The organism is Bifidobacterium aerophilum (genome assembly GCF_010667685.1).
Classification (GTDB): domain Bacteria; phylum Actinomycetota; class Actinomycetes; order Actinomycetales; family Bifidobacteriaceae; genus Bifidobacterium; species Bifidobacterium aerophilum.
In genome coordinates, this window is the sequence record NZ_WHZW01000002.1 from 127,900 (window position 1) to 185,570 (window position 57,671).

Here is a 57,671-nt window from a genome sequence, read left to right on the forward strand (position 1 = left end):
TGATCACAGTCGGTTTCCGCACGTATATTGTGTGGGGACCGACTGTGTCGTATCTACATTTTTGTCATGGGGGGGGGGTATGCCCTCATGGCTATATTTTTCCGTGAACCGGGGGAGGCCATGTCTAACAAGGGCGGAAAATTCACCGAGCAGGAAGTGATGTACCTCATGTCCAGGCCAGCCGTGGAAAATGCCACGGTGAACCGCATCACCTATTCCGACGCGTTCAAACGCGATTGTCTCAGGCGGTATCTTGACGGCGAATCGCCGGTGCGTCTGTTCCGCGAGGCGGGCCTGCCGCCCGAACTGGTCGGATATAAGCGCATCGAACGCGCGTTCAGCCGTTGGAAGGAGAACCGCGACGAAATCCTCGACGGCAACGACACCGACCAGCATGCCGACATGGCACGCTTCGCCGCGGCCGCGCCGTCCGGCACCTTCGACGTGCGTGACACGCTGATCGTCCAGCAGATACACCGTATCGCCGAACTGGAGCATCAGGTCGCCGCGCTCAAGGTCGTCGTCGCATCCAAGGAGAAGACGGCATCGACAGACGCGTCCTCGGAAGCTTCAGTACCGCCAGATACATTGTCCGGCGAATGATAGACGCTGCAGAACATCGGTAGTATACGTGTGTGGGGCGGATTCATCCTCAAATGAATCCGCCCCACACGTATGTATTAACGGTCGAAGTGGCAGTTGCCAAAGAAGCTTCTCCAAGCCTGTACAAAGCCATTCCAGTTTCGACGCATATACAATTGTATTTTCCGTGTCGTCTTGGCATCCAGAGTGGTTGTGTCAACGACCACATCCCCATCTGCGGTGAGAATGAATTTGGCAAGACGATATGAGTTGTTTCTCTTGATATGGAAATGGACTCCGTGCCCACCGTCATTGCTGGTCACGTAGAACTCATATCCGGCGACGTCTTCAAACCATATTTCAGGCATATTCGCGATCCACTTCACGAGCATCTTCCACAAAGGGATACGAGCGTTTGAAATAGCCCTGTACCAGAGGAAGCGATTCGGAAGGAAACGTGTTGCTTTTTATGGTGCCGTCATTAAGAAAAACGATCTTAAACCCTGTTGCAGGCTCGGTAACAGTCACCGTACGAGCCGTGTATCCGAGACGTAACCCGTTGGCCTCCAGCAGATTCGACATGCCGATCTTCGCCATCTTGTTTCCTTTACCTTGTTGCCTTCTCACATGGTAGCAAACGAAGCAGAACGCGAAAAGCCCCTTGACATCGCTGCCAAGGGGCTTTCTACGCTATCCGATCAACGATCAGATGTGGAAGTACAGCTCGTACTCCAGCGGGGTCGGGGCCAGGCGGGCCTGGTCGATCTCGCCGCGCTTGATGTCGATCCACGTCTCGATCAGGTCGTCGGTGAACACGTCGCCGGCGGTCAGGAAGTCGTGGTCGGCCTCAAGGGCGTCCATGGCCTCGGCCAGGGAGCTCGGGACCTGCTTGATGCCCGCGTGCTCTTCCGGCGGCAGCTCGTAAAGGTCCTTGTCGACCGGCTCCGGCGGCTCGATGTGGTTGAGGATGCCGTCCAGGCCAGCCATGAGCTGGGCGGAGAAGGCCAGGAACGGGTTGCAGGACGGATCCGGCGCGCGGAACTCGATGCGCTTGGCGGCCGGGGAGGTGCCGGCCAGCGGGATGCGGATGGCGGCGGAACGGTTGCGGGCCGAGTACACCAGGTTGACCGGGGCCTCGAAGCCCGGGACCAGACGGTGGTAGGAGTTCAGCGACGGGTTGGTGAAGGCCAGCACGGAGGAGGAGTGCTTGATCAGGCCGCCGATGTACCAGCGGGCGATGTCGGAGAGGCCACCGTAGTTCTTCTCATCATAGAACAGCGGCTTGCCGTCCTTCCACAGGGACTGGTGGCAGTGCATGCCGGTGCCGTTGTCGCCCGCGAGCGGCTTCGGCATGAAGGTCGCGGCCTTGCCGGCCAGGGCGGCGGTCTCGTGCACGACGTACTTGTACTTCATCAGGTCGTCGCCCGCGTGCTGCAGGGAGTTGAAGCGGTAGTTGATCTCCTGCTGACCGGCGCCGGCGACCTCGTGGTGGGAACGCTCGAGGATCAGGCCGACCTTCTGCAGGTTGGCGACCATGTCGTCGCGCAGGTCCTGGGTGTGGTCGATCGGCGGAACCGGGAAGTAGCCGCGCTTGACGCGGTTCTTGAACGCGATGTTCGGGGTGCCGTCCTCTTCGGTGTCAAGGCCGGTGTTCCACGGGGCCTCAATGGAGTCGACCTCGTAGAAGGAGCGCTGCATGGAGTTCTCGTAGCGGACCTTGTCGAAGATGAAGAACTCGGCCTCAGGCGCGAAGGACGCGGTGTCGGCGATGCCGGTGGACTTCAGGTAGGCCTCGGCCTTGCCGGCGACCTGACGCGGGTCGCGGGAGTACGGCTCGTCGGTCAGCGGGTCGACGATGGAGAAGGCCACGTCGAGGGTCTTGTGCTTGCGGAACGGGTCGACGAAGGCGGTCGTGACGTCCGGCACCAGCTTCATGTCGGATTCGTTGATGGCCTGGAAGCCTTCGACGGAGGAACCATCGAACGGCATGCCATCGGTGAACGCGTCCTTGAGGAACTCGCTCGCCGGCACGGTGAAGTGCTGCTGCACGCCGATCAGATCAGTGAAACGGACGGAGACATACTCGATGCCTTCCTTGTTGATAAGGGCCTCGGCGTCTTCCTTGGACTTGAGTTCGGTCACGGGACCGCTCCTTTCGTGAAGTTACTTACAGGCTTACAGTCTAGAAACGTGCGTTTCGCCCGCTCGTCGTTTCGGTTACGAGAATGTTTCGGGACGGCGACGCGGACGCGTCACACCCCGCAAGGCCGCGGAATGATGCGATTGCCGTGTTACGGCATGTTTCGTGAGCGGTCACGGGCATGTTCGATTAATGAGATCGGGGAGCCGGTGGCGTGGTGGTGGGTGGTTGCGGAATCGTGTGGTGATGGAATCGTGCTGTGCACGATGCCGTGTTGTTTGGCGGCGCCACTGCGCCGCGACGCTCCCTCAGTCACGCTTCGCGTGCCAGCTCCCTCAGCCGAGGGAGCCGAGCTGGCGGAGCCTCGACCCCCTCGGCTGAGGGGGCTCCCGGCGTAGCCGGGTGGGGGAGCGTCGCGGCCGCAGGCCGCCAACGGCGCAGCATCGCGTGCAGCGCGATCCCATCGCAAAACGGATGGTACGAAAAAGGGGTCTGCGATCGACTTGGATCGCAGACCCCTGAAAACCCAGCTGTGCCGAACCGTGAATCCGATCAGCGGCCGCGCATGGCGCGACGGCTCACGCGCTGCGGCTTCGTCGGATCAATGCCCTTGGGAATGCCGTAGCCGGCCTTGGTCTGCAGGGTGTCGAGACGCTTGTTGAGCGTCTCGAGCTCTTCCTTGGTCAGGATGAAACGCGTGGTCGGCTTGATCTTGTACCACATCGTGTCCCACCATCCGTTCGGCTGCGGCTTGGCGCGGTACGACTTCTGCTTGACGACGACCTTGCGCAGGTCCTTGAGGCGCGTCTGGTTGGCGCCGGTGCCCACGTAGATGCGGTAGACCGGGATCTGGGAGCCGGCGGTGACACCCTTGATGCTGGCCTCCTGACGGTTCATCGCGTGCTCGACGCGCTTGTAGTCGCCCTCGCCGAGCAGGTAGATGCCGTTGTAGCCGGTGCCGCGCCAGATCATCTCCTTGGTCTTCGGGTCGATCCACACGGGCTGTTCGGGGAAGTTGAAGCCGGCCTTGTTGATGTTGCGCAGCACGCTGACCGAAGCGCCCGGACGGCCTTCGAGCTTCGCGTAGCCGACCTTGTCGGCGCGGTTGGTGAGCGTCATCGTGGCGAGCAGCATGGCCAGCATGATCGCGGTGATCATCAGAAGGATCCACGACAGAACCGTCCAGTGGAACACGATGCCGAGGATGATGAACAGGACGATCGGACCGGCGACCGCTCCGCCGATCAGCCACGGCAGGGCCTTGTCCTCCGCGGCCGTGTACTTGTAGATCTGCTTGATCTGGTCGATCGTCGTCGCCATGCGCGAGAACAGACCGTTCTTCTTGGGCTTCTCTGCCTTCTCAGCCATGAACTTCCTCACTTGCTAGGGGTGGACACACTATTTCACCACTCTACCAGCACCGTTGACCGTCTCGCGGGTGGTGCGACGCCAGCGGCCATGCGCCGCGCCGCCCGCGTCTCAACGCGTGTGCAACGGGCGGCCGTCCGCCTTGAGCAGCGCCTCGCCCAACGTCTCCGAGAACGTGGGATGCGGATGGATGAGCCGGGCCGCCTCATGCAACGGCACATGGTTGCCGACGATCTGCTCCGCCTCGGCGATCAGATCGGACGCCATCGGCGAGACGATATGCACGCCGAGCACGACCTGCACGTCCGGGTCGGACGCGTACGCGCCGGAGACGACCGACAGGGATCCGGCCGAACCGGACATGAGCATGCGCGCGTTGCCGAGCATCGGATACACGGTTTCCGTCACGCTTTCGAGATCGTCGCGCGCCTGCGCCTGGTCGAGAGTGTACCCCACGCTGGCGGCCTCGGGGGATGAAAACACGACCTGCGGCACGGTCGCGTCGTCCACCGGCTTCGGGTCAAGACCCGCGATCGTCTCGGCCGCGACGATGCCCTGCTCGAACGCGCGATGCGCCAGCGCCGGACCTTCGGTGATGTCGCCGATCGCCCACACGCCAGGCAGGCTGGTGCGCCCGTACGCGTCGGTCGTGACCATGCTGTTGCCGTCGATCGCGATGCCGGAACCGGTCAGCCAGTCCGCGTCGGTGATCGGATCGCGGCCGATCGCGGCCAATGCGATCTCGCCCCACACCGTGTGCTGGCTCGCTTCGTCATCGGCGCCGTCATGACGCTCGTAATGCACGGTCGCGCCCAGGTTCGCGCCGGTATCGACCTGCGTGACGCCGGTATGGGTGACGATCTTCACGCCATGCCGTTTGAGCTCGCGCGTCAGCGTCACGGACGCGCGACGATCCCAACCGGACAGCACGCGGTCCTTGCGGATGAGCAGCGTCACGTCGCAGCCGGCCGTCGCCCACATGGACGCGAATTCGAGCGCCACCGCGCCCGAACCGATAATGACCGCGCTGGCCGGGAACTCGTCGAGTTCGAGCGCCTGCGTCGAATCGATGAGCGCGCCGCGGAACCCGATGCCCGGCAGCGGGCGCGGTCGCGAACCGGTGGCGACGACGACGTCATGCGCGCCGATCGTGACCTGCGCTTCCAGCGGCTGAGGCACGCCGGCCTTCACGAACCGTTCGACGGGGGAGCCGCCCTGGCCGGCCACGGTCAGCGTGCGCGTCCCGTCCTGCGTTTGACCGCCGAGGCCGACGACCTCGCCGTGGAAGACCGTCACGCCGCGATGCGCGAGCAGTCCGGCCAGACCCTTGGTCATCGTGTCGACGATATGCAGGCGGTAGTCGCGCAGCCGGCCGAAATCGATGCCGTTGACCGACGCGTTCACGCCGAGCTCGGCCGCGCGATGCACCGTGTCGATCGTATGCGTGGCGGTGATGATCGCCTTGGACGGGATGCAGCCGCGGTTCAGGCAGGTGCCGCCAAGCGTCGCGTCCCGTTCGACCAGGGCGACCGACTTGCCGAGCTGTGCGGCGCGCAACGCCGTCGAATAGCCGCCCGGGCCGGCGCCGATGATCGCGATGTCGAAGTGTTCTGTGGACTGTTCCACTGTTTGCCTCCTATTGCTTGGCCCCCTCGGCTGAGGGGGCTGTCAGCGAAGCTGACTGGGGGAGCGTCGAAGCCAAAGAGCGTTCCGAAGCTTTGATTACCCCTCAGTCATGCTTCGCATGACAGCTCCCTTGACAAGGGGGGCCGAGATCCTGCGGATATGAAAAAGGCTCCCCGCAAGGGGAGCCGGAACGATCACTCGGGGAAATGTCCGCGCTTGGGGTACCGCGGCTTCGGCAGACGCCAGCGGCGCACCTGAATCGCGCGGCTCCACGCGTAGGAGCCGGAACGCATGCCCTTGGCCACGGAACGCTCGCCGAACTTCTCGATCAGCTTGGCCTTGAGCTTGCGCCACATCAGCCACACGTCGATGACCACGGCGAACAGGTACACGTACATGAGAATCATCATCGGAATCGACAGCTCCGGCGCGATCGTCGTCACCAGCATCGAACCGATCAGGATCACGAACGCGACCGGAATGAAGAACTCGCCGAGATTGAAGCGGGCATCCACGTAATCGCGGATGTACACGCGCCACGGCAGACGCTCCGACTTCGGCATGTGGTTGATGTCGCCGGTCTGCATCGCCTGATATTCGGCGTCCTCCCTCGCGCGCAGACGCGCCTTGGCCTCCTTGGCGCTCGCCTTGCGGTCGGCGGGCACCAGCGGACGCAGGTTCTGGGCCTGCGCCTGCTTCATCTTCGGAGTGGGGCGCCCCTTCTTCTCCTGCGGGGATTTCGCGGGTTCGGCCTTGGCCGTCTCTTCGGCCGGCTTCTGGGCCTCTTCCTTCTTGAACGGATTCCATGTCATGACAGCCCACAGTACGGCCACGTCTCGACGCTCAAGCCCCCGAGCGGGCCGGTTACAATGGCTCATGGAAAACCTACCTACATAACAGTAAGGAGCATCATGGCAGCACTCACCGCCGATGAGATCCGCGCCCGCGTCGAAGGCGACTGGGATCGCATCATCGAGGTCCTGTCGAAGAAGATCGCGCTCAGGTCCGTCTCCGCGAACGGCATCACCGCCGAGCACATGAAGCGTTCCGCCGAATTCGTGGCCGACGAACTGCGCAAGGTCGGCGTCGACGCGAAGGTCGTCCAGTCGCACAACCCCGACGGCACGCCCGGCGCATGGGAGGTCATCGGCTCGCACATCGTCGACCCCGACGCCCCGACCGTGCTCCTGTACGCGCACCACGACGTGCAGCCCGTGCCGGACCCGTCCGCATGGGACACCGACCCGTTCGTCGCCACCGCCATCGGCGACCGCCTCTACGGCCGTGGCTCCGCGGACGACGGCGGCGGCATCGCCATCCACTCCGGCGCGCTCAAGGCCCTGGACGACGACCTCAAGGTGAACATCAAGGTGTTCATCGAAGGCGAGGAGGAAATGGGATCCGCCAGCTTCATCCCGTTCATCGAAGAACACCAAAGCGACTTCGAATCCGACGTGATCATCGTCGCCGACTCCGGCAACTGGTCCGCCGAAATCCCGTCCCTGACCACGTCGCTGCGCGGCAACACCAACCTCGACGTCACCGTGCGCGCCCTCACGCACCCCGTCCACTCCGGCCAGTACGGCGGCCCGATCCTCGACGCGAACACGCTCGCCGCGATGCTCATCGCCTCCATGCACGACGCCAACGGCGACCTCGCCGTGCCCGGCGTGCTCGCCGAAGAGCCGATCGGCGGCCTGCAGCAGGACGTCGACGAGACGTCCATGCGCGCCGACGCAGGCGTGGTGCCCGGCTACCGTCTCGCCGGCACCGGCTCGATCGCCTCGCGCATGTGGACCAAGCCGTCCGTGACCGTGATCGGCTTCGACGCGCACCCGGTCGACGGCTCGTTCAACGTGATCGCCCCCGAAACCCGCTTCCGCCTGTCCCTGCGCACCGCGCCGAACCAGCGCCCCGAAGAGGCGCAGGCCGCGCTCGCCGACTTCCTCAAGGCGCACGCCCCGTTCGGCGCCGAAGTCGAGGTCGAACCCGGCGACAACGGCATGGGCTGGGCCATGGACCCGAACGCCGTCGCCACGCGCGACGCGCTCGAAGCCATGGAGGAGGCGTTCGGCGTCGCCCCGATCAACCAGGGCCAGGGCGGCTCCATCCCGTTCATCCCCGAACTGCAGCGCATCTTCCCCGACGCGCAGGTGCTCGTCACCGGTCCCGAGGATCCGAAGGCGAACGCGCACAGCCCGAACGAGTCCGTCAGCCTGTTCGGTCTCAAGCACAACGTCATCACCGAAGCGCTGCTGCTCGCCAAGCTCGGCAAGTAACAGCTCTTTTGCGGGGCGGATCACGGGCCGCTTCGGCGTTCCGCCCCGCAACGACGGCCCTTTGCGGGGCAGAACGCCGAACCCGGTTGCATCCCGCCCCGCAACGGATGGCTTTAGCGGGGCAAACCGCCGAACCCAGTCGCGTTCTGCCCCGCAACGGATGTTCTTGGCGGGGCAGAACGCCGGAGGAATCCGTGTCCTGCCCCACAACAGGCCATGCCGGCGAAGAAGCCGGCTCGATGACCTGTTGGTGCCGGGATGCGTTATGCTCATGGGGATTGACACGGGAGCTGCGGACCGTTGCGGGCACTGGCCGCGACGGCGCGGCTGAGAAGGGGATCGACCCCGACCGATTGAACGTGACCGGATAATGCCGGCGCACGGATGTCGCTCTTCCCGTGCCTTGTTTCATTGACGCCGCGCTCCGATAATCGGCCGGCGTCCCGGAGGAAAGGCGCGCACCGATGGCCGAAGACCTGATGGCCGGCACTGGTTCTTCTTCACCGCAATCCGTTGACGACTCCTACGCACCCGTGGCGGTCAGCGCCCGCGACTGGGGTTGGCGGCACACCACCAGACGCGATTTCGCCTTGCGCCACGTCGACTTCGACATCCGCCCCGGCGAACGCGTGCTGCTGCTCGGCGCGTCCGGCGCCGGCAAATCCACGCTCATGGCCGCGCTCGCCGGCGTGCTCGGCGGCTCCGACGAAGGCGAAGAGGAAGGCTCGCTCACGGTCGGCGGGCTCGACGCCCGCGCCGCCCGTGGCCGCGCCGGACTGGTGTTGCAGGATCCGGACTCGCAGATCATCCTCGAACGGGTCGGCGACGACGCCGCGTTCGGCTGCGAAAGCCTCGGCGTGCCGCGCGACGAGACGTGGCGGCGCGTGCGCGAATCCTTGGATATCGTCGGTCTCGGCGATCTGGCTCTCGACCGTTCCACCCAGCACATGTCCGGCGGCCAGCGCCAGCGGCTCGCCCTGGCCGGCGTGCTCGCCATGCATCCGGGGCTCCTGCTGCTCGACGAACCGACCGCGAACCTCGACCCGGCCGGCGTGCACGAGGTGCACGACGCGGTCCGGCATGTGCTCGAACGCACGCGCGAGACGATGATCGTGGTCGAACACCACATCGACGTGTGGCTCGACCTGATCGACCGCGTGATCGTGCTCGGCAAGCCGGACGAGGACGAGTCGACCGGGGGAGTGATCGCCGACGGCGCGCCCGACGAGGTGTTCGCCGCGATGGGCGACGTGCTGGCCGAAGGCGGCGCCTGGGTGCCAGGCCGCCGCATTCCCAGCGTCTACCGTGATCCGGACGGGCATATGCGCCCGCTCAACGCCGCCGACCGCGACCCGTCCGACATCGCCGGCGTGCGTTCGCCCGAACCGGTGCTCATGGCCGATGATCTGTCGTTCGGACGCGGCAAGCCGCTCGGCGAGCATGTGAACCTCGCCTTCCACGGCGGCGAGGTGTACGCGCTCATGGGGCCGAACGGCGCCGGCAAATCCACCCTCGCGCTGACCCTCGCCGGACTCATGCCGCAGCTCGCCGGCCATGTGCGCATGCCCGCCGACCTCACGCCGGCCGGGCGCGGCGACGACCCGCATGAGTGGAAAAGCCGTGAACTGCTCGGCCGCGTCGGCATGGTCTTCCAGGAGCCCGAACACCAGTTCGCCACGGCAAGCGTGCGCGCCGAAGTCGCGCTCGGCCCCAAATCGATGGGCAAAACCGACGAGGAAGCGAACCGCATCGCCGACGACATGCTCGCCCGGCTCGGCCTGACCCGCTTCGCGCCCGCCAATCCGTACACGCTCTCGGGCGGCGAAAAACGACGTCTGTCCGTCGCATCCATGCTCGCCGCCGCGCCGCGCGTGCTCATCATGGACGAGCCCACGTTCGGACAGGATTTCGCCACATGGACCGAAATGATGCGGCTTATCGCCATCGCCCGCGACGAAGGCTCCGCCGTCATCATGGTCACGCACGACGAGCCGCTCGTCGAAGCGCTCGGCGCCCGCCGCATCATGTTCACGCAGGATGGTTCCGTCGCCGCAGCCGACGAGAACAACGGGGAACCGGAAACCGGTGCCACCGCGAACTCCGCCGCGCCGTCCGTCGAACGGCCTGAAGCCGTCGTCCACGTCACGCCGACGGCCGAGCGCGTGGAGCAATCCAAGCCGGCGTCGCCGTCGTGGTTCGTCGCCCGGCTCAACCCGGTCACGCGCTTCCTCATGGGCCTGATCATGTGCATCCCCATGTTCTTCAGCCTCGACGTGGTGAGCGCCTCCGTCGCGCTCGTCATCGAATTCGCGCTCCTGTGGATCGGCGGCGTGAACCCGCTCACCGTCGCCCGCCGGACATGGCCGGTCTGGATCGGCGCGGCCGGCGCATTCATCTCGATCGCCCTCTACGGACAGGCCTCCGGCGCGACGTTCCTGCACCTCGGCGCGATCAACGTCACCCAAGGCTCGCTGTACCTCGCCTGCGCGATGTTCCTGCGCGTGCTCGCCATCGCCCTGCCCTCGGTCATCCTCGCGCTCGGACTCGACCCGACCGACCTCGCCGACGGGCTCGTCCAGATCCTCCACCTGCCGTCCCGGTTCGTCTACGGCGGCCTCGCCGGCATGCGCATGTTCACCCTCCTGCAGGACGACTGGCGCGCCCTCGGCCTGTCCCGCCGCTCGCGCGGCCTCGGCGACGAAGGCGCGGTCAAACGCGCCATCGCCCAGGCCTTCGGCCTGCTCGTGCTGTCGATCCGTCGCGCCACCAAACTCGCCACAGCGATGGAGGCGCGCGGCTTCGGATCCGACCGCCCGCGCTCGCAGGCCCGCGTCTCGCGTATCCACGCGGTCGACTGGCTTGGCTATGCGATCGCCGTGATCGTGCCGACGTTCGCGCTGATCGTCGCGATCGAAACAGGGTTCTGGAACCAGCCGCTGCTGTCGTAGCGTCGGCGGGCATCGACGCCGGGTCCGTCAGACACTGTTTGACGATCGAGAGGCTGATATCGGGGATTGTCCGGGTCGGTTTGACGATCGAGAGGCTGCTGATCGTCCCTCCGATCCCGAATATCGGCCGAAGAACGGTAATAACCCAGTGGCCTTGCCTCTCGATCGTCAAACCGACCCGAACAAAGGCGCGAATCAGCCTCTCAAACGTCAAACTCCCCGCGAGAGCATGCTCTCGCGGGGAGTTTGACGTTCGGGACAAAGATCGGTCAGAGATGGCGGCGCAGCGGGGCGAGTTCGAACACCTCGTCGGACGCGGCTGCGACCTCCGGGCTGTGCGTGACGATGATCACGCAGCGGTCCTGCTCGTGGGCGAGCGTGCGGAAGATCGACATGATGTCGTCCTGAGTGGCCATGTCGAGGTTGCCGGTCGGCTCGTCCGCCACGATGACCTTCGGATCGTAGCCCAGCGCGCGGGCGATCGCCACGCGCTGCTGTTCGCCGCCGGACAGGTGCAGGATGCGCTCGTTGGCGTATTCGGCCGGCAGATGCACCTGTTCGAGCAGCCGCACGGCGATGTCCTTCTTCGGCTGGTCGAACTTCTTGCCGGAGGCGTCCATCGACAGGATGATGTTCTCCGCAACCGTCAGCTGCGGCAGCAGGTTGAAGCTCTGGAAGATCACGCCGATGTCATGGCTGCGATAGTCGTAGCGGTCCTGCTTGGCGAGGTCCTTGCCGTTGTAGACGACGCGGCCTTCGGTGGGGGAGGCGAGGCCGGAGATGAGCGAAAGCATTGTAGTCTTGCCCGCACCGGACGGGCCGGTGATCGAGTACACCTCGCCGGTGCGGAACGTGTGGCTGATGCCGTGCAGCACCTTCTTGCCGCCCTTGGTGTACGAGTAACTGACGTTGTCGAGTTCGAGAATGGGGGTTGATTCGGTCATGATGGGTTCCTTTGCGAAGTAAAAGAGGTCACGAACGGTCGGCAAGGATCTGCAGCGGTTCGTAGCGCATCACGAACACCACGGCCACGAGCGCGGCGACCAGGGTCAGGCCAAGGCCGATGAGCAGCAGCTGGCCGACGATCTTGAGGTTCACGGTCGCGTTCACGTTCGAGACGTAGCTGACGGCCTGGCCCATCATGCCGCGCGGGCCGTTGCCGCCCGGCTGGCTCGGGGCTCCGTTCGACGACGAGGAATCGGAGGACGACGAGCTGTCGGACGAGCTGTCGGACGAGCTGGACGAGTCGGACGACGAATCAGACGACGGGTCGGACGAGCTGTCGGAAGAGCCTCCCTGCGCGCCCGGTCCCTGCATGTCGCGGCCGAACTGCGCGTTCTGGCTGGACGCCTGCGACTCCTGCTGCGCGACCTGCGCCGCCAGCAGCTGGTTCGACACCGGCACCGAGGCGATCGCGCCGCCCGCCGCGCCGAGCGCCAGGCCGATCATCGTGACCACGAGCAGCTCGAACGTGAACTGCGCCGCCACCTTGATCTTCTTCACGCCGATGGCCGTGAGCACGCCGACCTCGTACTTGCGTTCGCGCACGTTGAACAGGGTGAGCACCACGAGCACCACCGCGCCCACGCCGAGCACGATGACCAGCAGGGTCAGCGCGAACTGGGCGAGGTTGTCGAGCGGCACGAGGCTGGACTCGTACTGTTCCACGTCGGCGGACGACACCGTGTAGTCGTCGCTCAAACCGGCTTTCTCGGCGTCGGAGACGAACTGCTCGTAGTCGTCCTTGCTGGAGAACACGTACGTGTAGTTGAGCTGCGCGGCAGCGGTCTCGGTCGTGTTGCCGTCCGAATCGGTGGTGGAGACGGTCGAATCGGAGTCGAGGCCGAGCGACTTCAGCGTGGAGACGGACGTGTAGATCGCGTTCGCCGGGTCGGATGCGGTCGAGCCCATCGGGCCGCCCATCTGATTGGACGATTCGGTGCTGTTCTCGTAGATGCCGACGATCGTGAACGTGTAGGTGGTGTCCTCGTCGCTTGTGTTCTCGAGCGTGAACGTGTCGCCGACCGACAGGTTGTTGAAATCGGCGAGTTCCTTGGAGATGATCACGTCGCCGTCCGAATCGGAGTCGTAGCCGAACACCTCGCCGTCGCTCATCGTGAACGTGCCGTTTTCGGCGTTCGCCACGGCCTCGTCGGAGGAGAAGCCGACGAGCGAGAAGTCGCCGGAGGTCATGGTCATGCCGCCCATGCCGCCGCCCATGTCACCGCCGCCCTGGCCGCCGGGCTGGCCCTGCTGGCCGTCGCCGGACTGCTTATCCGACGAGTCGGATGAGCTGCTGTCGGATGACGAAGACGACGAGCTGGAGGACGAAGACGACGTCGAATCCTCGACCGGCTGCACGTCGTCGGTTTCGGCCAATCCGGCGGTCTCGGTGTAATACGTGGATTTGACGGCGGACGACGCCTTCGCGTACTTCTCGTAATCCTCAAGCGAGAGCTGCTTGTCGCTCATCGCCTCGCGCATCGCGTCGAAATCCGGTTTGGAATCGGACGAACTGTCGGATGAGTCGGATGAATCGGAAGACGACGAATCGGACGAACTGGACGATTCGCGCATCTCGCTGATCGCCTTGCTGCGGTCGAAGCTGATCTGCGCGGTGATGGTGGTGTTCTCGAGACCGGTCTCGCGCGCGGTCACCGCCGCCTGCCGGATCGCCAGGCCGATGGTGGCCGCCGCCGCGATGATGGCGACGATGATGGCGACGAGAATGTTGCGCCCCTTGTTGCGTATGACATTGCGCCATGCGTTTTTCACTACGAACATGATGGTCCTTTTACCTTGGCCCGTGCGCCGCGGTCGGTATTGCGCGGCCCGGCCGCATAGGGTTTGTCTGGTCGGTTGTGTCTGCGGGCCGAACTTGGGCGACCCGATACCGTTATGGAACCGCGCGTTCGTGGCAGTGCGCTGGGGCCGGGCTGGATCGTGTCTGGCCGGTCGGTTCGATGTTCTTGGAAGTTTTCTTAGCGTTGTCTGAGAGCGGCGGGGTCGGCGGGCCGTCTTCGGACCGGGCAGGTCAAAGCATCCCGGTATGCTTGTGCCGGTTTGTGTGTATATAGGTGAACCAAATTACCGTACCGAAGAATTACGCAAGCAACGACAATCGATATTTAAGAGAGGTTTCGATGGCGGTTCGTGGTGATATTCGAAATGTGGCGATCGTGGCGCACGTCGATCACGGCAAGACCACGCTGGTGAACGCGATGCTCCAGCAGTCCCACGTGTTCAACGAGCGTGAGGAAGTGCCGGATCGCGTGATGGATTCCAACGCGCTCGAACGCGAGAAGGGCATCACCATCCTCGCCAAGAACACGGCGGTCGAATACACCGGCCCGCTGGCCGCCAAGTACGGCTACCCGGACGGCATCACGCTCAACATTATCGACACCCCCGGCCACGCCGATTTCGGCGGCGAGGTCGAGCGCGGCATCTCGATGGTCGACGGCGTCGTGCTGCTCGTGGACGCCTCCGAAGGCCCGCTGCCGCAGACCCGCTTCGTGCTGCGCAAGGCCCTTGAGGCCAAGCTGCCGGTCATCCTGTGCGTCAACAAGGTCGACCGTCCGGACGCCCGCATCGACGAGGTCGTCTCCGAATCCACCGATCTGCTGCTCGGCCTCGCGCAGGACGTCGTCGAGGAAGGCATCGACCTCGACCTCGACCACCTGCTCGACCTGCCGGTCGTCTACTGCGCCGCCAAGGCCGGCTACGCGTCCTCCAACCAGCCGGAGAACGGCGCCCTGCCGGACAACGACAACCTCGAGCCGCTCTTCGAAGACATCATCAAGTACATCCCGGCCCCGGAGTACGAGGAAGGCGCGCCGCTGCAGGCCCACGTCGCCAACATCGACTCCTCCGACTTCCTCGGCCGACTCGGTCTCGTCCGCATCTACAACGGCACCCTCGAGAAGGGCAAGAACTACGGCCTGTCCCGTGTGGACGGCTCCCTTGAGAACTTCCGCGTCGTCGAGCTGCTGCGCACGCAGGGCCTCGAGCGCCAGCCCGTCGAATCCGCCGGCCCGGGCGACATCGTCGCCGTCGCCGGCGTCAACGACATCATGATCGGCGAGACCATCGTCGACCCGAACGACCCGAAGCCGCTGCCGCTCATCCACGTCGACGACCCGGCGATCTCCATGACCTTCGGCGTCAACGACTCCCCGCTGGCCGGCCGCGAAGGCAAGGATCACAAGCTCACCGCCCGCATGATCAAGGACCGCCTCGACCGCGAGCTTATCGGCAACGTGTCGATCAAGGTGCTGCCGACCGATCGTCCGGACGCCTGGGAGGTCCAGGGCCGTGGCGAACTCGCGCTGGCCGTGCTCGCCGAGCAGATGCGCCGCGAAGGCTACGAGCTGACCGTCGGCCGCCCGCAGGTCGTCACCAAGACCATCGACGGCAAGATCAACGAGCCGATGGAGAACACCACCATCGACGTGCCGGAAGAGTACATGGGCACCGTTACGCAGCTCATGGCCGACCGCAAGGGCCGCATGGACTCCATGTCCAACCACGGCTCCGGCTGGGTGCGCCTGCAGTTCACCGTGCCGTCCCGTGGCCTGATCGGCTTCCGCACCGCGCTGCTGAGCGCCACCCGCGGCACCGGCATCGCCTCCTCGCTGTCCGCCGGCTACGCGCCGTGGGCCGGCCAGATTGTCACCCGCCAGAACGGCTCGATGGTCTCCGACCGCGCCGGCGTGGCCACCCCGTACGCCATGCAGCGTCTGCAGGCCCGCGGCATCTTCTTCGTCGAACCGCAGTCGCAGGTCTACGAGGGCCAGGTCGTCGGCATGAACAACAAGCCGGACGAGCTCGACGTGAACATCACGCTCGCCAAGCACATGACCAACATGCGTTCCTCCACCGCCGACGTGCTCGAAACCCTGACCCCGCCGGTCAAGATGAGCCTCGAGGAGTCGCTCGACTTCGCCAACGAGGACGAGTGCGTCGAGGTCACGCCGGAGTCCATCCGCGTGCGCAAGATCATCCTCGGCCGCGAGGACTGGTACAAGTGGCGCGCCAAGCAGCGTCGTCAGAACAACCAGGCCAACAAGTGACCTGCTTGTTCTGACGACCTTCGCGGGCGCCTGTGGCGCGCCCGCTCACTTCGCCTACGGGAAGCACACCGTGCTTCCCGCTTAACGGCTCAGCAGAACAACCAGGCCAACAAGTGACCTGAACCGCATCCTCGGCTCCCCTTGTCAGGGGAGCTGTCGAACGCAGTGAGACTGAGGGGTAGTCAGAAGCTTGGATCGTCAGGCTTCTGACTACCCCTCAACTCGTTTGAATCTCTCCCGTAAGGAGAAAGGGCCATCGAAGAAATGTTGGTTTTCGAGCGGGCGGCACTATCGGAACTGGCGGGCTGATCCCGAACCGCTCCGAACCATCCCGAGCCGTTCGCGATTCCTGCGCATGGAATCATATCCGTGGGAAACCGGCCCGTGAACCTATACTGGAACGCATGACTTCACGAGATGCACGACGAGACGACGATCCGCGCCCATGGACGCACCGGCAAAGCTATCCGGTGCGCATGCTCATCACCCTGCTTGCGGGCGTGGCCGTGGCGGTGATCGGCACGTTCGCCCATCGCATGGGTGCCTCGATGAACGTCCCGTACGGGCTGGTGCTCGCCTATGTGATCCTCGGCCTGTCCGCATGGTGCGCACGGGCGAGATGCGGCGTCACCGGCTTGGCGGTGCACCTGATCGCGTCGACCGCGACCGCGTGGATGATCGCGGCCGGCAGCGGCAACGATGCCCTCACCCCGATCGGGTTCAACAGCGACGACCTGCCGTACTTCAGCCAGAAGGCCGGCTACCTGTGGCTGATCGGCATGATCGTCGTGCAGCTCGCGTTCACGCTCATGCCGCCGCGTTGGTTCCGCATCGAAAAGCCGAAACCGCGCGCCGCATCGGAAGATGACGTGAAATTGACGGACGACGCCGACGCTTCGGCCTCGACTGACGGCAACGACACGGCGGACGCGGAGTCGGACGATACCTCATCGCCGGCCGGTGAATCGGATCGCGCATCGGCACACGACAACGACGCCGATCCCGAACGAGCCGATCCCGAACGAAAGGACCGGTGAATCCCATGCGCGTCCTGCACTATCTCGGCCCGCAAGGCACGTTCACCCATCAGGCGGCGATCAACGCGTCCGCCGCGTTCAACCGACTCGAACCGGACGGCATCACGCTTGTCGCGGAACCCGATGTGGCCACGATCCTCAGCGCCGTGGAATCGAACGGCGATTGGGGCGTGATCGCATGGGAGAACAACATCGAAGGCTACGTCGTGCCGAATCTTGACGCGCTCATCGACTCGCGCAACGTGGCCGCATTCGCCCGCGTCGGCGTGGACGTGTCCTTCGACGCGTTCGTCACAACCGATGATGCCGAGGATCACGGCATTGGCGCCGATCAGACTGTCGCATCCGACGCCGACGAACTGATCGCGAACTGCACGACAATCACCGCGCATCCCCACGGGCTCGCACAATGCAGACGATTCGCCGCCGCCCATCACCTCAAAGCCGTACCGGCCGCGTCGAATGGCGCCGGCTGCCGCGATCTCGCACCCGGTCAGGTCGCGCTCGGCCCGTCCATCTGCGGCGAACTATATGGGCTGACCCGCGTGGCCAAGTCGGTCGAGGACTATCCGGGCGCGCACACCGAGTTCCTCGTCCTCGCACCGCGTGATGAAGTCGCAAATCTCCTGGCGCGGATGCGTGCCGATACGACCGAATTCGAATCCGTCGTCGCATTCATCCCGCTATACACCGGTCCGGGCGTGCTCGCGAACCTGCTCGACGTGCTGCGCGACGCGGGACTGAACATGACCAGCTTCATCTCCCGCCCGATCAAAGGCCGCGACGGCACGTACAGCTTCATCGCGACGATGGACGCCGCACCATGGCAGGAACATTTCCGCGCCGTGCTCACCGAGGTCGCCGAACATGGCGATTGGGTCAAAACGCTGGCCGTCTACCCGCGCCGCGAACGCCCCAGCCCGCCGGTCTACGCATGGTCGCTGCCCAACGGGGGAGTGCGGCTCGACGGAAACGATGACGCCGCCGCAACGACCGTCGACTGGCAAAACGACGACGAGACGCGAAAGGAACTGCTGTGGTAGCCGAGAACGACAACATGCGCGACGATGTTGCGAAGCCGATTCCGGTGACCGATACATACGACATGACCGTAGGCATCGTCGGACTCGGCCTGATCGGCGGATCGCTCGCACGCCGGCTCGTCCGCCGCGGCACGAGCGTCATCGCCTGGAACCATCGTGACCATCCATACTCGCAGGCCGAAGCCGACGGCATCCGCTGCGTGCCGACGCTGACAGAACTGGCCGAGGCGAAACCGTCCGTGATCGTCCTGTGCAATCCGCTCAAGGCCATGCCGGCGATTCTGACCGAATTGAAGCCGATCCTCGATCCGGCCGCGACCACGCTCACCGATGTGGGCAGCGTCAAAGGTATGGTCCGTGACCAGGTCGAAGCGGCCGGACTGGGGGAGTGCTACGTTGGCGCTCACCCGATGGCCGGCAACGAACTGTCCGGCTGGCAGGCCGCCGATCCGGCGTTGTACGACGACGCGCTGTGGGCGATCACCGTGCGCGACGACACCGACTATGCACGATTCCACACCGTGCTGCGGCTCATCGTCGACGGTGTCGGCAACCGCGTCATCGTACTCAACGACATCGTGCACGATCAGGCCGCCGCACTGATCTCGCACATGCCGCACGTCGTCGCGACCGCGCTCATCAACCAGCTGACCGATGATCCGAACCGCAACATCGCAGCCGCGCTCGCCGCCGGATCATGGCGAGACATGACCCGTGTCGCCCTGACCGACCCCGACCGCACGCGTGCGATGGTCGACGAGGACGCGGTCAACGTGGAATCGTTGCTGCGATCGATGGCCGCCCGGTTGACGGCCGTGGCCGACGCCCTGCACAACGGGGACGGCGATGAGATGGCTCGTTTCTTTGCGGACGGCCAGCCGTTCCGAGACTACAAGATGGCGCAACGGGCGGGAATTGTGCGATACGAGGAACGCGACGTGACCTTCGACCCGTCGCGTTGGCAGGCTGATCTCTTGGCGTCGGCCCGCCGCGGCGAACACATCATCGGATTCGCCGGCGACCACGCCGTGCGCGTGCAGGTGCGTTCCGCGGTGTAGGAATCGCGCCTCGCGCGATGCTGTTGTATTGGCGGCTGCGCCGCTTATACAACAGCATCGCGCGGCCTTCGCCGGGCACCCTCCCCTAAAAGGGGAGGGATGTGCTCCAACCTTTCCCTCTCCTGGAAAAGGGAAGGGAGCATGGTCTTTCCCTCCCCTTTTCCAGGAGAGGGTGGCAGCGAAGCTGACGGGTGGGGTACGCCGCGCTGCCGCCAGTAACACAGCATCGCGCGAAGCGCGATACCGCTTCAAGAGACCACGCGTGCACGCGCCGCCTACGGGCGGGTGAAATTGCGCTCGGGAACGGGCTTCAGGGTGATGATCGACTCCGCGTCGATGCTCACCCGTTGCGCGGGCCGCGATCCGTTCGCCGCCGCGTCGCGCGACAGCTCCAGCAGATGTCCGTCCCACGAGAGCACGTGGCCCACGTAGTCACGGTATTTCATGCGATGGTCGACCGGATCGACGCCTTCCGACACGCGTACCACCACGCGGGCGTGGGCGGGAATCTCATTGGGAATCGGCATGACGGCCTCCTTCGGCATCAGGGTGTTTCCATCGTAACCCGTCAAAATCCCATCCGCGTGGAGACGCGGTGAATATGTCCCGCATGTATCGCACAGACGATTCCTCGGCTCCCGCAACAAACGCGGAGACGTTTGTAGACGAGAAACTATGTGTGCGGAGCCTCGGCTCCCTCGGCCGAGGGAGCTGTCACGCGCAGCGTGACTGAGGGAGCGTCGCGGCCGAAGGCCACCATCAACACAGCATCGCGCAACGCGCGATTCCGATACCACACGAGTCATCCGCTACGATCAACCCATGAGGGACTACAATCACGCCAACACGCCATTGGCCAAGCAACTACGCCGAACCATGACTCCGTGGGAGCGCAAACTCTGGCATTGCTTTCTCAAAACCCACAAGCTGCGTTGGCAGCGCCAGAAACCCATCGGCAACCGCATCGTCGACTTCTACTGCGCGAAGGCGCGACTCGTGGTCGAACTGGACGGTGGTGGACACTACACGCCGCAACAACGGTCCGAGGACGCGCGACGTACCCGGGAACTGGAGTCGACGGTGGAAGGGTTGATGGTGATTCGGTTCGCGAACAATCAGGTGGATCGCATGTTCGATGCGGTATGTACGGAGATTGACCGGGTGACGATGGGACGTGCTGAAGGTAGGTAGGCCGACGGCTTATGTATTGGAATCGCGCGTTGCGCGATGCTGTTTATTTGGCGGCCTGCCGGCCGCGACGCTCCCTCAGTCACGCTGCGCGTGACAGCTCCCTCGGCCGAGGGAGCCAAGCCCGCCAAATTGGTCAGTCGGTGGCGACGGCGTCGAGGACGGGGACCTTGAGGGCGCGGCGGGCCGGCGGCAGGGCCGCGACCACGCCGATCGCGATCGACGCCAGTAGGAACAGTCCCAGCTGGGTCCAAGGAATGCTCAGCCGTTCGAGACCGTTCGACCGGTACACCTGCTGGATCACCGCGCCCGCGCCCGTGCCGACCACCACGCCGAGCAGCGTGCCCAGCACGGCGATCATCGCCGCCTCGATCGCCAGCATGCCGCGCACCTGCATGCGCGACGTGCCGATCGCACGCAACAGGCCGATCTCCCGCGTGCGCTCCGACACGCTCAACGCCAACGTATTCACGATGCCGAACACCGCGATCACGATCGACAGCGCCAGCAGCGCGTACAGGATGATGAGGATCTGATCGACCATCGTGCTCATCGTCGACTTGAATTCCTCGCGGTCCTGCACGTTCACCACGTAATACGATTTCACCGCGTCGACCAGCCGCGTCTTGAGCGTCGCCGTATCCGTGCCATCGGCCGCGTTGATGAACAGCATGATCGTGAACATCGTGTATTCGTTCGCGATCTTGCCGGCCAGATCGTCGTTCATGAGCACCATCGACCGGTACACCGAGTTCTCGATGATCGCGCCCACCTTCGCCTTGACATGCGTTTCGACCGTTTTCGTCTTCACCAGCGTGGACGGATCCACGTTCTTCGCATCCTCGGCGGCCTTCTGCGCCTCGGCGGATTTCGCCTGCGCCCCGGCCGTGTCGCCGGACGCCAGCAGCGTCTGCGCCTGCGTCTGCAATGCCGCGATCTTCGATTGCACCTGAGCCTGATAGTCGGCCTGCGCCTTGGCCGTGGCCTCCTTGTCGACCACGATCTGCCGGCCGTTGACCGTGACCGTATCCCCGACCTGCCAGCCGTTGTCCTTGGCGACGGTGACGCCGACGACCAGTTCGCCGTCGCGCAACGCACGATCCGCGTCTCCCGAATTCGTGACGGGGGCGAACACCTCGGTGAACAGTGACGGCTGTTCGGCGAACGTCATCGCGGACGTCTTGTCGTCGCCGGACCCGTATGTGACGCCGAGCAGCATGCGCGACTGCGAAACGGAACCGACGCCCTCGGTCTTCTTGATCGCTTCGATCGCATCGTCCGGGATCCGCCCGTCCGACGCGGACATGGCCGAAAAGTCGGATTTCAGGCCGCTGTCGACGATGCCCGCGACCGACGCCTTCGCCGACGAGGCGACCACGCCCAGACAACTCACGATCGCCACGCCCACGAACAGCGCGGCCGCCGTGTTCGCCGTGCGATGCTTGCCGCGCGCAAGATTGCGCGTCGCAAGCCGGCCGGTCACCGTGAACACGTGCGCCGGAATCCAACCGAGCACCACGCTCGTCGGCTCGACCAGGGCCGGGGCGAGCACGATCACGCCCAACACCACGAGTCCCGCGCCCACGCCGAGCGGCCAGCCGGTACTCAGCGACGCACCCCAGTCGTTCAGCCAATCCCACGGCGAGATCGCCACCGTGTCGTCGGCCTTCGCCAACGCGATACGCCAGCAGAACAGCCACGAGAGTGCGCCGCATGCGATCATCAGCGAACCGGCCACGCCGCGCGGCCATACCGGCTTCTCCGGATTCACCGTCTCGTTCATCGCCTGGATCGGCGGGGCCATCGCCGCACGCCGTGCCGGCAATGCCGCGCCGAGCAACGTCACCACGAGTCCGACGATCAGGCCGACCAGCATGTCCGACGCGCTCGGATCCACCGCGCCCGACATCGGCATGCCCATGTGGTCCAAAACGCTCACGATGAGCCGGACCATGCCCCAGCCAAGTCCGATGCCGAACCCGGATCCGACCAGGCCGAGCACGATCGCCTGCACGATCACCGTGGAGAACACCTGCGCGGGGGAGGCTCCCACCGAACGCAGCAGCGCGTAGCCGCGCATTGATTCGCGTACGATCATCGAGAACGTGTTCGCGATGATGAACGATCCGACGAACAATGCGATCACCGCGAAGATCAGAATCAGCGGCTGGATGAAGCCGAGCGCCTTCTTGGTGGCGGCCGCGCTGTCGTCGCGCACCTGCCGACCGGTGACCGCGCGGGCCTTGGAATCAGCCGGCAGCGCCTTGTTGATGCGGTCGGCGAGCTCGCGCTGCTGTTCGTCGGTCAGCGGTTCGCCTCCGTTGGCGGAACCGTACACGCCGATGTTGCGCACCATGTTGATCTGTCCGGACTGCTGTTGGAAGTAGTCTTTGGCGGCGCTCGGCGCCAGGCCGACGATGATCGCGCCCGCCTGGCTGGAATCGGTGGAGAAGATGCCGACGACCTTCACGTCCGCGGCGCCGTCCGGATAGACGAGTTTCGTCATGTCTCCGACCTTGAGCCCGGCGGTTTCGGCGGCGAACGTGTGCAACGCGACCTCGTTCTTGGCCTTCGCCCAGCGGCCCTCGGTAAGCGTGGCCGACCGCCACGTACCCTTGGCCAGACCGAGCGCCACCGTGGGCGCGCCCGTGGTCGACACGGCGTTGCCGTCCTTGCCGACGAGCACGATGCCGGAGACGGAATAGGTGATCGTGGCGGTTTTCACGCCGTCGACCTTGGCGATCGTGTCAGCCAGCGCCGCGTCGATGCGGTTGTAGGTCTTGGACGCGTCCGATGAGGCGGACGATGACGACGACGAAGATCCCGACGATGACGACGACGAACCCGAGGACGACGAGCCTGACGACATCGCCATCATGTCATCGGCCGACTTGTCTTCTGTGCTGCCGCGCACGTACACGTCCGCGTCGGAGTTCGACGCCATCATCTGGTCGACCTGGCTGCTCATCATCTCGCGGAAGCAGAACGAGCCGACCACGAACGACACGCCGAGCGCGATCGCGATGATCGACATGACGAACCGGCCGAAATGCGCGCGTGCGTCGCGCAAGCCTATGCGGATCATGCGCGCTCCTTGGAAGGGATCTCTTCGCTTGCTTCGCCCGGTCGAGACGACATGGGAAGACCGTCCACCTCGTCGCCCTCGCCGGCGAACACCTCAAGGATCTCGTCATAGGTCGGATGCCGCAGATCCTGCGTGATGCGCCCGTCCGCCAGCACGAGCACGCGGTCCGCGTACGAGGCGGCGCGCGGATCATGCGTCACCATCACGATCGTCTGGCCGTATTCGCGCACCGAGTCCTTCAGGAATCCCAGCACTTCGCGGCTCGAATGTGAATCGAGGTTGCCGGTCGGCTCGTCGGCGAAGATCACGCTCGGACGCGCCATGATCGCACGCGCGCAGGCGACGCGCTGCTGCTGGCCTCCCGACAGCTGGCTCGGCCGGTGCGTGAGCCTCGAACGCAGCCCGACCACGTCGACCACCTTGTCGAACCAGGCGCGGTCGATCGGCCGCTTCGCGATCTGCAACGGCAGCAGGATGTTCTCTTCGGCGGTCAGCGTCGGCACGAGGTTGAACGACTGGAAGATGAAGCCGATCTGATCACGGCGCAGTTTCGTCAGCTGCCGCTGGTTCATCGAGGACACTTCGAGCCCCTCGACCACGACCTTGCCGCTCGTCGGCTGGTCGAGGCCGGCCATGCAGTGCATGAGTGTGGATTTGCCCGAGCCGGACGGTCCCATGATCGCGGTCATCTGTCCGCGCATGAATTCGACGTTCACATGGTCGAGCGCGACGACCTGCGCATCCTTGTCGCCGTAGGTCTTGGTCAGGTCGATCGCGCGGGCCACGACCTCGTCGCCGGTCGCGCGATCGGCGTTCACGCCTGCGGCCGGCGTACGGCCCCGGCGATGTGTCGCGCGTCGTGCCTGTGCTGCGGCTGCGGTGGTTGTCGTGGCTGAATGTCGTCCCATGATGCACCTGTTTTCCCTCGATGATGGTATGGGATAGTTTATAAGGACACCGGTATGGCGACAGGGGAGGCGGAACGTGACGTTCGATGATGCGCTGGCCGGTTTTCTCGCCTTTCTCAAGGCCAACCGCGGGTTGAGCGCGAATACGCTGAAGGCGTATCGCACCGATGTGGGCGAATGCCTGCACGTACTGGAACTGCGCGGCGTGCGCGCGCCCGACGAGATCACCACCGACGACCTGCGTTCGTGGATGGCGCACGAGTCGCGCACGCATGCCCGTTCCAGCATGGCCCGCAAGGTCGTGGCCGTGCGGGGGTTCTTCTCGTGGGCGCATGACCACGATCTGATACCGGCCGACCCGGCGGCCGTGCTCATGACACCGAAGATTCCCGACACGCTGCCGGCCGTGCTCACCGAGGCGCAGGCCGAACGGCTGATGGACGAGGTCGACGACGACGCGCGACGGCCGCAGGGAGCGGCGGAACGCAGGACACACGCCGACCAGGGCCGGCATGACCGCGACGGCCGCGACGGCCGCGCCGACAAAGACGACAAGGCCCGTGCGGTCGCGTTGCGCGACGCGGCGATGCTGGAGCTGCTGTATGCGACCGGCATCCGCGTGGCCGAACTCGTCGGGACGGATATCCGCGACGTGGATTTCTCGAACCGGACGGTGAAGGTCACCGGCAAGGGGAACAAGCAGCGGGTGGTGCCGTTCGGCGGTCCTGCGGCGAAGGCGCTGCGCGACTGGCTTGCCGACGGTCGTCCGCTGCTGGCCTCCTGCGGCAGGGGGGCGGCGGATGACGGCGAAGCGCTGTTCGTGGGCGTCCGCGGCGCGCGCATCGACCAGCGGATCGTGCGCGGTGTGGTGCACCGCCATGCGCAGGCGGCCGGCGTGCCCGACATCAGCCCGCACGCCCTGCGCCACAGCGCGGCCACGCATCTGCTCGACGGGGGAGCGGACCTTCGCGAGGTGCAGGAGATGCTCGGCCATTCCTCGCTGAAGACCACGCAGCGGTACACGCATGTGTCGATCGATCAGCTCAAGTCCCGGTACGAGCAGGCGTTTCCGAGGGCATGACTATCTCTCAGTCACTTCGTGACGTTTTCCCTGACCGGGGAGACGGAAGGGTGCGAAGGATGAGACATTGCGCCGATATGCCTGCGGAGAGTTAACGTGGACGTAACACGAATGATGACTTTCGTTCGGCTGACAGTTCTTTCCGGCAACGCCGCGTACCTCCGAAAGTTTGGAAAAACCTTGGAATTCCTAGGGTAAACGGTGTTGACGAAATATATAGATCCGTCAGAATCCATGGTTATCCACGTTACGGACGGGTGGTTGGCATCGATCCCGCACATGCGACACAATGATGATTGATCAGCAAAGGGGTTGGCCGCAACGGCGTGTCGCTTGCACGTCGGGAAGTCAGCCCCTTTTGCATACGTCGCCCGAGCGGTAAGGTCCGCGACGAGTATCGCGGGGTTTACGACAACGGCGACGAACCTCATGAATAGGAGAAATCATATGAAGAAGAAAGCTCTTGCTTTCGCGGCCGCCGCCTGCTCGCTGGCCATGTTGCTGGGCGGCTGCGGCTCCTCCAACAACGCTGCCAACAACACCGCCAACGGCGGCAAGATGATCATCACCGCCGGTGATTCCGAACCGCAGAACCCGCTGGTTCCGACCAACACCAACGAGACCGGCGGCGGCGTGGTCATCGACCTGCTGTTCTCCCGTCTGGTGTCCTTCGACGCCAAGGGCAACGCGCAGAACGAGGTCGCCGAGTCCATCACCCCGAACAGCGACGCCTCCCAGTACACGATCAAGCTGAAGTCCGGTTGGAAGTTCACCGACGGCACGCCGGTCACCTCCGAGTCCTTCACCAAGGCTTGGTCCTACGGCGCGAACGCGAAGAACGCGCAGAAGTCCTCCTCCTTCTTCTCGACCATCAAGGGCTTCGACGAGCTGCAGAACGCCGACAAGCTCAAGGGCGACGAGCAGCTGTCCGGCCTGACGGTCAAGGACGACACCACCTTCGTCGTCGACCTGAACCAGCCCGACGCGACCTTCCCGATCAAGGTCGGCTACTCCGCGTTCGCCCCGCTGCCGGAATCCTTCTACAAGGATCCGAAGGCCTTCGGCGAGAACCCGGTCGGCAACGGCCCGTATAAGTTCGAGTCTTGGGACCACAACAAGACGATCAAGATCGTCAAGAACGACGACTACAAGGGCAACGACGCCGCCAAGAACGACGGCATCACCTTCAAGATCTACACCGATGACGACGCGCAGTACGCCGACGTCCAGTCCGGCAACCTGAACGTGATGCAGTCCGTCCCGGCCTCCGCCACCAAGACCTTCGAGAAGAACAAGAAGCTGCAGGCCTACAACAAGGCCGGCTCCGTCTCCCAGACCTTCACCATCCCGTCCAACCTCGAGCACTTCGACGTGACCACCGAGGAAGGCCAGCTGCGCCGCCAGGCCATCTCCAAGGCCATCAACCGCGAGCAGCTGACCGACAAGGTCCTCAACGGCATCGGCACCCCGGCCGTCGACTTCACCTCCCCGCTGATCCCGGGCTACTCCGACTCCCTCAAGGGCGTTGACAACCTGAAGTTCGACGCCGCGGCTGCCAAGGAGCTGTGGGCCAAGGCCGACAAGATCTCCAAGTACGACGGCCAGCTCACCTTCGCGTACAACGCCGACGGCGGTGCCAAGCCGATTTACGACGCCATCGTCAACCAGCTGAAGAACAACCTGGGCATCGACGTGGCCACCAACCCGATGCCGACCTTCCAGGAGTTCCGTAACGCCGTCACCGAGCGTCAGATCAAGGGCGCGTTCCGTACCGGCTGGCAGCCGGACTACCCGTCCGCCGAGAACTTCCTGTACCAGCTGTATGATTCGGCCGCTGCCGACGGCAAGGGCTCGAACGACGGCGACTACAAGAACAAGGAGTTCGACGCCCTGATGACCAAGGCGTACGCCGCCACCTCCACCGAGGATGCGAACAAGATCTACCAGCAGGCTCAGGAGATCCTGCTCAACGACCTGCCGTCCATCCCGCTGTACTACTCCAACGCCGTCGCGGTCGCCTCGCTGAACGTCGAGGGCCTGGAGCTCAACTGGCAGAACGTCCCGATGTACGAGAACATCACCCTCAAGTCGGAGTGATCTCGCTGATCGAACGGTCGAACTGACCAAGTAGTGAGACGGGGAACGGAAGCGATTCCGTTCCCCGTTTTTCGTATGCGAAAACGGTCTTTTTCATCTTCACGTCATCCTTACGAAACATTCAGGTCAATCAATGGGGTAGACTAACGAGGTACTTAGCGACCGGCCGAGCGTTTTCGCGTACCCATTTCTGCGCGTGTCCCGAAAGCCGGCCGGTCAAAGAATCAAGGAGAAACCGATGGGCAAATATCTTCTGCGCCGTATTCTGCAGATGATCCCCGTGGTTCTCGGCGCGACGCTGCTGGTCTATGCACTCGTCTTCGCGTTGCCGGGCGATCCGGTCAAGGCGATGTTCGGTGACAAGCCGGTCAATGAAGCGGTCGCCGCCCAGATCCGCGCCGAATACAACCTCGACAAGCCGTTCATCATCCAGTACCTGCTGTTCCTCAAGAACGCGCTCACGCTGGACTTCGGCAACACCTTCGCCGGACAGCCGGTCATCGACGAGATCGCACGCGCGTTCCCGGTGACCATCAGGCTTGGCATCATGGCCTTCTGCTTCGAAGCGATCTTCGGCATCATCTTCGGCATCATCTCCGGCCTGAACAAGGGCAAGTGGTATGACACCGTCATCCTGCTCATCTCCCTGCTGCTCATCTCCGTGCCGACCTTCGTGACCGGCTTCGCCGGCCAGTACTTCCTCGGCGTCGAATGGAGCATCATCCCCGTGACCGCCGGCTCCGACCCGGGCTTCTTCGACCTGCTGTTCCCCGCGATGGTCCTCGGCTCGGTCTCCATGGCCTACATCATCCGCCTCGCGCGTTCCGAAATCTCCTCGAACATCGCCGAGGACTACGTGCGCACCGCGCGCGCCAAGGGCATGAGCAACGGCTCCGTCATGGTCCGCCACGTCCTGCGCAACTCGCTGATCCCGGTCGTCACCTACCTCGGCCAGGATCTCGGCGCGCTCATGGGCGGCGCGATGATCTCCGAGCAGATCTTCAACATCCACGGCGTCGGCTTCCTGACCTACCAGAGCATTCTCAAGGGCGAAGGCAACCTCGTGGTCTCCATCGTCACCCTGCTGCTGCTGATCTTCGTGATCTGCAACCTGCTCGTCGACCTGCTGTACGCGGCGCTTGACCCGCGTATCCGTTACGCCTGATCGTGGGGGAGGAGAACTCATGACTGACACGACCAACACTTTCCCCGCGGCCGAAACGCTGCCCGGCCAGGAACGCTACGTCGCCCCGATCGAGGAGACCCCGCTGCAGGACGTCGACAAGGTCGACGAATCCGCCCCGGCCACCAGCATGTGGGCCGACGCGTGGCGCACGCTGCGCAAGAACCCGCTGTTCATCGTCTCGGGCCTGCTCATCATCTTCATCGTGTTCGTCGCCCTGTTCCCGGGCGTGTTCACGAAGATCGACCCGAACTACTGCAACCTCGACAACTCGCTCGGCGACCCGGAGGCCGGCCACCCGTTCGGCTACGACTTCCAGGGCTGCGACGTGTTCGCCCGCACCGTGTACGGCACCCGAACCTCGCTGTCCGTCGGCATCCTGTCCACGCTGATCGTCGTGCTCGTCGGCACGCTCATCGGCGCGGTCGCCGGCTTCTTCGGCGGCTGGGTCGACGCCCTGCTGAGCCGTATCATCGACATCTTCTACTCCATCCCGTTCCTGCTCGGCGCCATCGTCGTGCTGCAGATGTTCCGCACCTCCAGCTCGATCTGGAAGGTCGTGCTCGTGCTCGCCCTGTTCGGCTGGGTGTCCACCGCGCGTATCGCCCGCGGCTCGGTCATGGAGGCCAAGAACCTCGAGTTCAACACCGCGTCCACCGCGCTCGGCTCCACGCCGATGCGCAACCTGTTCAGCCACATCATCCCCAACGCGATGGCCCCGATCATCGTGATCGGCACCACCTCCCTCGGCTCCTACATCGTGTCCGAGGCTACGCTGAGCTTCCTCGGCATCGGCCTGCCGACCACCACCGTCAGCTGGGGCGGCGACATCTCCCAGGCCCAGACCAACCTGATGACCAACCCGATGGTGCTGTTCTACCCGTCCGTGGCACTGGCCATCACCGTGCTGAGCTTCATCATGATGGGCGACGCGGTCAAGGACGCGCTCGATCCGAAGAGCCGTACCGCCTGAGCGTGAAGGATAAACGACATGGAAACCAATAACGTCAACGAAAAGCTCCTTGCCATGCAGAAGGCCCAGGGCCCGCTGCTCGAGGTCAAGGACCTCAAGGTCGACTTCACCACCGACGACAAGCGTGCCGTGCACGCCGTGCGCGACTCCTCCTTCAGCGTCTACCCGGGCCAGTGGGTGGCCATCGTGGGCGAGTCCGGTTCCGGCAAGTCCACGTCCGCCATGGCCGTGCTCGGCCTGCTGCCGGGCACCGGCAAGGTCGTCGGCGGCTCCATCAAGCTCGACGGCCAGGAGATCTCCGGCCTCAAGCCCAAGGAGTTCGACAAGCTGCGCGGCACCAAGATGGGCCTCGTCCCGCAGGACCCGATGAGCAACCTCAACCCGGTGTACCGCATCGGCACCCAGGTCAAGGAGGCGCTCAAGGCCAACGGCATGGACGTCGCGCACGAGAAGCGCTCCGCCCTCGCCAAGGCGCTGGCCGGCGACGAGGTCGCGGTCAAGACCAACGACGACGAAACCTTCATCGGCTCCGCGGAACTGCCCGCGCTGCTCGACGCCGCCAAGGACGCGCTGGCCAAGATCGGCGTGACCGGCGACCGTGCCGACGAGTTCATGAAGGCGTTCAAGGACGAGTGGGTTCCGGGCTCCGAAACCCGCTGGCGCGTGGCCGACGATCTCATCAAGGCCGGCGTGAAGGACGACGACGCCTGGGTCATCGCCAAGAAGTACGTCACCGGCTCCACGCTCAACGACCGCATCGCCGGCCTGCTGTCCGAAGCCGGCCTGCCCGATGCGGCCACCCGCGCCCGCCAGTACCCGCACGAGTTCTCCGGCGGCATGCGCCAGCGCGCGCTCATCGCCATCGGCCTGGCGTGCCGCCCGGAGCTGCTCATCGCCGACGAGCCGACCTCCGCGCTGGACGTCACCGTGCAGAAGAAGATCCTCGACCACCTGCACTACCTGACCGACTCGCTGGGAACCGCCGTGCTGTTCATCACCCACGACCTGGGCCTGGCCGCCGAACGCGCCCAGCACATCGTCGTGATGTACAAGGGTCAGGTCGTCGAATCCGGCCCGTCGCTCGAAGTGCTCCAGCACCCGCAGCACCCGTACACCAAGCGTCTCGTGGCCGCCGCCCCGTCGCTCGCCTCGCAGCGTATCATCTCCGCGCACCAGCGCGGCGAGAACGCCGACGCCCTGCTCGAGCACCACATCGTCGGCGAGGACAAGCTCGAGAAGAGCGAGAACATCATCACCGTCGAACACCTCACCAAGGAGTTCAAGCTCCCGCGTAAGAAGGAGATGTTCAAGGCCGTCGACGACGTCTCGTTCTCCGTCAAGCGCGGCTCCACGCTGGCCATCGTGGGCGAGTCCGGTTCGGGCAAGTCCACCGTGGCAAACATGGTCCTCAAGCTCCTCGAGCCGACCGCCGGCACCGTGACCTACGAAGGCAAGGACATCTCCGGCTTCAAGGGCAAGGAGCTGCTCGACTTCCGCCGTCACGTCCAGCCGGTGTTCCAGAACCCGTACGGCTCGCTCGACCCGATGTACTCGATCTACCGTTCGATCGAGGAGCCGCTGCGCATCCACAAGATCGGCGACACGAAGAGCCGTCAGAAGCGCGTGCGCGAGCTGCTCGACATGGTCGAGATGCCGGAATCCGTCATGACCCGCTACCCGAACGAGCTGTCCGGCGGCCAGCGCCAGCGCATCGCCATCGCGCGAGCCATGGCCCTCAATCCGGACGTGATCGTCTGCGACGAGGCCGTGTCCGCCCTCGACGTGCTCGTGCAGGACCAGGTGCTGCACCTGCTCAACGACCTGCAGGCCGAACAGGGCCTGAGCTACCTGTTCATCACCCACGATCTGGCCGTCGTCCGCCAGATCGCCGACGAGGTCGTGGTGATGCAGCACGGCAAGCTCGTAGAGCACGCCACCACCGACGAGGTGTTCGCGCATCCGAAGATGCAGTACACCAAGGATCTGCTCGACGCGATCCCGGGCGGCAAGCTCCAGCTCGGCCTGGACTGAGTCCCGTCCTGATTTCCCGGCTCCCCTCAGACGAGGGGAGCCTTTTTGTATAGTGGACGCCATGACCATCACCATCACCACATCGAACGTGAACGGCATCCGCGCGGCCGAGCGCAAGGGCATCGCCGACTGGGCCGGCCGCAACACCCCCAGCATCTGGTGCATGCAGGAGGTACGCGCCCCGCAGCCCGACATCGACCGCATCGTCGGCGGTCTCGGCTTCGAATACGCCACCGCCGGCGCCGTGACGGACCCGGGCGAACTGACCGCGATGAACGAGATCTGCCGCGTCAAGGGACGCGCCGGCGTGGCGCTGCTGAGCGACCTGCCGGTCGTCGACCGCCGCTACGGGCTGCCGGGACTGGACGAGGACGTGGACTCGGGCCGTTGGATCGAAGCGGACATCCGCACGCCGCAAGGCTATGAGATCACCGTCGCATGCGTGTACGTGCACGCCGGCAACGTCGACGATCCGGTCAAGATGGAACAGAAGTACCGTTTCCTGGACACCATGCTCGTGCGCATGGGCCAGTTGCGCGACGAGGCCGCGCGCGGCGGCAAGCAGGCCGTGCTGTGCGGTGATTTCAACATCGCGCACACGCCGCTCGACATCAAGAACGCGAAGGCCAACGAGAAGCACGCCGGCTTCCTGCCCGAGGAACGGGCCTACGTGGACCGCTGGCTGGACGAATACGAGTTCTTGGACGTGATGCGCGACCTCGCCGGCGACATCCAGGGACCGTACACGTGGTGGAGCCAGCGCGGGCGCGCCTTCGACAACAACGTCGGCTGGCGCATCGACTACCAGTTCGCCACGCCGGAGCTCGCCGAGACCGCGCGCGGGTTCGTGATCGACAAGGCGCCGACCTACGACGCCCGCTGGTCCGACCATGCGCCGCTGACGATCACATATGAGGTGTGAGCTTCGCTCACCAATGCCCTGCGCGTGCGCTGATGCGCACGGCTACGAACAGTTCACCGGACTGTTCGTCATATGAGGTGTGAGCTTCGCTCACCAGTGCCCTGCGCGCGTCCGGCCTTATCCGCATGCTCCCAGCCAATCACAAGGCGTGGTGCTACGCTAGTCGAGGTTGCAACCGCATAACGAAACGAGGAACACCAATGGGACTGTTTGGATTCGGCAAGAAGAAGCATCAGGACGAGGACGCCGCTGAGGCCAAGGCCGAGAACAAGGACGAGACCGCCGCGCAGGCCGGCGACGACGCGCAGGCCGAGGCCGCCGAGCCGCACTACCCGAGCGAGGCCGTCAGCGAATACGAGGGCCGCGGCGAGGAATACGGCCCGTGGGACGTCAACGACGAGAACCTCATCGACTACGACATGCACCTTGATCTCGGCGCCTACTACCTGCCGTACCTGCAGGGCCTGATGCTGCGCCTCAAGGCCAGCCGCGCCACTCAGCAGATCCTCGGCGCGACCATCACCTACGGTTCGTCCAGCCTCGAGATCGAGGCGTTCGCCGCGCCCAAGAGCAGCGGCCTGTGGGACGACATGCGCGCCGACCTGCTCGAAGCCAACGCGAACGCGACCGAACAGCCGGGCGTGTTCGGCACCGAGGTCCGCCTGCCCGTCCAGCTCAAGGGTGGCAAGGTGTTCGAAACCCGCATCGTCGGCGTCGACGGCCCGCGCTGGATGCTGCGCGGCATCTTCTCCGGCAAGGCCGCGGTGCTGCCGGCCGACCCGGAAACCGTGGCGCTCAACCACTTCTTCGCCGACGTCGTCGTGGATCGCGGCGAGGAGCCGCTCGCACCGCGCGACCTGATCCCCATGCACGCGCCGGTCGCCCCGGCCGAACGCAAGGCCGCCAAGGCCGCCGCCGAAGGCGAGACCGCCGGCAAGGAGCATCTCAAGGACATTCCGGACAAGCCGGAAGGCCCGTTCGACTCCGATCAGCAGGTCGAGGTCAAGACCACGCTGTCGCGCGGCCCGATGTTCTCCGAAGTCCGCTAGCCGATGAGCGAACCGGAACGCAACAAACGGGGCATGGCGTCGCTCGCTTCGGCGGGCGACGGCGATTTCTCCGTCATCGACGCGATCGGCGGCCCGCGCGGCGTGGTCGAATCGATGCTGCCCGGCGTCGTGTTCGTCGTGATGTTCGTCGTCACCAGCAACCTGAACCTCACGATCGGCGTGTCCGCCGCGCTGGCCGTGATCCAGGTCGTCGTGCGCCTGCTGCAACGCCAGTCGGTGATGGGCGCGCTCAGCGGCCTGATCGCCGTGGGCATCTGCCTGATCTGGGCATGGAAAAGCCATGAGGCGCGCAACTACTACATGTTCGGCTTCATCTCGAACGCCGTGTACCTGGTGCTGCTCACCCTGTCGCTGATCGTGCGCGTGCCCGGACTCGGCCTGATGATCGAATTCATCCGGTCCCTGCCCACCGAGCATTTCAAGGCATGGTTCGACGATTGGATGCACGACCGTGAGCTCAAACGCGCGTACATGATCGTGACCGCATTGTGGATCGGCGTGTTCGCGCTGCGCCTGCTCGTGCAGGTGCCGCTGTACCTGACCGACCATGTCGCGTTGCTCGGCACCGCACGCCTGCTCATGGGCATCCCGTTCTGGGCGCTGGCGATCTGGGTGTCGTACCTGATCATCGCCACCCCGTTGCACCGTCACAAGGCCGCCGCCCAGACATTGCAGAAGGAGACAGACTGATGGACGTTCAGGTGCGCATCGAACGTTACGCCGACCAGGGCCGTTGCGTCGGTCACATCGACGGACGCGTCGTATTCGTGCGGTTCGCCCTGCCCGGCGAGCTCGTGCGCGTCACCCTGGACGAGCCGCACGACCGTGACGACCGGTTCTGGACCGGCGAGGTCACCGAAGTCATCGAGGCGAGCGAGGACCGTGTGCCTCCCGCATGGCCGCTCGCCGGACCGCTCGCGATGGGCGGCGGCGTCGGCGGCGCCGACCTGGTGCATGTGAGCCTTACCGGACAGCTGCGATGGAAGGCCGTCACCGTGTCCGAACAGCTCAGCCGGCTCGGCCATATCGACGTGAACGTGCCGATCGAACGCATGGACGGCGACGAAACGCTCGGCGGATTCCACTGGCGCACGCGCATCGAGATGATCGCCGACGACAACGGCCGGCCGTCGATGCGCCGCCGAGGCTCCCACGTCCGCGTGCCGCTCGACACGATGCCGCTCGCCACGAAGTCCCTGCTTGCCGTGGCCGACGCCGAACACGTCTGGGACGGCGGCTTCGAACCCGGCTCGCAGATCCGCCTGTCCGTGCCCGAACCGCGCGACGGCGCCGCTCCCGCCGACTCCGGCGACTACGCCGTGCTCGTCGATGGCGAACTGCGCTCCGGTGCACGCCGCCTCGTCGAACGCGCCGACATCGCCGGCACGACCTTCGAATACACGGTCGACGCGAACGGCTTCTGGCAGATCCACCGGCAGGCTCCGCTCGCCCTGCCGAACCACGTCATCGACCTCGCCCGACGTGAGATCGGCGACAAGCCGTCCGCCTGCATCTGGGACCTGTACTCCGGATCCGGACTGTTCACGCTGCCGTTGGCCACGCTCGTCACCCCGCGCACACGCATGCTCAGCGTCGAAGGCGGCCGCACGGCCGTCGCCAGCGCGCAACGCAACCTGCGCCACATGAACCTCACGGACGTGGACGCGCGCTGCGGCGACGTGGCGAAGACCCTCGCCAACGTGCCCGCGCATCTGTCGCACCCCGATCTCATCGTGCTCGACCCGCCGCGTGCGGGAGCGCGCGCCAAGGTCTGCCGGCAGATGGCCGCATCCGAGGCCCGGTCGATCATCTACATCGCCTGCGATCCGACCAGCCTCGGCCGCGACGCCGGCACGCTGCGCGAACTCGGCTACGAACTCGCCGACGTGCGCGCGTTCGACATCTACCCGATGACCCACCACGTCGAAACGGTGGCCCTGTTCCGCCGCGCCTGAGGGGAGCCGACCACATGAGCCGCAGCCTGTTTTGCCGCGCCACGTCCGTACTGGCCTGCACGGCCGCATGCCTGACCTTGGCTGCATGCGAGCCGGCGGGCCGCGCCGTCGGCGACACGCAGGACAGCGATCCCGAAGTCGCGCACATCGGCACGATCAAGCAGGACATGCTCATCGGACTGATCGGCTCCGCGAACGGCGTCGACGTCGAACGGCTCGCCCTGGACGCTTTCGACGTGTCCGGCGTCGACGCCGCATACTCGTCCGTCGAAGGCGCCGACGATCCGGACGCGGCCGCACGACGGGGCGTGTCCGACATGATCGACCGTCGCGCCACCGTCATCGTGATCGACATGATCGACGTGAACGACGCCAACGCGGACCAGTGGGACGCGGTACTACGCCAGGCGCGCGGCACCGGCATCCCCGTCGCCCTGCTCGACCCCGTCAACCCGCCGGACGACGACACGCTGTTCGCCGCCACGCTCACGATCAATGACCGGGCCACGGACGCGCAGCCCATCACGCAGGTGCTCGCCGACATCATGGACGACAAGCCCCATGACCGCGAGATCATGGTCTCGACCGTCAACGCCGCCGAACTGAACCGGCCGTAATACATCGTGCCGTTCGCCCGGCGGACGGCATCGGCATCCGTCCGTGGAATGAGTGCGCGGACGCGCATGCGCGGTAGGCTGGTGCCCATGAGCGCGAGTCCTTCCATGCCGCAGACATCCGAAACCGGCCTCACCGACGCCGAGGTCGCCGCACGCGTCGCCGACGGGCGCGCCAACACGGTGAAGACCTCCACGTCGCGGTCCGTGGCCGACATCGTACGAGCCAACGTGTTCACCCTGTTCAACGGCATCATCCTCGCCGCGATGGCGATGGTGCTCGCCACCGGCTCATGGAAGGACGCGGTCTTCGGCTTCGTCATCATCATCAACACCGGCATCGGCATCGTCACCGAGCTTAAGGCCAAACGCACCCTCGACAAGCTGTCCATCCTCGTCGCCGCGGACTACATCGTCCGCCGTGGCGGGCGGGACGTCACCGTCGCCCACGACGGGATCGTGCTCGACGACCTGCTGTGGCTGCGATCCGGCGACCAGGTGCCGGCCGACGCCACGGTCGTGGACACGTACGGGCTCGAACTCGACGAGTCGATGCTCACCGGCGAATCGCGCACCGTGCGCAAGAAACCGGGCGACACCGCATACTCCGGGTCGACCGTCGTCTCCGGCATGGCACTGACACGCGTCGTCGCGGTCGGCGAACACGGCTACGCTGCCACGCTCACCGCGCAGGCGAAGGTGTACAAGAAAACCGTGTCCGACCTCAACAAGGGCATCAACACGATCCTCAAGTTCATGACGTTCCTCGTCGTGCCGCTGTGCGTGCTGCTCATCGTCTCGCAGATCGACGCGGTCGGCGGCTGGAACGCGGCCGTATCGACCGGCGCATGGCGGCAGGCGGTCGTCTCCGCCGTGGCCGGCGTGGTCGGCATGATCCCCGAAGGACTCGTGCTGCTCACCTCGCTGAACTTCGCGATCGCCGCCATGCGCCTCGCCCGGCACGACACGCTCGTGCAGGAACTCGAATCGGTGGAGACGCTGGCCCGCGTGGACTGCCTGAACCTCGACAAGACCGGCACCGTCACCGACGGCGGCATCGCATACGGACGATTGGAGATGCTGGACGGCAACGGCGACGAACACGCCGTGAAACAGGCATTGTACGACCTCGCGAACGAGGAGCAGCCGAACGGCACCGGACAGGCGGTGCTCGCCGGGCTGCGCGCGGAAGGATTCGCCGCCGGCACGGTCGCGGCACGCGTGCCGTTCTCGAGCGCGCGCAAATGGAGCTCGATCACCGACGATGCCGGCGCGACATGGATCATGGGCGCGCCGGAAGTATTGCTGAGCGCGCTCGACGGAGATTACGCGAGCGTGCTCGCACGGGTGAACGCGCTCGCCAAGGACGGCAACCGCGTGCTTATGATCGCGTGCGCGACCGCGAAGGATGAGATAGTCTCGGCCCCCTCGGCTGGGCTGAGCCGTGAAGAAAACGCCGGAGGCGTTTTTAGGCGAGGAGCGAACGACAGTGAGCCATATGACGTCGGGCAAAGCCCGTCCGTAATTGCGGGACGGGCTGTCAGCGAAGCTGACTGGGGGAGCGTCGGAAGGGATGACGTTGCTTCAGAGGTGGCCGGGTGTACGCTCCCTCAGTCACGGCCTACGGCCGTGCCAGCTCCCTCGGCCGAGGGAGCCGAGGAGATGATGGTGGTGAACGCGCAGGCCAGGCCGGTGGCGCTGGTGCTGTGCGCGGAACGGATCCGCGCCGACGCCGAAGCCACGCTCGCATGGTTCTGCGAGCAGGGCGTGCGCTGCCGCATCATCTCCGGCGACAACCCCGTCACCGTCGGCGCGATCGCCGCCAAGGTCAGGCTCACCGGCGACCGCACGCCCGTCGCGATGGACGCGCGGCAACTGCCGGACGACCTCGACGAACTCGCCCGCACGCTCGACGGCGTCGACGTGCTCGGCCGCGTCCTGCCCGACCAGAAAAAAGCCATCGTCCAGGCCCTGCACCTGGGCGGGCACGTCGTCGCGATGACCGGCGACGGCGTCAACGACGCGCTCGCCATCAAGGAGGCCGACCTCGGCATCGCGATGGGCAACGCGGCGCCCGCCACCAAGGCCGTCGCCCAAGTGGTGCTCGTGGATTCGAAGTTCAGCCACCTGCCCGACGTGGTCGCGCGCGGCCGGCAGGTCATGGCCAACATGGAACGCGTCGCCAGCCTGTTCCTCGTCAAAACCGTGTATTCCGCGCTCATCTCGCTCGGCGTGGTGCTCACCGGTATCCCGTTCCCGTACCTGCCCCGGCACATCACGTACATCGGCGCATTGACGATCGGCGCGCCCGCGTTCATCCTCGCGCTCGCGCCCAACACGCGCCGCTACCTGCCCGGTTTCCTGAGGAGGGTCGTACGCTTCGCGCTGCCCGGCGGCACGGCGATCGCGTTGGCGGTGCTGTGCTCGTCGTGGATCCTGCCTCCGGTCATGGGCTGGAACGTGGCCGATGCGGCCGATCTGGCCGAACTGCGCGCCACGAACGCGATCATCGTGTTCGTGCTCGGCGTGCTGGTGCTCGCCCGCGTGGCCCGGCCGCTGAACTCGTGGCGCGGCGTCCTCGTCGCCGTGTTCGCCGCGGCCGGCGTGATCGGCATGCTGATCCCGTTCGTCGCGGACTTCTTCGCGCTCGAAGCGCCTTCCGGGCGCGAGGTCGTCGCCACCGGCGCCGCGCTGCTGATCGCCGCCGTGCTGTTCGCGTTGTGCCATCTGACCGCGGCGGCGGGGGAGCGGATTATCTCACATAGCAAGTCGACACGCCAGAGCCGCGGTAACATGCCGGTATTGTGAGGGGCAGATAATCGGCGTCGTTACCGATTACAGTCCTAAGAAGCCGGAGGAAAGCATGTCCGTACGCGACGACCAGCTGTCCACGCTCAGCGTGAACGGCAAGGACTATGACTATTATTCGATCGCCGACCTGCCCGGCATCGACCATCTGCCGTACTCGCTCAAGGTGCTGGTCGAGAACCTCGTGCGCAACATCGACGGCGCCAACATCACCGACGCGCACGTCAGGGCGCTGCTCGACTGGGATCCGAACGCCGAACCGAGCCACGAGATCCAGTTCACGCCGAGCCGCGTCGTCATGCAGGACTTCACCGGCGTGCCGTGCATCGTCGACCTCGCCACCATGCGCGACGCCGTCAAGCAGCTCGGCGGCGACCCCGAGGTCATCAACCCGCAGGTCCAGTCCGACATGGTCATCGACCACTCCGTGCAGATCGACAAGTACGGCGTCGCCGACGCCGTCGAGCAGAACATGGACATCGAATACCAGCGCAACGGCGAACGCTACCAGTTCCTGCGCTGGGGCCAGCAGGCGTTCCGCAACTTCCGCGTCGTGCCGCCGGGAACCGGCATCATCCACCAGGTCAACATCGAATACCTCGCCAAGGTCATCATGACGAAGGCGGGGGAGCGCGGCCGCCAGCTCGCCTACCTCGACTCGTGCGTCGGCACCGACTCGCACACCACCACCGAAAACGGCCTCGGCGTGCTCGGCTGGGGCGTCGGCGGCATCGAAGCCGAGGCCGCCATGCTCGGCCAGCCGATCTCCATGCTCGTGCCTCGCGTCGTCGGCTTCAAGCTCACCGGCACCATCCCCGAAGGCGTCACCGCCACCGACGTGGTCCTCACCATCACCGACATGTTGCGCAAGCACGGCGTCGTCGGCAAGTTCGTCGAATTCTACGGCGACGGCATCGCCTCCGTGCCGCTCGCCAACCGCGCCACCATCGGCAACATGAGCCCCGAATTCGGCTCCACCTGCGGCATCTTCCCGATCGACCAGGTCACGCTCGACTACCTGAAGCTCACCGGCCGCTCCGACGAGCAGGTCGCGCTCGTCGAAGCCTACGCGAAGGCCAATCATCTCTGGGGCGACGCCTCCGACCCGGACTACGTCGAACCGCAGTACTCCGAATACGAGGAACTCGACCTGTCCACCGTCGTGCCGTCCATCGCCGGCCCGAAGCGCCCGCAGGACCGCATCAAACTGTCCGAATCCAAGACCACGTTCGAGGACACGCTGCCCGCGTACGAAACCGAAAAGACCGTGAAGGAACCGGTCGCCGTCTCCACCGACTTCCGCGGCGACTTCACGCTCACCAACGGCGACGTGGCGATCGCTTCCATCACGTCCTGCACGAACACGTCCAACCCGTCCGTCATGATCGCCGCCGGCCTCATCGCCCGCAACGCGGTCGCGAAGGGCCTCAGCCCCAAGCCGTGGGTCAAGACCTCGCTCGCCCCCGGCTCCCAGGTCGTCGCCGACTATCTCAAGACCGCCGGCCTCCAGGACGATCTCGACCGTCTCGGCTACCAGCTCGTCGGCTTCGGCTGCGCCACCTGCATCGGCAACTCCGGCCCGCTGCTGCCGGAAATCAGCGAGGCGATCAACGCGAACGACATGACCGTCACCGCCGTGCTGAGCGGCAACCGCAACTTCGAAGGCCGCATCAGCCCCGACGTCAAGATGAACTACCTCGCCTCGCCGCCGCTCGTCATCGCCTACGCGCTCGCCGGCACGATGGACTTCGACTTCGCGACCCAGCCGCTCAGCCAGGACCCGGACGGCAACGACGTGTACCTCAAGGACATCTGGCCGACCAACGAGGAGGTCGCCGCCGTGGTCGACGGCACCGTCAGCCGCGAGATGTTCCTCAAGGACTACGCCTCCGTGTTCGAGGGCGACCATCGCTGGAAGGGCCTCGACGTGCCCGAAGGCGAACTGTTCCAATGGGATCCGAAGTCCACGTACGTGCGCCGTCAGACGTTCTTCGACGGCATGAAGGCCACGCCCGACCCGGTTTCGGACATCCACGGCGCCCGCGTGCTCGCCCTGCTCGGCGACTCCGTGACCACCGACCACATCTCCCCGGCGGGCGCGTTCAAGGCGTCCAGCCCGGCCGGCAAGTACCTGACCGAACGCGGCGTCGAGCCGAAGAACTTCAACTCCTACGGTTCGCGCCGAGGCAACCACGAGATCATGGTGCGCGGCACGTTCGGCAACATCCGCCTGCGCAACCTCCTGCTCGCCTCCACCGGCAACGAGGTTACGCCCGGCGGCTTCACCTACGACTTCACGACCGGAGAAGCCTCCACGATCTTCGACGCGTCGCTCAACTACAAGGCCGCCGGCACGCCGCTGGTCGTCCTGGCCGGCAAGGAGTACGGCACCGGCTCGTCGCGCGACTGGGCCGCCAAGGGCACGCTCATGCTCGGCGTGAAGGCCGTCATCACCGAAAGCTTCGAACGCATCCACCGCAGCAATCTCATCGGCATGGGCGTGCTGCCGCTGCAGTTCCCTGCCGGCGAAGGCTACGCGTCGCTCGGACTCGACGGCACCGAAACGTACGACATCGACGGCATTGAGGAGCTCAACGCCGGCCGCACGCCGAAGACCGTGCACGTCACCGCCACGCATGCCGATGGCTCGAAGACCGAATTCGACGCCGTCGTGCGCATCGACACGCCCGGCGAAGCGGACTACTACCGCAACGGCGGCATCCTGCAGTACGTGCTGCGCAACCTCATGCAGTGATTCCGCGGCCTGACGCCGACTCATGCGTCCGCCCGGCGGCCCGCATCCCGCGGGAAGCCGGGCGGTCTCGTATCCGCAAGGTGTTCCGGGGTTCCGGCGTGCCGGTATTCCGGTCGCGCATCCGTCGCGCCATCCGCCGTATTCCGTGCCCCGAGCGTCGCCCCGCGACTTTGCGCGCCGTGAACGCAACGTGAACGCTTGGCGATCGGACGGAGACATCATCGCCGTGCGGTCCGCATGCCGGTACCATGTCCGCTATGATGGCGTGGATGAACGAGACAGGGAGCGGCATGAGGGTCTTCGATTTCGACGGCACGATCTACGACGGCGAAAGCCTGTTCGACCTGTACCTGTTCAGCGCGCGGTACGATCCGAAGGTGTTCCGCCATATCGCGCCCGTGCTGCGCTACGCGATCAAATACAAGCTCGGCCGGGCCACGCTCGAACAGATGGAACGCGGCGTGGGCGACATCGCCCGCAAATACCTGCACGATCTCGCCCGGTCAAGGCGCGTGAACAAGTTGTGCGAAGACGCGGCGGACGCCCCGCACGGTCCCGGCGACGCGGCCGGCGGCGATCTGGACGTCATCCTCGACGGCGTCGCGCACGACGTCGAAACCGGACGCATCGTCGCCGACCAGGCCGCGAACCGGCGATCCGACGGCCTTGAGGCGCTGGTGAGCCGTTTCTGGGACCGCAACATGCGCAAGATCAAGACGTGGTACGAGCCGCGGCCCGACGACGTGATCCTCACCGCGTCGTTCGACGTGACCGTGGGGGAGGCCTGCCGTCGGCTCGGCCTGCACAATCTCGTCGCGTCGACCATCGACCCGGGCACGCTGGAGGTCACGTACATCAACTTCAACACGAACAAGGTGGACCGTCTGCGCAAGCTGTTCGGCGACGACGTGACGGTCGACGAATTCTACACCGACAGCCGTTTCGACCAGCCGATGATCGACCTCGCGCGCCACGCGTACATGGTCAGGGGCGACAAGGTCACGCAGGTCAAATAGGCGGGCCGGACAGGATGCGGGCCGCGCGGCCCGCATCCGCAACGAAAGGAAACAGGACCATGGGAATGCCGCTCGATCTGTATGTGATCCGGCACGGCGAGTCGGAGGCGAACGTGATCATCAGCGCCGGCGACCGCGGCGACAACTCGCTGTACACGCAGGACAACGTCACCGTGCCCGACCGCTCGTGGCGTCTGACCGCCACCGGCCGCAAGCAGGCCGACTGCATCGGCCGCTGGCTCGTCGACCAGCAGCAGCTGTTCGACCGCTATCTCGTCTCCCCGTACGTGCGCACGCGCGAAACCGCCGCCACGATGGCGCTGCCGAAGGCGAAATGGGAGGAGAACCGCGTGCTGCGCGAACGCTCGTGGGGCGAGATCAACACGGTCACCAAGGACGAGTTCCGCGACAACTACCCGCGCAACTGGATGTTCAAGAACACGGACCCGCTGTACTGGCGGCCGCCGGCAGGCGAGTCGATCGCCGACGTGGCCGAGAACCGCGTGCACAACCTGCTCACCTCGCTCGACCGCAAGTCCGACGCGCAATCGGTCGTGATGGTCAGCCACGGCGACCTCATGCTCGCGCTCATGCTCGTGCTTGAGGACCTGTCGGACGAGGAATTCATGCACCGCGCCGCCTCGGACGAATGGAAGATCACGAACTGCACCTGCCTGCACTATTCGCGGCGCGACCCGTCCACCGGGCGCACGTACAAGCGGTTCCGCTGGGAGCAGACCGCACGGCCCGTGCTCAACGAGGAGAACGGCAAATGGGAGGTCCAGGTGACCGACTGGCGGTCGTTCAAGAAGCCGACGCTGTCGAACGGCGACCTCGTCGACGTGGTGCACGCCGTCGACCCGCACCTGTGACATGTGACATGACGGTGCCCGGCGCGTCCGGCATCCCGCCCGAAACGTGAACGACCGGTGAACAGGCTACAATGGCTCACGATGCGCGGGCGCGCGATATGAGGCGCCCGCTCCGGAGAGAACCGAAGGAGTTCATCTATGAAGAACCTGTTCACCTGGTCGCTGCACGGCGACGGCAAGACGCTCGCCCCCGGCGAGGTCGTCGAACCCGACGAGCGCCTGACCTGGCCTCGCACCGTGGGCATCGGCGCGCAGCACGTCGTCGCCATGTTCGGCGCGACCTTCCTCGTGCCGATCCTCACCCACTTCGACCCGTCGACCACACTGTTCTTCACCGCGCTGTCGACCGCCCTGTTCCTGCTCATCAACAAGAACGTGCTGCCGAGCTACCTCGGCTCGTCGTTCGGCTTCATCGCGCCGATCACCGCCGTCACCACCGCGAACAAGGGTCCCGCGGTCGCCAGCTTCGGCATCATGGTCACCGGCCTGCTGCTCGCGCTCGTCGGCGTGGCCGTCCACTATGCCGGCTCCAAATGGATCGACATCATCATGCCGCCGGTCGTCAACGGCGCGATCGTCGCGATCATCGGCTTCAACCTCGCGCCGAGCGTGTGGAACAACTTCAAGGCCGCGCCCGACACCGCGCTCGTCACCCTGGTCGCCGTGCTGCTCATCGCCGTGCTGTTCAAGGGCCTGACCGGCCGACTCAACATCCTGCTCGGCGTGATCGTCGGCTACCTGTACGCCTGCGCCCGCGGCCAGGTCGACTTCTCCGCCATCGGCAAGGCCGCTTGGATCGGCCTGCCGCACTTCCACACCCCGCAGGTCGACTTCTCCATCCTGCCGATGTTCCTGCCGGTCGTGCTCGTGCTCGTCGCCGAAAACGTCGGCCATGTCAAGTCCGTCGCCCAGATGACCGGCCGCGACTACGACGACCAGATGGGCACCGCCCTGTTCGCCGACGGCCTCGGCACCGCGATCGCCGGCTTCGGCGGCGGCTCCGGCACCACCACGTACGGCGAGAACATCGGCGTGATGGCCGCCACGAAGGTCTACTCGACCGCCGCCTACTGGTGCGCGGCCGGCTTCGCGCTGCTGCTGAGCCTGTGCCCGAAGTTCGGCGCGATCATCAACACCATCCCCGCCGGCGTGCTCGGCGGCGTGACCACCCTGCTTTACGGCATGATCGGCATGATGGGCATCCGCATCTGGGTCGAGAACAAGGTCAACTTCGACAAGCCGCTCAACATCATGGTCGCCGCGATCGTCATGATCATCGCCATCGGCCAGTTCGAGTTCGCGTTCAACGGCATCCAGTTCAACGGCATCGCCATCGGCACGATCGTGATCCTCGTCGCCTACCACGGCCTCAAGGCCATCGGCAAGGCCACCGGCACCATCGACAAGGACGATCCGGACATCCTGTAACCGGCACATCCTAGGCGCCACGGATATCAGGGCTCCCTCCACGCGAGGGAGCCCTGATCGCATATTGAGGCGGCCGAAGGCAACGGAGCCGATGGTCCGGCGGCCGGGAGCACTACCGGGAACGCTACGGCCGGGATCGGAATGCGCCGGGCGTGACGCCGACCCGCTTGCGGAAGACATTCACGAAATAGCTCGCCGTGGAGAACCCGCACGCCCGCGCGATCTCCGTAATCGATCCGTTCGTCTCCCTGAGCAGCCGCCGGGCCTCTTCGACGCGGCGTTCGGTCAGATATTCGTTCGGCGTGCGGCCCACGTATTTACGGAACAGGATGCAGCACTGACTGCGGCTGACGCCTCCGGCCGCCGCGATATCGTCTAATCCGAGCGGATCGCGAAACCGATGCTGGATGAGACCGGTCATGCCCAACACGCTCATGCGGTTGCGTTGTTCGATGGACTCGTCCTCGTTCGGCCCATCGCCGCCGCTCGGCCGGAACCGGTCAAGCACCATGTCGCACAGCTCCATCGCCGCGGCCACCGCCGGCAGCGGCGACAGGGCGGCGTTGTTCTCCGCACCGCGCACCCCGCCTCCCGGAGCCAGCCTCACCACACGCTCGATGCCCATCAGCACGTCCCGTTGCCAGCCAACATCCGGCGTCAGCAGCAGGCAATCGTCCATATGCTGCGCGAACGCCCGCTCGCAACGGGCCGTCACCGTCGGCGTCAGATGTTCGAACAGCGACGGGCTGATCACCGCGCACGAGAACCGCACATCCTGCCGCGTAGGGGAGAAGCCGTAGTGCAGCCGGCTTGAATTGACCACCACGCCCTCGCCGGGATGAAGCACCGTGACCCGGCCGTTGACGAAATGATGCAGGTCGCCGCTGATCACATGGATGAACTCAAGATCGCGGTGCCAGTGACACGGGCATCGGCAATCAGGAAAGATCGACAGCGGATCGCATCGCGCGTAGATCGGCAGTTCGGCGATGTTGTATTCGATTCGTTCCGACAGGTCGGAAAGCACGGTGATCCTTTTCGTTGGACGCATGGCACCCTTTCCTCATCGCAATCTACTATTTTGATATTACCGTGTCGGGAAATGCAATCGTGACATCCGTGTCGGGACCTTTAAAAACCTATCATAAAAGCATCTTCCAGCTGCAGAGGAAGAACGCAACACCACAACCATCGAAGCGATGATATGGACGGTTCCGCCATATCGGGCATCTTCGATGCATATATCGCAAGGAGTGATCGAAATGCGTAGCCATGCACTGAAGAACAACGTCGCACTGTCTGCCCTGACCGTCGAAGCCAACCGTCTGTTCGACCGGTTCTTCGCCGCCTGCCGCACATGGGTGGCCCGCCAGCTCGCCCACCCGGACGAGGAGAACTGGTGGGCGATGTGGTATCCGAAGAACGCCACGCAGATCGCCTGAACCGCCCGCGGGCGGGACGCGAGGCCAACCGCCTCCCGCGCCTCGCCCCCGCGCCGCCGGGCGAAACGCGGGTCTGACCGGTTCGATATGCTGACCGTGAACTTCGCCGCACGAGGCGGCGCCCACACGGGAACGCAAGGAGGCACACCATGGCAGCATCGGACGGACGCAAAATCGCGATCGTCACCGGCAGCGCGCTGGGACTCGGCTACGAACTGACCCGCCAGCTCATCGAGCGCGGCTGGATCGTCGCCGGCATCGACTTCAACGCCGAACGCCAGGCCGCGCTCGCCGACGAGTTTCCGGCCGACGTGTACCGCGGCTACGTCGGCGACGTGTCCGACGAGGCGTTCGTGCGTGAATCCGTGGCCGACATCGCCGCGCTCGGCCACATCGACCTGCTGATCAACAATGCCGGACAGCCTTCGTTCAAGACGCCGACCGGCTACGTGGCCGCCGACGTCGACAAATGCCTCAAGGGATTGAAGGGCATGATCCTGTGGTCCGTCGAGACATTGAAGGCCGACGGCGAACACGACCTCAAGATCGCGAACGTGATGAGCACCGCCGCCACGCGCGGCAACGCCAACGAATCCGTGTACTGCGCGACCAAATGGGGCGAGAAAGGCTACACGCAGAGTCTCAAGGCCGCGTACAAGGGCACGAGCGTGAAGATCGTCGGCGTGTACCCGGGCGGCATCGACACCGCGTTCTACCGCGACAGCCACGACTACGTGTCCGAGGAGAAGCAGCACACGTTCATGAACCCCGCCGAACTGGCCGGGGTGATTCTGTTCAACCTCGTCAACGAGGCGAACCTGACCGTGTCGGACATCCTCATCGAACGCAACTACGTGTGAGCCGCACGGCTGTGCGTGCGATGCGCGCGCCGCGGACGACACGGCGCGCATACACGAATGACGCGCATACGAAAAGGTCCGGAAGGGAATCCTGAACCGTGGTTCAGTCATTCTCTTCCGGACCTTTCCTTATATCCTTATGCGGGTCGCGGGACTGCCGCTCCCGCCGCAGAAGCGCCGGGAGCGACGGTCATCGCTTACTCCTCGCGGCGGCGACGGATGGCGATCAGCGCACCCGCTCCGGCCAGGAGCACGAAGCCCGCGGTGGCGGCGAAGCTGACGGCCGCGCCGGTGTCCGACACGCTGCCGGGCTTGTTCGGCTTCGTGGTCGGCTTGGTCGTGGCGCCGCCGTTCGGACCGGGCTTCTGAGTGTCGGTGCCGGGCGTCTTGTCGGCGGTCTTCAGGGCCGCGATGGCGTCCTGAAGGTCCTTGAGCGCCTGGTCGACGGCGGTCTGGTCGGCCTTCTCGTCGGAGAGGACCGCCTTGGCCGCGTCGAGCGCCTTGGTGAGGGTGCCCCAGGTGGCCTCGGTGTAGTCGGCCTGCTTGAGCGCCTCCGCCTTCTTGATCGCCTGGTCGAGGGCGGTCTTGTCGACGACGCCGGGCTCCGGATCCGGATCGGGATCCGGCTGCTCGCCCTTCTTCTCCAGCGCGTCGATCGCCTTGGTCAGGTTCTCGGCGGCCTGGTCGATGGCGGTCTGGTCGGCCTTTTCGTCGGCGCGGACGGCCTTGGCGGCCTTGAGCGCGTCCTGCATGGCGTTCCAGCTGTCGGCGGTGTAGGAGTCGGCGGTCAGCGCCTCGGCCTGGGCGATCACGGCGTCAAGCGTCGTGTAGTCCGGTCCCGGCGTTTCGACGGCTTCCAGCCCGTTGATCGCGGTCGTCAGGTTGGCCGTGGCCAGGGCCACGTCGTAGGCGGTCGCGTTCTCGTCGGCGGACACCTTCTGGGCGGCCTCGAGCGCGGTCTTCAGGGCCGCGAGGCTTTCCTCGGTGTAGTTGCCCTCGGCGTAGCCTTCGGCCTTGGCGATGAGGTCGTTGAGCTCGGTCTTGTCGGGCTTGACCGTCTCCTCCTCGACCTCGCGGTCCGTGGTCAGGCGAAGCTCGGCCGCGGAGGCGAACTTGTTCTCCTGGCTGGCGGACTGTCCCGCGGAGGACAGGACGGTCAGACGGACCTTGACCACGTTCTCGACCGCGTCGAAGCTGGCCTTCTGCCACATGGTGGTGGTGGAGAACTCGCCGTCGGTGACGATGTCCTTGACGGTGCCGTCAGCCAGCGTGAGCGTGATCTTGTAACCCTTGATCTTGCCGTTGGCGTTGGCGCCGCCGGAACGCGGCAGGTAGCGCAGGCCGTTGACGGTCGTCGGCTCGGTCAGGTCGAACTGGTACCAAGCGGTGCCGTCGCCGACCGCGTTCGCGCTCCAGCTGGTGTGCCAGTGAGTGGAGTCGGCGCCGTCCTGGGCCAGGTCGGCCGGGCCTTCGCTCGGCAGGCCCGCGGTCGGCTCTTCGCTGCCGGCCTCGACGGTGTAGGCGTCGGTCGCCACGTCGTACTTGTCGCTGCTCTCGTTGCCGGGAGCGGTCTTCATGTACTCGGCCAGAGCGGTGAGGATGTTGTACGCCTTGGTGTAGTCCTCGGCGGTCGCGCCGTCCTTGTTGATGAGCACGCGGGCCTTGACCAGGGTGTCCTGGTACTGCTGCCAGGCGGCGTCGGAGAACTCGGCGCGCTTGCCGTCGTACTCCTTGGTCACCTCGTCGAGCTTGGCGTTCGCCTCGGCCTTGGTGCGGGACTGGGACTCGACGTGCTCGATCCTGAGGTTGTCGAGCACGAAGTCCTTGTAGCCGCCGAAGTCGGCCGCCGCTCCGCTCGTGCCCTGCAGGTCGGCCGCGTTCGTGGTCGAGTAGATGCCGAACCAGGAGTCGCCGTTGACGCCACCGGTGAGCGTGAACTCGTAGTGGCCGTCCTCGCCCAGCGCCTTCTTGAGGTTCTGGAACTCGGTGGACGACGGGGAGACCTCGCCCTGCCCGACGGCGACGGCGTAGATGTCGTCGGAGCCGGACTGGTAGTCGAACGACACCTTGTACTGCTCGCCCGCCTCGAACTTCACGTTCTGCGGGATCGTCTGATAGGCGAGCGCGCCGCGGCCGGACAGGCCGTTGACCTTGAGCGACCACTTGCCGTCGATCACGTCGTCCATCTTCTTGACGTCCCAGCCGGCCTGCGTGTACGGGTCATGCAGTTCGGACAGGTGGGTGCGGTTGTCCTCGACGCCCTCGATGCCGCCGATCACGAACGGCCAGATGCCCTGGGCGTTGTTCTCGAAGTCGTTGGTGAGGGTCTTGAGGGTGCCGTCCTTCTCGGAGGTGATGCCGTCGTAGGCGTTCTCCAGGATGCGCACGTCGTCGAAGTACACGTGGGCTGCGTCGCCGCCGGTGTGGGCCAGCGTCACCTTCACCTCGCCGCTTTCGGGCGCGGTGAACCACACGTACATGTTCTGGAAGTAGCTGCTGCCGTTTTCCGTGTTCGTGTTGGTGTTGTGCGCGTACGCCTTGACGTAGTTCTTCGCGATGGACTTGCCGGTGGAGTTGGTCGCCAGCGTCTTGCCGTCGTTGGTGACGGTCACGGACGCGGCGCCGGTGGAGCGGTTGTCGACGCCCACGTACAGCGCGTAGCGCTTGCCGGCCTCGAGGTCGGTGATCTTCTGGGAGACCTCGACCTTGCCGCTCATGCGCAGCATGGCGTTGTTGTCGCCCTCGACCTCGGCGGTGCCGGAGCCGGCCACGGTCCAGTTGGACTTGAGCGTGTCGTCTCCGCCGTTGAAGCCGGCGTCGACCACGTGCATGTCGGTGCTCCAGTTGACCGCGATCTGCTTGGCTTCGCCCTTGTACACGACGTACGGGGTCTCGGCTTCGGCGTCGAGCGTGATCCGGCCGTTCGCCACGGCGACGGTCTTCTCGTTGGTCTTGCCCTGGTCGGTCAGCTGGTACACCTTGACGCTGGAGAGGTTCTCCCAGCCGGAAGGCAGTTCCCAGGTGGTCTGGCCGCCGGTGGTGTTCCAGTGGTAGAGCTTCTGCTCGGAGTCCTTGACGATCTCGCCGGTGGACGAATCCCACATCCACGGCAGCAGGTACGACTCGGTGCCGCCGGTGCCGTTGTCGCCGCGGGAGACCGCGCCGGAGGCGACCGTCACGCCGTTGAACGTGATGGTGCGGTCGCGGTAGGCCGCGCTGGAGGTGTCGTTCGAGCCGCGCGAGAGGACCACGACGTTGCCGTTGTCGTCCTTGAGCGTGATCTGCTCGTTGCCGCCGTTGACGTTCGCGTCCTGGGTGGAGGTCGCGTCAAGCGGGCTGTTGACCCACTGCGTCACCTTGAAGTGCTGGATGAACTTCGTGGACACGTCGTGCGTGTACAGGTTCTCGATGTAGGCGGCGTAGTCGTTGCGGCCCTGCCAGCCCTCGAAATCCTTCATGTTGTAGCCGCCGAGCAGCGGGGCGTTGGCCGCGCCGCCGTAGCTCGGGTAGTCGCCGACCCAGCTGTCCTTCTGGTGGTTGCGCAGGAAGCGCATCACCTGCGAGTTCTCGCCCTTCATGCCGGAGCCGCCGTAGGTGAGGTCCGCGGCCCAGTGCTGGAAGGTGGAGTCGTACTCGTTGCCCGCGCCCCATTCGGTGGTCATGCGCCAGCCGTTGTCGGTGATCATCTGGCTCATCTTGCGGGTCTCCCACGAGTCCTCGGCGCCGGAGGTGTTGTTGCCCCACACGTCGAGGTAGATGAAGTCCATGTTGTCGCCGACTTCGGCCTTGAGCTCGTTGAAGCGGCTCAGGCGGGAGCCGGAGGCCAGATCGTAGATGCCGTCGATGCCGACGCCCTGATCGAGCCAGTTCCAGCCGTAGCTCAGGCCGCCTTCGGAATTGCGGCGCACCATGTCCTCGTTGAACGCCTTGGCCTCCGGGTACATCTCGGACGCGTTGACGTGCACGCCGAAGCGGGCGCCGTACTTGGAGCCCTCCTCCATCATGGTGTTCATGTCCTCGGCGCCGCCGATGCGCGAGCCGATGTCGCCGTAGTCCGGGTGGCCGGAGTCGTGGCCTTCGCTGCCGTAGCCCTTGAGCAGCACCGACTGGCCGAGGCCGTCCGTGTTCAGCGCGACCTTCTTGACGTTGTCGAGCGTGGTCAGGAACGGGTTCTGTGCCTGGGATCCGAAGTTCATGGCGATGCGCCATGCCACCAGTTCGGGCACTTCCTCGGACTTGTACGGGTTGTTCATGATGTCGCGGTAGGCGATCGCGCCGTCCTGCCAGTTGACCGTGCCGTCCTCGTTCGCGTCGCCGGCGATGGCCACGGACATCTTCGGCATGTCGGTCTCGTCGACCGTGTAGGAGCGGCCCTTGGAATCGGTGACGATGCGGTGGTAGTACCATGCGGCGCTCGACAGGCCGAACGAGACGTCGCCCTCGACCGACTGGGTGTCGGTGATGACGCGTGTGTTCTTCGCGCCGCCGGCGATGTTGCCGCTCGCGGTGGTGCCGTCATGCTCGGAGTTGGACCACAGGCCGGCGCTCAGGCCGGCGCCCGAGATGAAGCCGTACGTGTAGTCCGCGCCCTTCGCGCTGGTCTCGTCGGTGACGTCGAAGTTCGTGTCGCCGTTCTTGTTCGTGTCGGACGACATGCGCGCGCCGGTGAACTGGGCGCCGTCCTGGCTGGAACGCACGGAGACGAGGCTGTGGTTCGGGAACGAGATGGTCTGGACCGGGTAGGTCGCCTCGTCCTCGAGGTTCTCGATCTTCGTCACGTTCAGGGAGAGCGTGTTCTTCTCGACGGTGATCTCGACGGTGACCTTGGCGTTGACGTGCTTGGCCTCGTTCTTCACGGTGAGCACGTACTTCGCCTCGGTGTCGCTGACCTTGGTGAACGTCACGTCGTCATCGGTCAGTTCGACGCTGGTGCCGTTCACGTTCACGGTGCGCACGTCCTTCGGCTGGCCGTACATGACCTTGCCGCCGAGCTTGGTCATCGTGTACTTGAGGACCGCCGGGAAGTTCTCCTTGACCTCGACGCTCATCTGGCCGGTCTTGAGGGTCTGCGTGGCGACCTGCACCGCCTTGTTGAGCGTGATGTCGCCGGCCGTCGCGTCGGCGCCGTTGACGGTCACGTCCTTGGTGGCATCGTCGTATCCGGCCGCGGAGACGGCGATCGTGTACGTGCCGTTCTTGAGGTCGGAGAAGGAGAACGTGCCGTCGGCGCCGGTCTTGACCTTGGTCGAGCCGGTGCGCACGGTGGCGTTCTCGATGGCCTTGCCAGCCGAGTCGACGACCTTGCCGGAGATGGCGTAGGTGGCCGTGTCGGCGGCCGGGAAGTCCTTGACGTACACGTCGGTGACCTGGTTCAGGCTCTTCCACGAGCCGGCCTTCATGGCGAGCTTGCCGGTAAGGTTCGTCATCGCCGAATAGTCGACGTCGAACGCCTTCTCGCCGTCCACGGTGAGCGTGGCGACCTTGGCGTCGGTCCACGAGACGACGATGTCGTGCTCCTCGTTGGCGCTCGGCGCCGGGAGACGGGTGCCGCCGTACCAGCCGCCTTCGCCGCCGCCGGTGTAGGTCTGCCAGAACCAGCCCTGCGCATCGTAGCCGATGAACAGGCCGCTGCCCGGGTCCTTGTAGCCCAGGAAGAAGCCGAAGCGGTTCGCCGAGCCTTCCTGCGGGGACTTGACCGTGGCGTGGAAGGAGCCGGCCTTGGAGAAGTCGTAGTCCTCGCCCCAGATGGCCACCGCGGGCCACTGGTTGGAGGCGGACGGGTCCTTGGCCGCATTGCCATTGGACGCGGAGGACTTGAAATGGGTCCATCCGTCGGCCTCCTCGAGGACCTCGCCGCCCTGGGCGATGGACTTGTCGAGGCTCCATCCGGCTTCGGCGACGGTCTCGGCATCATCGGCGGTGACCGTCGTGGCGTCCCCGTCGTCGAGCATCTGCAGAATCTGGTTCTGCATGTTCTGCGACAGCAGGGGCTCCGCGTACGCCGTGCCGCTCACTCCCATCGGGGATACGACGAGAGCGGCGGCAAGCGCCATCGAAAGCGCATGTCGTTTCTTCATATGTGATTTTTTCCTTGATCTCATCATTGAGGGATGCGGGCTGCGCTGATGAATTGCCGCGCCGCAACTTCAATCAAAAACGATAACAGTCTTAACAAAAAAAATCAATTCAGCTCGTGTTCGTTGAAATTACAACGTTTTTAACCATGTTAAGACACTAGTTATTATTGATTTCCCCGTGAAAGGGGAATATCGTACGGGGTCATGCCGCGGGGAGCATGGAAAGTAGTGGGCATGGGCTAATGTTGATGGGTTTGCGCGCCCGCGCGAGGATCGATGACATGAAAGGCCGACGTGCCCAGGAAATTCACCAGGAACAGCAAGAAGAACAATTCGAAGAACAGCCGGAACAACAAGAAAACCTTCGTCGAAGAGATCGCCGAACCCTACGCCGTGACCGCTCCGGCCACCGAGGCCGAACCGCGCCCGTTCGCCGAACTCGGCGTGCCCGAGCCGCTGCTGCGCGTGCTCGCCGCCGACGGCAAGACCATGGCCTTCCCCATCCAGGCCGACACCCTTCCCGACTCCCTGACCGGACGCGATATCCTCGGCCGCGGCCGCACCGGCTCCGGCAAGACGCTCGCCTTCTGCATCCCGCTCGCCGCCCGCCTGTGCGAGGCGGCGTGGGAGCCCGGCATGCCGATGGGCGACTACCGCCGCAACATCAAGACCGTCAAGGCCTCCCGCCTCGCCGAACGCCAGGCCGACGGCTTCATGCCCCACCCGCGCGGCCTCGTGCTCGCCCCCACCCGCGAACTCGCCAACCAGATCAACGACGTGCTCGAACCGCTCGCCAACATGGCCGGCATGACCACCACCACCGTCTACGGCGGCGTGCGATACAACCGTCAGATCCGCGACCTCAAATCCGGCGCGGACATCGTCGTCGCATGCCCCGGCCGACTCGAGGACCTGCTGCGCCAGGAGGCGCTCGTCCTGTCCGACGTGCGCATCGTCGTGCTCGACGAGGCCGACGAAATGGCCGACATGGGCTTCCTGCCGCCGGTCAGGCGCATCCTCGAACAGCTGAAGCCGGACGCGCAGCACATGCTGTTCTCCGCCACGCTCGACCACGGCATCGACGAGGTCGTACGCGACTTCATGCACGACCCGAAGGTCCACAGCGTCGCCGAACCCGAGGACGCCGCCGACACGATGGAACAGCACGTGTTCGAGATCGAGAAGGCCGACAAGAACGACATGGTGCACGCGCTCGCCTCCGGCACCGGCAAGCGCATCCTGTTCACCCGCACCAAATACCAGGCGAAGAACCTCGCCAAGAAGCTCACCCAGTCCGGCATCCCCGCCTCCGAGCTGCACGGCAACCTTTCGCAGAACCAGCGCGACCGCAACCTCGCTGCCTTCGAGGAAGGCGACGTGAACGTGATGGTCGCCACCGACGTGGCCGCGCGCGGCATCGACGTGAGCGACGTGGAACTCGTCGTGCAGGTCGACCCGCCGGAGGATCCCAAGTCGTTCGTGCACCGTTCGGGCCGCACCGCGCGCGCCGGCAAGTCCGGCGTCGTGGTCACGCTCGTCGCCCCCGACCAGCGTCGCGAGGCGAGGCGCATGCTCAAGGCCGCCGGCATCGACGTGACGCCCGTCAAGGTGCGCCACGACTCGCCCGAAGTGCTCGAGCTGATCGGAGAGAAGGCCGACCTCGTGGAAGGCTGGAGCCTCGACCAGACGCAGCCGGCCGGCGGACGCGGCCGCAAGGGACGTGGCGGGCGTCGCGGCGACCGCGACAAGGCGTTGCGTCACATGCCGGACGCCGACGATCCGACCCTCGGCGGTTCGGCCGGCGGCGAAAGCCGCGAAGAACGGGCGAACCGCCTGATGCACCAGCGCAACGCGATGAAGAAGGAACGCCGTCGCCGCCGCGCCGCCGAACGACTGGAACGCGCAGCCCAGCAGGCCGCCGCCCGCGACGAGGCCGCGGCCAAGCCGGCGCCGAACCGCGCCGAACGCCGCGCCGGACTGAGCGACCCGGTCCTCGAACGCCGCGACTACCTGTTCGAGCACCCGGAGGAACGCCGAGGCGGCAATCCGACGACCTCGCAGGCGACGGACGACCGCGCCGCGCGCGCCGGACGACGAGACCGCGACCGGACGGGCCACCGAGACCGGGACGAGCGCGACGCACGCCGCGACCATGGCAACGGACGGGACGGCCGCACCGGCCGGACCGAACGCGACGCATACCGGTCAGGCAAGGGCGGCAACAAGTCCGGCGGCAAGCGCATCCACCGCAAGGACGAGAACCGCATCATCACCGACGAGCGCGGCGAGGCCGTCAAACGCCACGAACGCCGCATGATCGCCAAATACGGCAACGCGGACGGCCCGCGCCGCCGCCACTCCAAGATCAAGCGCGCCCCGTTCCGCCGTATGGGACGCTGACCCGTTTCCCGGACGCCGCGGCGGTTTCGTCGCCGCGGCGCATAAGATGGTTCCTCGTGATGAACCAAGACGACAAACCACGGGCGGATGCCGCCGCACGCCACGGCATCGTATCGCGTGCGTTCAGGACCGCGCTGCCGCTGACCCTGCCGATCGCCGCCGGATTCTTCTTCCTCGGCGGCTCCTACGGCCTGCTCATGCACGCCAAGGGATTCGGCTTCCTCTGGCCGGTATGCATGGCGTTCTTCATCTTCGCCGGCTCCATGGAATTCGTCACGGTGAACCTGCTCCTGTCCGCGTTCAACCCGTTCGCCGCGTTCCTGCTGGCGATCATGGTCAACTCGCGCCACCTGTTCTACGGCCTGTCGATGCTCGGTCCCTACCGCAACACCGGCTGGAAGAAGCCGTACCTCATCTTCGCGATGTGCGACGAATCGTTCGCCATCAACTCGTCCGCGAAGATCCCAGACGACGTGGATCACGGCTGGTTCATGCTGTTCGTGAACCTGCTCAACCGCTGGTACTGGATCATCGGCACCGCGATCGGATGGCTCGCAGGCGGCCTGCTGCCGTTCTCCACGCGCGGCATCGAATTCGTGCTCACCGCGCTGTTCCTGGTGATCTTCCTCGACCAATGGATGGGGGAGCGCCGGCATGTGCCGGCGCTGGTCGGCGTGCTCGCCTCCGCGGCCTGCCTGGTCATGTTCGGACCCGACCGGTTCATGATCCCCTCGCTGGCGCTGATGCTCGCGCTGTTCGTCCTGCTGCGCCCCTACCTCGACGACACGAAGACGGGCGGCGCCACGCGCGACGACCACGATGGTACGGACAAGGAGACGACACGATGACGATGAGCGTATGGCAAGGCATCGCGACGGTCGCGGTCGTCGCCCTCGGCACGATGATCACCCGGTTCGTGCCCTTCCTCCTGTTCCCCGAATCCAAGGAACCCCCACGGTTCGTCCGCTACCTCGGCAAGGTCCTGCCATACGCGATGACCGGACTGCTCGTCGTCTACTCGCTCAAGGACGTGTCCGTCGTCTCCGGCAGCCACGGCATCCCCGAGGCGATCGCGATGCTCGCTATCATCGGGCTGCATCTGTGGAAACGCAACATGCTCCTGTCGATCGCAGGCGGCACCATCCTCTACATGCTCCTCGTCCAGCTCGTCTTCGTGTAACCCCGCGTAAACCTGTACGAACCCGCGTTAACCGCCGAAAAAGCTCTGGGCATAAGTCCCTTCCGCACCTGACGATACGCTTGAAGGCATGTCATTTTTCGATGCGTTTGGCCCCCTGTTCGACCCCGACGGCGACTCCCGCGACGGCAGCCGCCGCAGCGACGACGATCCGGTGATCATCAACGTCCAGACGGACGGCGACGACACCGCCTCCGAACCGCACGCCGACCGATCCGGCACCCACCGGCGCCCGCCGGCAGGCCCGCGCATCGCGAGCCGTCCGACACTGCCGCACCCCAACCGCGGCACCGCCATCCTCATCGCCGTCGTTGCCGCGCTCGCCGTCGTCATCGGCCTGTTCTTCGGCCTGTCCCAGTTCATCACCGATCTTATGTGGTACGGCCAGCTCGACTTCCAAAGCGTCGTCTGGACCCAGCTCGGCACCAAGGTCGGCTTGTGGATCGCCTACGCGCTGCTCATGGCCCTGACCGGATTCGTGTCCGCCGTGCTGGCGATCCGCGCGCGCCCCGACTCGTCCGATGGTTCCACGATCCGCATCAACGGCGACGTGAT

At 65.3% G+C, this 57,671-nt stretch carries 42 protein-coding genes (1 of these 42 running past the window's edge); 29 read left to right on the plus strand and 13 right to left on the minus strand.

Annotated features, from left to right (window positions below; translation table 11 throughout):
• Positions 1–87 precede the first annotated feature (87 nt).
• Entirely contained in the window at positions 88–603 is a 516-nt protein-coding gene (locus GFD25_RS01390) for a hypothetical protein (protein ID WP_239512336.1), read from the plus strand.
• Positions 604–680: 77 nt separating this feature from the next.
• Here the strand turns inward: GFD25_RS01390 and GFD25_RS12505 are convergent, their stop codons facing one another.
• The 6 genes from GFD25_RS12505 to GFD25_RS01420 all read right to left on the minus strand — a co-directional run bounded on the left by GFD25_RS12505 (position 681) and on the right by GFD25_RS01420 (position 6,528).
• Positions 681–974: a DUF4160 domain-containing protein gene (locus tag GFD25_RS12505; RefSeq protein WP_420837537.1), complete on the minus strand. Its 294-nt coding sequence runs from the start codon at positions 972–974 to the stop codon at positions 681–683.
• Positions 943–1,179 (minus strand): hypothetical protein, encoded by a 237-nt coding sequence (locus tag GFD25_RS01400; protein WP_163229207.1) that lies wholly within the window; start codon positions 1,177–1,179, stop codon positions 943–945. The genes GFD25_RS12505 and GFD25_RS01400 overlap by 32 nt, the downstream gene beginning before the upstream one ends.
• Before the next feature lie 108 nt (positions 1,180–1,287).
• A complete protein-coding gene (glnA, locus tag GFD25_RS01405; RefSeq protein ID WP_163229209.1) occupies positions 1,288–2,724 on the minus strand; it encodes a type I glutamate--ammonia ligase in 1,437 nt (478 codons plus the stop codon).
• A gap of 550 nt (positions 2,725–3,274) precedes the next feature.
• Positions 3,275–4,090 carry a DUF4191 domain-containing protein gene (locus tag GFD25_RS01410; protein ID WP_163229211.1) on the minus strand — a complete coding sequence of 272 codons (816 nt, stop codon included), beginning with the start codon at positions 4,088–4,090 and terminating at the stop codon, positions 3,275–3,277.
• Positions 4,091–4,201: 111 nt separating this feature from the next.
• Entirely contained in the window at positions 4,202–5,716 is a 1,515-nt protein-coding gene (locus GFD25_RS01415; RefSeq protein ID WP_163229213.1) for an FAD-dependent oxidoreductase, read from the minus strand.
• A 194-nt stretch (positions 5,717–5,910) separates the two neighbouring features.
• Positions 5,911–6,528, minus strand: coding sequence for a DUF3043 domain-containing protein (locus GFD25_RS01420; RefSeq protein ID WP_163229215.1), 618 nt, complete (start codon positions 6,526–6,528; stop codon positions 5,911–5,913).
• 99 nt (positions 6,529–6,627) lie between these two features.
• Between GFD25_RS01420 and GFD25_RS01425 the strand changes: the two genes are divergently transcribed.
• Positions 6,628–7,995 carry a dipeptidase gene (locus GFD25_RS01425; protein WP_163229217.1) on the plus strand — a complete coding sequence of 456 codons (1,368 nt, stop codon included), beginning with the start codon at positions 6,628–6,630 and terminating at the stop codon, positions 7,993–7,995.
• A gap of 479 nt (positions 7,996–8,474) precedes the next feature.
• Positions 8,475–10,943: an ATP-binding cassette domain-containing protein gene (locus GFD25_RS01430; protein WP_163229317.1), complete on the plus strand. Its 2,469-nt coding sequence runs from the start codon at positions 8,475–8,477 to the stop codon at positions 10,941–10,943.
• Between the two features lie 269 nt (positions 10,944–11,212).
• Here the strand turns inward: GFD25_RS01430 and GFD25_RS01435 are convergent, their stop codons facing one another.
• Together GFD25_RS01435 and GFD25_RS01440 are read right to left on the minus strand one after the other, a co-directional pair.
• On the minus strand, positions 11,213–11,887 hold the full coding sequence (locus GFD25_RS01435; RefSeq protein WP_163229219.1) for an ABC transporter ATP-binding protein: 675 nt from the start codon (positions 11,885–11,887) through the stop codon (positions 11,213–11,215).
• Positions 11,888–11,915: 28 nt separating this feature from the next.
• Positions 11,916–13,727, minus strand: a complete 1,812-nt coding sequence (locus tag GFD25_RS01440) for an FtsX-like permease family protein (RefSeq protein ID WP_163229220.1) — start codon at positions 13,725–13,727, stop codon at positions 11,916–11,918.
• A 359-nt stretch (positions 13,728–14,086) separates the two neighbouring features.
• Between GFD25_RS01440 and typA the strand changes: the two genes are divergently transcribed.
• From typA to GFD25_RS01460, 4 genes are all read left to right on the plus strand, one after another.
• Positions 14,087–16,015 carry a translational GTPase TypA gene (gene typA / locus GFD25_RS01445; RefSeq protein ID WP_163229222.1) on the plus strand — a complete coding sequence of 643 codons (1,929 nt, stop codon included), beginning with the start codon at positions 14,087–14,089 and terminating at the stop codon, positions 16,013–16,015.
• A 404-nt stretch (positions 16,016–16,419) separates the two neighbouring features.
• Positions 16,420–17,052, plus strand: coding sequence for an alcohol dehydrogenase (locus GFD25_RS01450; protein WP_239512338.1), 633 nt, complete (start codon positions 16,420–16,422; stop codon positions 17,050–17,052).
• Between the two features lie 5 nt (positions 17,053–17,057).
• The gene (locus GFD25_RS01455; protein ID WP_163229224.1) at positions 17,058–18,095 is read left to right on the plus strand and encodes a prephenate dehydratase; all 1,038 of its coding nucleotides are present in this window, start codon (positions 17,058–17,060) and stop codon (positions 18,093–18,095) included.
• 62 nt (positions 18,096–18,157) lie between these two features.
• On the plus strand, positions 18,158–19,153 hold the full coding sequence (locus GFD25_RS01460) for a prephenate dehydrogenase (RefSeq protein ID WP_239512342.1): 996 nt from the start codon (positions 18,158–18,160) through the stop codon (positions 19,151–19,153).
• 275 nt (positions 19,154–19,428) lie between these two features.
• Here the strand turns inward: GFD25_RS01460 and GFD25_RS01465 are convergent, their stop codons facing one another.
• The gene (locus GFD25_RS01465; protein WP_163229226.1) at positions 19,429–19,680 is read right to left on the minus strand and encodes a DUF6725 family protein; all 252 of its coding nucleotides are present in this window, start codon (positions 19,678–19,680) and stop codon (positions 19,429–19,431) included.
• 295 nt (positions 19,681–19,975) lie between these two features.
• Between GFD25_RS01465 and GFD25_RS01470 the strand changes: the two genes are divergently transcribed.
• Complete coding sequence (locus GFD25_RS01470) at positions 19,976–20,344, plus strand: endonuclease domain-containing protein (RefSeq protein ID WP_163229228.1); 369 nt, start codon at positions 19,976–19,978, stop codon at positions 20,342–20,344.
• A gap of 133 nt (positions 20,345–20,477) precedes the next feature.
• Here GFD25_RS01470 and GFD25_RS01475 read toward each other — a convergent pair whose 3' ends face one another.
• Both GFD25_RS01475 and GFD25_RS01480 read right to left on the minus strand, forming a co-directional pair.
• Positions 20,478–23,426 carry an ABC transporter permease gene (locus GFD25_RS01475; protein WP_163229230.1) on the minus strand — a complete coding sequence of 983 codons (2,949 nt, stop codon included), beginning with the start codon at positions 23,424–23,426 and terminating at the stop codon, positions 20,478–20,480.
• Entirely contained in the window at positions 23,423–24,334 is a 912-nt protein-coding gene (locus tag GFD25_RS01480; protein ID WP_163229232.1) for an ABC transporter ATP-binding protein, read from the minus strand. Before GFD25_RS01480 ends, GFD25_RS01475 begins: the two co-directional genes overlap by 4 nt.
• A gap of 76 nt (positions 24,335–24,410) precedes the next feature.
• Between GFD25_RS01480 and GFD25_RS01485 the strand changes: the two genes are divergently transcribed.
• From GFD25_RS01485 to GFD25_RS01555, 15 genes are all read left to right on the plus strand, one after another.
• Positions 24,411–25,415 (plus strand): tyrosine recombinase, encoded by a 1,005-nt coding sequence (locus tag GFD25_RS01485; RefSeq protein WP_163229234.1) that lies wholly within the window; start codon positions 24,411–24,413, stop codon positions 25,413–25,415.
• Positions 25,416–25,862: 447 nt separating this feature from the next.
• A complete protein-coding gene (locus tag GFD25_RS01490) occupies positions 25,863–27,512 on the plus strand; it encodes a peptide ABC transporter substrate-binding protein (protein WP_163229236.1) in 1,650 nt (549 codons plus the stop codon).
• 238 nt (positions 27,513–27,750) lie between these two features.
• The gene (locus tag GFD25_RS01495; protein ID WP_163229238.1) at positions 27,751–28,677 is read left to right on the plus strand and encodes an ABC transporter permease; all 927 of its coding nucleotides are present in this window, start codon (positions 27,751–27,753) and stop codon (positions 28,675–28,677) included.
• A gap of 19 nt (positions 28,678–28,696) precedes the next feature.
• Positions 28,697–29,668, plus strand: coding sequence for an ABC transporter permease (locus tag GFD25_RS01500; RefSeq protein WP_163229241.1), 972 nt, complete (start codon positions 28,697–28,699; stop codon positions 29,666–29,668).
• A gap of 18 nt (positions 29,669–29,686) precedes the next feature.
• Positions 29,687–31,699, plus strand: coding sequence for a dipeptide ABC transporter ATP-binding protein (locus GFD25_RS01505; protein WP_163229243.1), 2,013 nt, complete (start codon positions 29,687–29,689; stop codon positions 31,697–31,699).
• 61 nt (positions 31,700–31,760) lie between these two features.
• Positions 31,761–32,621, plus strand: coding sequence for an exodeoxyribonuclease III (locus GFD25_RS01510; protein ID WP_163229245.1), 861 nt, complete (start codon positions 31,761–31,763; stop codon positions 32,619–32,621).
• Positions 32,622–32,821: 200 nt separating this feature from the next.
• Positions 32,822–33,670 (plus strand): DUF3710 domain-containing protein, encoded by an 849-nt coding sequence (locus tag GFD25_RS01515; protein ID WP_163229247.1) that lies wholly within the window; start codon positions 32,822–32,824, stop codon positions 33,668–33,670.
• Positions 33,671–33,673: 3 nt separating this feature from the next.
• On the plus strand, positions 33,674–34,381 hold the full coding sequence (locus tag GFD25_RS01520; protein ID WP_163229249.1) for a DUF3159 domain-containing protein: 708 nt from the start codon (positions 33,674–33,676) through the stop codon (positions 34,379–34,381).
• On the plus strand, positions 34,381–35,646 hold the full coding sequence (locus GFD25_RS01525) for a class I SAM-dependent RNA methyltransferase (RefSeq protein WP_163229251.1): 1,266 nt from the start codon (positions 34,381–34,383) through the stop codon (positions 35,644–35,646). The genes GFD25_RS01520 and GFD25_RS01525 overlap by 1 nt, the downstream gene beginning before the upstream one ends.
• A gap of 14 nt (positions 35,647–35,660) precedes the next feature.
• Positions 35,661–36,263 (plus strand): type 1 periplasmic-binding domain-containing protein, encoded by a 603-nt coding sequence (locus GFD25_RS01530; RefSeq protein ID WP_163229253.1) that lies wholly within the window; start codon positions 35,661–35,663, stop codon positions 36,261–36,263.
• 87 nt (positions 36,264–36,350) lie between these two features.
• Positions 36,351–39,068 (plus strand): HAD-IC family P-type ATPase, encoded by a 2,718-nt coding sequence (locus GFD25_RS01535; RefSeq protein WP_163229255.1) that lies wholly within the window; start codon positions 36,351–36,353, stop codon positions 39,066–39,068.
• A 55-nt stretch (positions 39,069–39,123) separates the two neighbouring features.
• On the plus strand, positions 39,124–41,823 hold the full coding sequence (gene acnA, locus GFD25_RS01540) for an aconitate hydratase AcnA (RefSeq protein WP_163229257.1): 2,700 nt from the start codon (positions 39,124–39,126) through the stop codon (positions 41,821–41,823).
• A 290-nt stretch (positions 41,824–42,113) separates the two neighbouring features.
• Positions 42,114–42,839, plus strand: coding sequence for an HAD family hydrolase (locus GFD25_RS01545; RefSeq protein WP_163229321.1), 726 nt, complete (start codon positions 42,114–42,116; stop codon positions 42,837–42,839).
• Positions 42,840–42,898: 59 nt separating this feature from the next.
• On the plus strand, positions 42,899–43,711 hold the full coding sequence (locus tag GFD25_RS01550) for a histidine phosphatase family protein (RefSeq protein ID WP_163229259.1): 813 nt from the start codon (positions 42,899–42,901) through the stop codon (positions 43,709–43,711).
• Between the two features lie 138 nt (positions 43,712–43,849).
• Positions 43,850–45,139, plus strand: a complete 1,290-nt coding sequence (locus GFD25_RS01555; protein ID WP_163229261.1) for a uracil-xanthine permease family protein — start codon at positions 43,850–43,852, stop codon at positions 45,137–45,139.
• 124 nt (positions 45,140–45,263) lie between these two features.
• Here the strand turns inward: GFD25_RS01555 and GFD25_RS01560 are convergent, their stop codons facing one another.
• Positions 45,264–46,190, minus strand: coding sequence for an AraC family transcriptional regulator (locus GFD25_RS01560; RefSeq protein WP_163229263.1), 927 nt, complete (start codon positions 46,188–46,190; stop codon positions 45,264–45,266).
• Positions 46,191–46,401: 211 nt separating this feature from the next.
• Between GFD25_RS01560 and GFD25_RS01565 the strand changes: the two genes are divergently transcribed.
• Both GFD25_RS01565 and GFD25_RS01570 read left to right on the plus strand, forming a co-directional pair.
• A complete protein-coding gene (locus tag GFD25_RS01565; RefSeq protein WP_163229265.1) occupies positions 46,402–46,581 on the plus strand; it encodes a hypothetical protein in 180 nt (59 codons plus the stop codon).
• 149 nt (positions 46,582–46,730) lie between these two features.
• Positions 46,731–47,441 carry an SDR family oxidoreductase gene (locus GFD25_RS01570; protein ID WP_163229267.1) on the plus strand — a complete coding sequence of 237 codons (711 nt, stop codon included), beginning with the start codon at positions 46,731–46,733 and terminating at the stop codon, positions 47,439–47,441.
• A gap of 197 nt (positions 47,442–47,638) precedes the next feature.
• Here the strand turns inward: GFD25_RS01570 and GFD25_RS01575 are convergent, their stop codons facing one another.
• Entirely contained in the window at positions 47,639–53,518 is a 5,880-nt protein-coding gene (locus GFD25_RS01575) for a beta-sandwich domain-containing protein (protein WP_163229270.1), read from the minus strand.
• Between the two features lie 375 nt (positions 53,519–53,893).
• Between GFD25_RS01575 and GFD25_RS01580 the strand changes: the two genes are divergently transcribed.
• The 4 genes from GFD25_RS01580 to GFD25_RS01595 form a co-directional block, all read left to right on the plus strand.
• On the plus strand, positions 53,894–55,918 hold the full coding sequence (locus GFD25_RS01580) for a DEAD/DEAH box helicase (protein ID WP_338024600.1): 2,025 nt from the start codon (positions 53,894–53,896) through the stop codon (positions 55,916–55,918).
• A 59-nt stretch (positions 55,919–55,977) separates the two neighbouring features.
• Positions 55,978–56,766: an AzlC family ABC transporter permease gene (locus GFD25_RS01585; RefSeq protein WP_163229325.1), complete on the plus strand. Its 789-nt coding sequence runs from the start codon at positions 55,978–55,980 to the stop codon at positions 56,764–56,766.
• The gene (locus tag GFD25_RS01590) at positions 56,763–57,098 is read left to right on the plus strand and encodes a branched-chain amino acid transporter permease (RefSeq protein ID WP_163229272.1); all 336 of its coding nucleotides are present in this window, start codon (positions 56,763–56,765) and stop codon (positions 57,096–57,098) included. Before GFD25_RS01585 ends, GFD25_RS01590 begins: the two co-directional genes overlap by 4 nt.
• 88 nt (positions 57,099–57,186) lie before the next feature.
• On the plus strand, positions 57,187–57,671 hold the beginning of the coding sequence (locus GFD25_RS01595) for a UPF0182 family membrane protein (protein ID WP_163229274.1). 2,767 nt of this gene lie beyond the right edge of the window; 485 of the gene's 3,252 nt are visible here — the first part of the coding sequence; its start codon is at positions 57,187–57,189; its stop codon lies off the right edge, out of view.

Excerpts from the sequence above, each read along its gene's own strand:
- GFD25_RS01390 (WP_239512336.1), top strand. The coding sequence starts at position 88 with ATGGCTATATTTTTCCGTGAACCGGGGGAGGCCATGTCTAACAAGGGC.
- GFD25_RS12505 (WP_420837537.1), bottom strand. The coding sequence starts at position 974 with ATGCTCGTGAAGTGGATCGCGAATATGCCTGAAATATGGTTTGAAGAC.
- GFD25_RS01400 (WP_163229207.1), bottom strand. The coding sequence starts at position 1,179 with ATGGCGAAGATCGGCATGTCGAATCTGCTGGAGGCCAACGGGTTACGT.
- GFD25_RS01410 (WP_163229211.1), bottom strand. The coding sequence starts at position 4,090 with ATGGCTGAGAAGGCAGAGAAGCCCAAGAAGAACGGTCTGTTCTCGCGC.
- GFD25_RS01420 (WP_163229215.1), bottom strand. The coding sequence starts at position 6,528 with ATGACATGGAATCCGTTCAAGAAGGAAGAGGCCCAGAAGCCGGCCGAA.
- GFD25_RS01425 (WP_163229217.1), top strand. The coding sequence starts at position 6,628 with ATGGCAGCACTCACCGCCGATGAGATCCGCGCCCGCGTCGAAGGCGAC.
- GFD25_RS01430 (WP_163229317.1), top strand. The coding sequence starts at position 8,475 with ATGGCCGGCACTGGTTCTTCTTCACCGCAATCCGTTGACGACTCCTAC.
- GFD25_RS01435 (WP_163229219.1), bottom strand. The coding sequence starts at position 11,887 with ATGACCGAATCAACCCCCATTCTCGAACTCGACAACGTCAGTTACTCG.
- GFD25_RS01440 (WP_163229220.1), bottom strand. The coding sequence starts at position 13,727 with ATGTTCGTAGTGAAAAACGCATGGCGCAATGTCATACGCAACAAGGGG.
- typA (WP_163229222.1), top strand. The coding sequence starts at position 14,087 with ATGGCGGTTCGTGGTGATATTCGAAATGTGGCGATCGTGGCGCACGTC.
- GFD25_RS01450 (WP_239512338.1), top strand. The coding sequence starts at position 16,420 with ATGACTTCACGAGATGCACGACGAGACGACGATCCGCGCCCATGGACG.
- GFD25_RS01455 (WP_163229224.1), top strand. The coding sequence starts at position 17,058 with ATGCGCGTCCTGCACTATCTCGGCCCGCAAGGCACGTTCACCCATCAG.
- GFD25_RS01460 (WP_239512342.1), top strand. The coding sequence starts at position 18,158 with ATGACCGTAGGCATCGTCGGACTCGGCCTGATCGGCGGATCGCTCGCA.
- GFD25_RS01465 (WP_163229226.1), bottom strand. The coding sequence starts at position 19,680 with ATGCCGATTCCCAATGAGATTCCCGCCCACGCCCGCGTGGTGGTACGC.
- GFD25_RS01470 (WP_163229228.1), top strand. The coding sequence starts at position 19,976 with ATGAGGGACTACAATCACGCCAACACGCCATTGGCCAAGCAACTACGC.
- GFD25_RS01475 (WP_163229230.1), bottom strand. The coding sequence starts at position 23,426 with ATGATCCGCATAGGCTTGCGCGACGCACGCGCGCATTTCGGCCGGTTC.
- GFD25_RS01480 (WP_163229232.1), bottom strand. The coding sequence starts at position 24,334 with ATGGGACGACATTCAGCCACGACAACCACCGCAGCCGCAGCACAGGCA.
- GFD25_RS01490 (WP_163229236.1), top strand. The coding sequence starts at position 25,863 with ATGAAGAAGAAAGCTCTTGCTTTCGCGGCCGCCGCCTGCTCGCTGGCC.
- GFD25_RS01495 (WP_163229238.1), top strand. The coding sequence starts at position 27,751 with ATGGGCAAATATCTTCTGCGCCGTATTCTGCAGATGATCCCCGTGGTT.
- GFD25_RS01500 (WP_163229241.1), top strand. The coding sequence starts at position 28,697 with ATGACTGACACGACCAACACTTTCCCCGCGGCCGAAACGCTGCCCGGC.
- GFD25_RS01505 (WP_163229243.1), top strand. The coding sequence starts at position 29,687 with ATGGAAACCAATAACGTCAACGAAAAGCTCCTTGCCATGCAGAAGGCC.
- GFD25_RS01510 (WP_163229245.1), top strand. The coding sequence starts at position 31,761 with ATGACCATCACCATCACCACATCGAACGTGAACGGCATCCGCGCGGCC.
- GFD25_RS01515 (WP_163229247.1), top strand. The coding sequence starts at position 32,822 with ATGGGACTGTTTGGATTCGGCAAGAAGAAGCATCAGGACGAGGACGCC.
- GFD25_RS01520 (WP_163229249.1), top strand. The coding sequence starts at position 33,674 with ATGAGCGAACCGGAACGCAACAAACGGGGCATGGCGTCGCTCGCTTCG.
- GFD25_RS01525 (WP_163229251.1), top strand. The coding sequence starts at position 34,381 with ATGGACGTTCAGGTGCGCATCGAACGTTACGCCGACCAGGGCCGTTGC.
- GFD25_RS01530 (WP_163229253.1), top strand. The coding sequence starts at position 35,661 with ATGAGCCGCAGCCTGTTTTGCCGCGCCACGTCCGTACTGGCCTGCACG.
- GFD25_RS01535 (WP_163229255.1), top strand. The coding sequence starts at position 36,351 with ATGAGCGCGAGTCCTTCCATGCCGCAGACATCCGAAACCGGCCTCACC.
- acnA (WP_163229257.1), top strand. The coding sequence starts at position 39,124 with ATGTCCGTACGCGACGACCAGCTGTCCACGCTCAGCGTGAACGGCAAG.
- GFD25_RS01545 (WP_163229321.1), top strand. The coding sequence starts at position 42,114 with ATGAGGGTCTTCGATTTCGACGGCACGATCTACGACGGCGAAAGCCTG.
- GFD25_RS01550 (WP_163229259.1), top strand. The coding sequence starts at position 42,899 with ATGGGAATGCCGCTCGATCTGTATGTGATCCGGCACGGCGAGTCGGAG.
- GFD25_RS01555 (WP_163229261.1), top strand. The coding sequence starts at position 43,850 with ATGAAGAACCTGTTCACCTGGTCGCTGCACGGCGACGGCAAGACGCTC.
- GFD25_RS01560 (WP_163229263.1), bottom strand. The coding sequence starts at position 46,190 with ATGCGTCCAACGAAAAGGATCACCGTGCTTTCCGACCTGTCGGAACGA.
- GFD25_RS01565 (WP_163229265.1), top strand. The coding sequence starts at position 46,402 with ATGCGTAGCCATGCACTGAAGAACAACGTCGCACTGTCTGCCCTGACC.
- GFD25_RS01570 (WP_163229267.1), top strand. The coding sequence starts at position 46,731 with ATGGCAGCATCGGACGGACGCAAAATCGCGATCGTCACCGGCAGCGCG.
- GFD25_RS01575 (WP_163229270.1), bottom strand. The coding sequence starts at position 53,518 with ATGAAGAAACGACATGCGCTTTCGATGGCGCTTGCCGCCGCTCTCGTC.
- GFD25_RS01585 (WP_163229325.1), top strand. The coding sequence starts at position 55,978 with ATGAACCAAGACGACAAACCACGGGCGGATGCCGCCGCACGCCACGGC.
- GFD25_RS01590 (WP_163229272.1), top strand. The coding sequence starts at position 56,763 with ATGACGATGAGCGTATGGCAAGGCATCGCGACGGTCGCGGTCGTCGCC.